The following is a 57,671-nucleotide window of genomic DNA, read 5'->3' as shown; positions in this document are numbered from 1 at the left end:
TGCATCATCAACTGAAGGGCCTGGTAGAGCGCGGCCTGCGGACGCCGATCGCGATCCTCCTGCGCCCACGCCTTCCACGACTGCGAGTACTCCTCGAAGACCTTCTTGATCTCGTAGGCCTTGCGGATGTCGAAGTCGGAATCGGACTCCTGCGCCTCTGCCCGACGGCGGGACGTCACCGAGGACGCGTCGGCCAGTTCCAGCTCCCGATAGCGGCTGTCGGCGACGATCTGAGGATCGAGCCACCCGGACAGCAGCTCGGGCGGCGCGGGAGGGTCGTCGACTGCGATGCGCGGCGCACGGAGCACGACGCCACCCTGTTCGGCACGCGGATCGAGCTGCACGGGCACGTCACCGGAATGCACCCACTCGACCTGGACGTGGTCGTCGTACCGCAGCACAGGGTTGGATCTCGCCTCGACGATCTCGCGCAGAAAGCGGAGCAGGCGTTGAACCCTGCTCTTGAGCTCGTCGTCGTGTTCACGACCGGTAGCCGCTGCAGCCGTCACAGTTTCCCCACACATACTCGATTGGTCGTCCTCTTGCGGGACAGTGCTGACCCCGGCCACAGTAGCCGCTGAAAAGCACTTGTTCACCGCGTCCTGAGCACTACGAAAGCGTTCTAGTGCTGGGTCACAAAGTCCCTCTCGGGTGGCTGTGACGACCACAGCCGGCCGACTCGATTCGGCATCCTTCGTACCGGTTCGACCCGCGTCGTGAAGCGAGTTCCGCCTCGGGGTCGGATTCACCCGGAACCGCGCGAACGATGACGTATAAAGACTGGATGCCTGCTGTACCGGAGTCCGATCGCGAGCTGCCGAATCGGGAGCTGCCGATCAGGGAGCTGCCGACCACCCCACGCGGTCTGCGCACTCGATCCTCGCTCGTAGCGGCTGCACGACGCGTCTTCGAGGACAGCGGTTACCTCGACTCCCGGCTGATCGACATCACCCGCGCCGCACGATGCTCCGCCGGCACCTTCTATACGTACTTCACCAGCAAGGAAGAGATCTTGGCTGCGGTTCTCGAGCAGGCCAGAGACGACATGCTGCACCCCGGAACCGAACGGGTGGATCCGCACGAGAACCCCGTGGCCGTTGTCGCGGCGAGCAACCGCGCCTACTTCGAGGCGTACCGGCGCAACGCGAAGCTGATGGCCCTGCTGGAGCAGGTCTCGAACATCGATCCCGAGTTTCGTCGGCTGCGCCGCGCGCGCGCCGATGCCTTCGTCAGGCGCAATGCTCGCAGTATCGAGAGTCTGCAGAGCCGCGGCCTGGCCGACGCCGAACTCGACCCCCTGCTCGCCTCCCGCGCTCTGTCGTCGATGATCAGCCGCCTCGCGTTCAACCATTTCGTCGTCGACGCCGCGGAAGGCACGGAAACCGGGGACTACGAGGACCTGCTCGATACCGCGACGAGGTTGTGGGTCAACGCGCTGCGGCTGCGGCGTACCGACGACGGGGATACCTGATGAGGGCCGGCCGCGCGACGGTTCGAATCGTGCGAGGAGGACTCGACAGAGTTGTACCCACCGGTAATGTACTCGCCGGTAGTGACCCGGGTGGCAGAATGGCGAAATAGCCGGTACAGCAACGTTACTCGCCGGTACAACCATGTTACCGCTGGGTAGGGCTTCGTTTGCTGAGACCAAACCTATTGTCACAGAGAGCTTTTCACATTTTCGTGATCAATCACACTCACGCCGAACGTCGTTGGCGATGCATGGGGGCACATTGCCGTTAGAATAGGTCGATCGGAGTGCTGCATGAGCGCTGCAAGTCGACCATGCCGAGCACTGATCCACGTGCCATCGAGAGTGCACCGACGAAGTGCGCCCATACCGAGCGAAGAGAGATACGTTGTTCAAGCGGATTGCAGTAGTCAACCGAGGCGAGGCAGCAGTACGGCTGATCCGAGCCGTCCGAGAGCTCAACGCCGAACACGATTACGGCATCCGCACCGTAGCGCTGCACACCGAGGCCGAGAAGCGCGCGATGTTCGTCCGCCAAGCCGACGAAGCAGTCACGCTACGCAAGCCCGCGTCCGGTTCCGCGTACCTCGACTACGGCGTGCTCGAGGCGGCGCTGGTGGAGTCCGGTGCCGACGCGGTGTGGGTCGGCTGGGGCTTCGTGGCCGAGGACCCGACGTTCGCTGACCTCGTCGCTCGATTGAACATCACCTTCATCGGCCCGTCTGCCGACGCGATGCGTCTGCTGGGCGACAAGGTCGAGGCCAAGATCCTCGCTGAGAAGGTCGGCGTCCCCGTCGCACCGTGGTCCGGCGGCCCGGTCGAGACCCGCGCGGACGCCCGTCGCCACGCAGCGGCGATCGGCTACCCGCTGATCATCAAGGCCCGCTCCGGCGGCGGTGGCCGCGGTATCCGCAAGGTCTTCCACGAAGACGAGCTCGAGCTGTCCCTCGAGCGCACCCAGGGTGAGGCCGAGCGCTCGTTCGGCGATCCCGTCGTCTTCCTCGAGCGTCTGGTCACCGATGCGCGCCACGTCGAGGTCCAGGTCATCGCCGACAGTCACGGAAACGTCTGGGCCCCCGGTGTGCGCGACTGCTCGATCCAGCGTCGCAACCAGAAGGTCATCGAGGAATCCAGCTCGCCGCTGCTGACCAAAGAGCAGGCCGACCAGCTCCGCACAGCCTCGGCCGAACTCGTCAAGGCTGCCGGCTACCAGGGCGCAGGCACCGTCGAATACCTGTACCAGCCCGAGCAGAAGATCTTCACGTTCCTCGAGGTCAACACCCGCCTGCAGGTCGAGCACCCCATCACCGAGTACACCACCGGCATCGACCTGGTGAAGCTGCAGATCCTCGTCGCCGACGGTCAGGCACTGCCGGGCGAGTGCCCCGCCGAGTTCGGACACGCCGTCGAGGCTCGCCTCAACGCCGAGGACGCGGACAACGGCTTCGCGCCCGCGCCGGGCACCGTCGAACTGCTCAAGTTCCCGCTCGGCACCGGCATCCGAGTCGACACCGGCATCGCCCAGGGCGACGTGATTCCGCCCGACTACGACTCGATGGTCGCCAAGGTCATCGCCTGGGGCCGCGACCGCAGCGAAGCTCTTGCGCGACTGCGTAACGCACTGCGCGAGACCACGGTGGTCATCGACGGCGGCACGACCACCAAATCGTTCCTGCTCAGTCTGCTCGACCGCGAGGAAGTCATCTCCGCTTCCGCCGACACCGGCTGGCTCGACCGCACCGAGGCCGGCTCGCAGGTGGGCCCGACGGCCGTCGCCGACATCGCCATCATCGCCGCAGCCATCGACGCCTACGACGCCGAGGAAGGCCGCGAGCGCACCGCGTTCCTCAATTCCGCTCGCGGCGGTCGTCCGCGCGCCACGCACGCCATCGGCCGCACCGTTGAACTGAACTATCAGGGTCAGGCCTACAAGCTCGAGGTCGGCCAGACCGGCACGCATCGCTACAGCATCGACAGCGACGGACTCCGAGGCGACGGCATCGGAAACCTGCAGGTCGACGTCGAACGCCTCGGCACCTACGAGAGCCGACTGGTCATCGGAGATCACCGCTACCAGGTCGTCACCGTCGCCGGAGCCGCTCACTTCCTCGTCGAGGTCGACGGCATCAGCCACCAGATCTCCCAGGACGAGGCAGGCCTGGTCCGCGCGCCCGCTCCCGCCGTCGTCGTCGCCGTCCCGGTTGCCGTCGGCGACGAGGTCGAAGCAGGGCAGACGCTCGTCGTTCTCGAGTCGATGAAGATGGAAACCGCCGTTCGGTCCCCGTACGCGGGCACCGTGCGTGAGGTGCTCGCCTCCGTCAACGGACAGGTCGACGCCGGAGCTGCCCTGCTGCGCGTCGATCAGGCCGGTGAGCAGAAGGTGTCCGAGCAGGCACCGCGCGTGCAGTTCCGCGGTATCGACGACGCCGCGCAGCGCTCGCCGCAGCGCCGCGCCCTGGACCGCCTCGACGAACTCGCTGCCCTCATCACCGGCTTCGACGTCAGCGGAGCCCGCGCTCGAAACCTGTTGTCCACCTACGAGGCTCTGCGCGCCGACGTGCCGCGGAACGACTCCGAACTCGTCGGTGCCGAACTGGCGCTGCTGAACACGTTCGCCGACATCTGCGAACTCTCGCGCAACCGGCCGACGATGGACGAAGAGAGCACCGACGAGCGCGTCCACTCCCCCCGCGAGCACTTCCACTCGTTCATGCAGTCGCTGGACGCCGATGTGCAGGGACTGCCGGAATCGTTCCGGGGCAAGCTCACTCGCGCTCTGACGCATTACGATGCCGCCATCGACGAAGGCCGCACACCCGAGCTCGAAGAAGCGGTCTATCGAGTGTTCCTGGCCTTGCAGCGCATGGAGAACCAGGTTCCGGTCATCGCTGCCCTGCTCGGCCACTGGCTCAGCGACAGCTCGCAGCAGCCCGATGCCACCCCCGCCCTGGCCGAGGTGCTCGAACGCCTCATCGGTGCCACCCAGGCCCGCTACCCCGTCATCGGCGACGTCGCCCGCAACCTGCGCTTCCGACTGTTCGACGAACCACAGATCCGCATCGCCCGAGAGAAGATCTACGACGGCGTTCGCGGCAGCCTGCAGTACCTCGCCGAGAACCCCGACGCCGCCGATTACTCGGCCCGCGTCGCCGCACTGGTCGCCACCCCGGAGCCGCTGATCGAGCTACTGGCACAACGGATCACCGATCCCGGGGCCCTGCTCGAGGTGATCACCCGCCAGTACTACGAGATTCGCACTCTCGAGGACGTCAAGGCCTTCGACCGCGACGGAAAGCAATTCGTCACCGGCACCTTCGAGCTCTCGGGTGAGCAACTGCATCTCATCTCCACCGCAACCGACTTCGATTCGCTCGCAGCAACTCTCGACGCAGTCGACGACATCGCCGGCCCAGCGCCCGAGAACCTGGCCGTGGACCTGTATCTGTCCTGGCCGGACGCCCCCGCCGACGGCGATACGCTCTCGGCCCAGCTTCGAGAAGTTCTGACCGCCCACTCCGGCTCCGGACGCTGGCGACGAGTCACCGTGACCGTGTTCGGTGCAGTCACCCGGAAGATGACCTACCGGCGCACCACCGTCGAGGGATCCGAGCCCCTCGCCGAGGACACGATCATCCGGGACATGCACCCGCTGACCGGTCAGCGACTGGATCTGTGGCGACTGAAGAACTTCGACGGCGTGCGCCTGCCCGCCAGCGCCGGAACGTACCTGTTCCACCTGACGTCGAAGGCCAACCCCTCCGACGAGCGACTCGTTGCTCTGGCCGAGATCCGCGGTGTCACAACACAGTTGGACGATGCCGGCAACATCGTCGCGGTACCGGAGATCGAACGAACCGTCGCGGCCTGCCTCGACGGCATCCGCCGCGCCCAGGCCGGACGCGGCAAGAAGCGCCTCGACGCCAACCGCGTGGTGCTCTACGTCTGGCCCGTACTGAACGTGCCCGCCGACCGCATCGCCACCATCGCTCGGCACATCGCGCCGCTGACCATCGGTGCCGGCCTCGAGGAGATCACTCTGATCGCTCGCCTGGCCGAAACTCCAGGTGCGACACCGCGTGAGGTCGCGTTGCGTCTGTCGTACCGCTCCGGTGCAGGCATCGTCGCCAAGGTGACCCCGCCGCCGACCGAGCCGATGCGTCCACTCGACGAGTACACCCAGAAGGTGCAGCGCTCTCAGGCCCGCGGCACCGTGTACCCGTACGAGCTCATCCCGCTGCTGAGCAGTAACGGCGGCACGTTCACGGAGTACGACTTCGACGGCGACGGCGTGCTCGCACCCGTCGACCGTCCGTACGGCCGCAACTCGGCGGGCGTCATCGTGGGTGTGGCGACCACCCCGACCGCCAAGTACCCCGAGGGCATCACCCGAGTCGCACTGTTCGGTGACCCGACCAAGGCGCTCGGCACCGTCGCCGAGGCGGAATGCTCGCGCATCGTCGCGGCCATCGACCTCGCCGAACAGATGGGCGCACCCGTCGAATGGTTCGCATTGTCCTCCGGCGCAACCATTTCCATGGAATCGGGCACCGAGAACATGGACTGGGTCTCCCGCGGCCTGCGGCGGATCATCACCTTCACCCAGGCCGGCGGTGAGATCAACATCGTCGTCGCAGGCATCAACGTCGGCGCGCAGCCGTACTGGAACGCCGAAGCCACGATGCTCACCCACACCAAGGGCATTCTGGTGATGACCCCCGACAGCGCGATGGTGCTCACCGGAAAGCAGTCCCTGGACTACTCCGGCGGCGTCTCGGCCGAGGACAACTTCGGTATCGGTGGCTACGACCGCGTCATGGGCCCCAACGGCCAGGCGCAGTACTGGGCACCGAACCTGCGGGCCGCGTGCGACATCCTGTTCGCGCACTACGACCACGCGTATGCCGCACCGGGAGAACGCTTCCCGCGTCGAGCAGCCACCGCCGACCCGACCGAGCGCGACGTGCGCACCTACCCGCACGTGCACCCGTCGAGCGACTTCACCACCGTCGGCGACATCTTCTCCTCGGTCACCAACCCGGACCGCAAGAAGCCGTTCGACATTCGTACCGTGATGCGCGCCGTGGTGGACCAGGATCACTCGGTGCTCGAGCGCTGGGCCGACATGGCCGACGCCGACACCTCCGTAGTGTTCGACGCTCACCTCGCCGGAATCCCGGTGTCCGTCATCGGTATCGAGTCGCGGGCCATCCCCCGCAAGGGCTGGTTCCCCTCCGACGGACCCGATCAGTGGACCTCGGGAACCCTGTTCCCGAATTCGTCGAAGAAGACTGCGCGAGCCATCAACGCGGCCAGCGGAAGCCGGCCGATCGTGGTGCTGGCCAATCTCTCCGGATTCGACGGATCACCGGAATCGCTGCGCAACATCCAGCTCGAATACGGTGCCGAAATCGGCCGCGCTATCGTCAACTTCGACGGACCGGTCGTGTTCTGTGTCGTCTCGCGCTACCACGGCGGCGCCTTCGTGGTGTTCTCCGGAGCGCTCAACGACAACATGGAAGTCCTCGCCGTCGAAGGATCCTTCGCCTCCGTACTCGGCGGTGCCCCGGCCGCAGCAGTGGTGTTCACCCGCGACGTCAACGCCCGCACCGCAGCCGACTCCGAGGTCAAGGAACTCGAAGCACGGCTGAACGCAGCCGAGGACGACGCGACTCGCTCCGCGCTGCGCGTCGAACTCGCTACCGTGCGAGCGAACGCCCGCAACGCCAAATTGGGTGAAGTGGCAGCCGAATTCGAGGCCATCCACAACATCCAGCGCGCACAGAACGTCGGATCGGTGCACCACATCGTCCCCGCCGCCGAACTGCGCCCGCAGCTGGTCGCCGCCATCGAACGCGGAATGGCGCGGTCGCTGGCGAAATAAGGCTCTGCTGCTGTAGGGCTCTGGCTCAACGCAAACGCGCGCGCGTTTGCTGGGTGCTCGCGGAATGGTTGCCCATTCCGCGAGCGTCTGGCGAACGCGCGCGCGTTTGTCGGTTCCGGGGGGGGACTTTTACACGGGAGGCTGGGTCACGACACCGCCACACTGGCCGGTGAAAACGAGCAACCCACATTCTTGCCAGATCTCGGGCAATGCCTGGAACAACGCCGCGACGTTGTCGGAGCTACCGGTGCTCGCGCTTCCGGTATCGGCCACTGCGACCGCCGGCGACGCTACGGCGATGATGGCCGCTCCCAACACGACAGCAATACGACGCTTCACACTGTTCTCCTCTTCGATTCCATCGGACAGGTTTCGCTCGACACGCTAATCGTGCGTCCCAATTGTCACAATCGTCCGAACGAACGATGCTGCCCTCAGAGCTCCAGAACCCGCGCACTGACGAACCGCCGGGGCTCATCGGTCAGGGGGTCCGTGAAGTTCAGTGCTCGGGCGAGGAGCTGCAGGGGCCGGGTGAAATCGTCGGCCGGAATCGAGGTGAACTCCGGATAGTAGGGATCGTTCACGATCGGAATACCCAACGAGGACAGATGAATTCGCAGCTGGTGGGTCTTACCTGTCGTGGGGAACAGTCGATAGCGAGCGCGATCACCGAACGTGTCGAGGAGTTCGATGCGCGTCTCACTGTTCGGCTCCCCCGGCTCCTCGTAGGCCGTCATGACGCCGTGCTCCTTGAGGATTCGGCTCCGGACTACGCGAGGAAACTGCAGCGCCGCATCGAATCCCGCGACGGCCTCGTACTCCTTGATGACGTTCCGCGAGGAGAAGAGTTCCTGATACGGCCGTCGGGCATGCTTGGTCTTGGTGAACAGCAGCACTCCGGCAGTGGCGCGATCGAGCCGGTGCGAGGGTGTGAGGTCGGGGCAGTCGAACTGCATGCGCAGCCTGACGGTCGCCGTTTCGGTGACGTGCCGACCCCGCGGGATGGTGGCCAGAAAGTGTGGCTTGTCGACCACCAGTAGATCCTCGCTCTCGTGCAGGATGCCGATCTCGAACGGGACCGGAACCTCCTGCGCCGGAACGCGATAGAAGTACACGTGACTGCCCGCGCGGTACCGCGTCGCGTCGGAGACGGGTCTGCTCTTCTCATCCACCACTTCGGCGTCGCGCATGGCTTGTCGCCAGTCGTCTTCGGGCATCTCACGTTCGAGATACTCCATGATGGTGACGGCCGAATCTCCGTGCGGAAGAAGCAGTCTCAGCGGCGCGAGACCGTCCCGAAAAGGCAGCATCGATCAGGCGCAATCGAGGCAGATCAATCGCAGACCACGGCCGGCATCACCGTCGAAATCCTGGTAGCGCGAGGTCGGGTTGCCGCATGCACTGCACCGTCCGATGACGGCGGTGTGGTCGGAGAAGTTCTGCGCCATTCGCTTGTCGAAGACGAACAGCGAGCCCTCCCACAGCGCGTCGTCTCCGAAAGTCTCTGCGTACCGGACGATTCCGCCGTCGAGCTGATAGACCTCCTCGAAACCGCGGGCCACCATCAACGAGGACAAGACCTCGCACCGCACTCCCCCGGTGCAGTACGTGACCACCGGAGATTTCTTGAGATGGTCGTAGGCACCGGAATCGAGCTGGGACACGAAGTCCCTCGTCGTCTCGACGTCGGGTACCACCGCGTTCTTGAATTTGCCGATCTCCGCCTCGAACGCGTTGCGACCATCGAAGAAGACGACGTCGTCTCCGCGGGAATCGACGAGCTCGTGCACCTGCTCCGGGCTCAGATGAGTTCCACCGCCGACCACCCCGTCGGCGTCGACCTTCAGTTCCCCGGGGGCTCCGAAGGTGACGATCTCGTCCCGTACGCGCGCGCTCAATCGCGGGAAGTCGTTACCGATGCCGTCGGACCACTTGATGTCGGCCGCGTTGAAAGCCGGGTAGCTACGGGTGCCGCGGACGTACCGTTTGACGTCGTCGACGTCGCCGCCCACCGTCGCGTTGATCCCGTGTTCGGAGATGAGGATGCGCCCGGTCAGGTTGTTCGACGCGGCGAGCGTCTGTTGCCACAGCCGGATCGCCTCGGGATCGGGCAATGGAGTGAACACGTAGAACAGGACGATTTTCGGTACAGCCACGCCGTCCAGTATGGCGGGTTATCCGACAGGCGGTGCCGCCGCCCGGAGCCGCTGGGTGCCGGAATCGACGGTGAAGCCGGCTCCCCAGTACACACCGGTCCGCGGATCCTCCTTGGCGGTGAGGAACCAGTGGTCCATCCTCGCGGCAGATCGGGTGACCTCGAAGACGCCGAAACCGTGGCTGTCGAGGTCCACGAACTTCACGTGGTGGTTGAGCGCCTTGAACGCTTCCTCTGCGACTCGGCCCAGCGTGTGCGGCGGGGTGTGTGTCAGATCGTCGATGTTGGCCGAGCTGACCGAGGTGACCACGAGTTCGGTCGCGGCGGGCCTAGGAGTGGAGCCGGCGGAACGACCCATTTGGTCGGTCGTTGCATAGTGCGCCGCATCGAGAGGGACCTCGCAGGCCCAAGCGGAGTGGATGTCACCGGTGATGAAGACCGTGTTGTCCACGCGCGCATCGACGATGGCACTCAGGAGCTTCCTGCGGTCGGCGGTGTAGCCGTCCCACGGATCGGCGTTGTAGGGCAAGCCACCCTCGGGGATGCCGAGCAGCGAGGTGACGGCCTTGGCCGCGTCCCGATCGAGCGGCGGGATCAACGTAGGCGTGATCATCACCGGATTGCCGACGATCTTCCACTGCGTCGGCGACGAGACGATGCCGTCGGTGAGCCACTGCATCTGCTCGGCACCGGTGATGGTGCGGTTCGGAGAATCGACCTCGGGGCCGTTGAACGGCAGCACCTGCTGCGAGCGGTAGGTACGCAGATCCAGCATGGAGAGTTCGAGGAGGTTGCCGAACCGCAGCCGGCGGTAGAGGTGACGATTGGTGGCGGTACCTGCCGCGCGCACCGGCATCCACTCGTAGTAGGCCTGCTCAGAATTGGCCTTGCGGGTGTACCAATCGCCCTCGGTCGCCGGAGTGTGGTTCTCGGCACCGCCGTCGTAGGCGTCGTTCGCGGACTCGTGGTCGTCCCACGTGCAGATCCACGGCACGTCGACGTGGGCGGCCTGCAGATCGGGATCGGACTTGTACTGCCCGTGGCGCTGCCGGTAATCGGCGAGCGTGACGATCTCGTGGGTGGGCGAATGCTGCCGCACCACACCGTCGCGGCCCGGGAAGCCGCCCGTCTCGTATTCGTAGATGTAATCGCCGAGGTGCACGATGGCGTCGAGGTCAGTCCTGGCGGCCAGATGCCGGTACGCACCGAAGTAACCCGACTCCCAGTTGGAGCACGAGACAACGCCGAAGCGCATCGCATCGATGTCGGCATCGTTGGCCGGTGCGGTGTGCGTGGTTCCGACGGCCGATGCCGCGTCGCCCGTCCGGAAGTCGTAGTAGTAGATAGTGCCTGCGCTGAGGCCGTCGACGTCGACCTTGACGGTGTGGTCGGTATCGGGGCCGGTGGAGACGGTTCCGGAGGCGACGACGTCGCCCATGTCTGCGTTTCGGGCGATTCGCCACGTCACCGACACCTGCGGGCCCACGCCGGAGCCCGGGGTGGCGTCGGGCGTGGGGGTGATCCGGGTCCAGAGGACGATCGCGTCGGGCAACGGATCTCCCGACGCCACCCCGTGCAGAAAGCCTCGATCGCTGCCCTGCGCGTGGGCGACCGAGGGCAAAGTCGTAGCGACTCCGGCCACCGCGACGGCGACCGACGAGGAGCGAAGAAACGTTCTTCTGGACAGCGCAGAATCAGCGGGCATCGGGTCAGTCCATGCGATGGATGGTCGGTGGTCAAGTAAGGCGCGCCTGGGTCGCCTACCTGTTCACCGACCGGCCATGCTTCGGATGCTGGTTTGCCCGGGTCTCTGCGGGAGAACACTCAGAGAATGGACGCTCTGTGGTTGTTCGGTGATCAGCTCGGCCCGCACTTTCACTCGGTGGACGAACACGCCGAGCGAGACGTGCTGATGATCGAGTCCCGGCGCGTGTTCCGACGTCGGCGATACCACCGGCAGAAGCTCCATATCGTGCTGTCGGGAATGCGTCATCTGGCCGACGAGCTGGGTAATCGCGTCACCTATCTGCAGACCGAGACGTATCGCGAAGGGTTGGCCGAGTACGGCAAACCCGTGGTGGTCTACCAACCCACCTCACACGCTGCGGAGAAATTTGTCGCCGCGTTGCACGAGGAGGGATTGGTTTCGGAAATTCTGCCGACGCCGATGTTCGCGCTACCCCGGGCCGAGTTCGAGGAGTGGGCAGCCGACCGTGGGACGTTCCGGATGGAAACGTTCTACCGCGAACAGCGCAAGAGATTCTCGGTGTTGATGGACGGAGCCGACCCGGTCTCGGGTAAATGGAACCTCGACGCCGAGAACCAGTCGCCGCCGCCGAAGGGGCGGCTCACCCTGGGCGTGGAGGAACCGTGGTGGCCGACCGAGGATGCCATCGACGACGAGGTTCGTGCCGATCTCGATTCCTGGGACCTCGACACCGTCGGAGTCGACGGGCCGCGAGTGTTCGCGGTGACGGCGGCCGAGGCGTCGGATGCGTTGGCGCACTTCGTGAATTACCGTTTGGACGACTTCGGTAAGTACGAGGACGCGGTGATGGCCGACGACTGGACGATGTCGCACTCACTGCTGTCGGTGCCGCTGAATCTGGGCCTGCTGCAACCGTTGGACGTGGCGCACGCCGCCGAGGAAGCCCACCGCGACGGCACCCCGCTGGCGAGCGTGGAGGGATTCGTTCGCCAGATACTCGGCTGGCGCGAATACGTGTGGCATCTGTACTGGCACCTGGGGCCGGAGTACCTCGACCGAAACAAACTCGATGCCCATGAGCCACTGCCTGATTGGCTTGTCGAGTTGGACGGCGACGCAGTGGTGGCGAAGTGCCTGTCCAGTACCGTGGACGGTGTGCGTGATCACGGATGGGTTCACCACATTCCGCGTTTGATGATTCTGGGCAACTTCGGTCTGCAACATGCGTGGGATCCGCGCGCGCTGACCGAATGGTTCGCAACGGCTTTCGTCGACGGATTCGCGTGGGTGATGCCGGTGAACGTCATCGGCATGAGCCAGCACGCGGACGGAGGAGTGATCGCCACCAAGCCCTACGCCTCGGGTGGCGCGTACCTGAATCGCATGACCGACTATTGCGGCACATGCGAATTCAACCCGAAAAAGCGATTGGGCGACGACGCCTGCCCCTACACCGCCGGCTACTGGGCCTTCGTGCACCGACACCGAGAAATGTTGGCACTCAATCACCGAACCGCGCGGCAGGTGTCCTCGATGAACCGCTTGAGCGACCTCGAGCAGGTGTTGGAACAGGAACGCCAACGCGAGGTGTACTGACGCGCCCTCGACTATCGCGAGTATCGACTCGGGAGGAGCTCGGCGGCAGTGAGATTGGCCCTGCTTTGCGCGGCGTCGTGAGCACCGACTGCGCGACGCCCACCACGCCGGCTGAGACGCTGCCACGAGGACCGCGCGTGTTCCACCTGTCGCAGCCGACAGTGCATTCAGTCCGCCGCACACAGAGGATCCCCGAACAACCGAGTAGAGCAGCAGAATTGGCAGATCGCTCGAGCACAGGTTCGGGCGTCGCCGTCGAAGATACCGAGCGGACCCCTGGGGGCATTGCGCTCTGCACCGAATCGTCATCGCGAGATCACACCGCCGCACAATTTGACGTCTTACTCCGGCTCGGTGCTCTGGCAACGTTCGGGGTCGATGGGTCCGGTCCCGGGTGTACTTCTCGTCGAAGTATGGCGGTCGTGTGTGGTCGCCGGAGAGATCGAGCCTCTACCATGCGCCACCGACAGGTTCGGATTATCGAATCCTTATGCACAGCAACAGTTTTCAATTCGACTATCATTGCGTATCGAACGCATGTTCGATACACTTACCTCCATGACCACCGAGATCTGGCAACTGAGCGAAGCAGAACTGCTCGCCGACGCTGCCGCGGTCTCCCACGACATCCAATTACTCGAAGCCCGACGCATCGCCCTCGTCGCTGAAATCGACACCCGCGTGAGCCGCGAGAAGCTCGGCTTCCCCGGACCCGCCGGCTGGCTGACCTCCACCACCCTCCTCACCCCGAGTAAAGCGAACAAGATCGTGGCCCTCGCTCGCGGGTTGAAGAACTTCCCCGACATCGCCGACGCCGTCAACACCGGCGTCATGACCATCGACCACGCCGCCCTCATCCTCGGCTTCGCCGAAACACCACCGAAAAACCTCCCGCAAGAAGGCCGCGACATCGCCCGCACCGCGATGATCACCGCCGCCACCGGGCCCGGGGCAAGCACCGACAAGATCCGTGAAGCGATCACCAAACTCAAAGACACCTACGGCAGCGACAAGCCGCCCCCTGAGGACACCGACCGCAACGAACTGTTCGCATCGAAGATGCTCAACCAACGTCTGTGTCTGAAAGCCGACTTCGATGCCGTCACCGCAGAAAAACTATTCACCGCACTCTCACCGTTGACCGAACCCCGGCCCGCAGCCGACGGCACCCCAGACGAACGCAGCCCCGCCAGGCGCCGCGCCGACGCATTCGGGCAGATCCTCGACCACTACCTTGCTACCAAGGACCGCCCCACCGAAGGCGGCGAAAGACCGCACATCAACCTGCACATCCGGTTGCAGGACCTCCACAACCTGAGCGGCCAGAACACCGACGACATCACCGACGACGAAACCACCCGCGCAGCAGCAGAATCCGACAACGCCGATCCAGCCGACCCGGTGGACATCGACGCCGGCAACCCGATCCACTCCGACTCAATACACTCCGACCTGACCGAGTCGGACTCGGTGGACGAACCCGAGACCGACAGCGCTGCCGGACCGAGCCAGGATCGCAGCGCGTATCGGGACCTGTTCGGTGATGGCACCACCGTCGGGTGGCTGCCCTGGATGGGACCACTCTCGCGCAACACCTCCCGCCAACTCGCCTGCGACTGTGTCCTCACCGCGATCGTCATGGACGAGAACGGCAACCCGTTAAACCTCGCCCGCACCGCCCGCACCGTCACCGCGAAACAGAAACGTGCGTTGACCGCCCGCGATCACGGTTGCGCGTTCCCCGGCTGCGGCAAACCCGCCGCCTGGACCGAAGGCCATCACATCTGGCACTGGGCCGACGGTGGCCCCACCGACATGAACAACCTGGTCCTGCTCTGCGGGTTCCACCACCGGCTGATCCATCATTCGGATTGGGAAGTGTTCATCGGCACCGATCAACACCCCTGGTTCGTACCCCCGGCCACCGTCGACCCCTACCGACAACCCAGACCATCCCACGCCCGAGCAGGCCCCCACATCGCCTAACCACCTGAACGCACACCAGCCCCGCACCGAGAACACGGTGCGGGGCTGGACGAGATTGCTCAACAGATTGATTCGAGTAGACCACCGTGGGCTTTCTGCACCGTCTGCGACTCGATGGGGTCGAGATCAACCGTCTCTTCTACGCTCCGCTCAATTGGTCGAAGACATGCCGGCGTCGACCTTCGCAACAGCCTCGTCGATCATCGGTACATAGCGCTCGAGTGCCCACGGCACCGTCAACGGGTTGATGATCGACGATCCGGTAACGAACGACTGATCCGTCGGCGCTACGACCGAACCGCGGGACACGGCCGGAATCTGCTTGTACGCAGGCTGATTCTCGGTGTCGGTGCGGTTCTGCGGATCGGAGTAGAACGTGAAGATCAAGTCGGAATCGTTCAGCAGGTTCGCGTTCTCCAGCCCGATGACCGACGAGTCGGTGCCTTCGGTCTCGTCGAGAGTGTTGACCACCGGATCAACCTGCAACCCGAGGCCGCGAACCATCGCGACTCGCTGCTCGTCGGCGAGAAACACTCCGAGCGTTCCAGGACCGGTGTTGTAGATGTACGAGAAGCTCACGTCCGCATACTCGGGGTGCTGGGCTGCGGCGTCGGCGAAGCGGCTCTCGATCTTGCCGATTTCCTCCGCAGCCTTCTGCTCCTCACCCATGGCCTTGCCGATCACCGTCATCTGGTCTTCCCAGGTCGTCGTCCACGGCTGCTCCTCGTAGGCGACCACCGGGGCGAATGCGCTCATCTTGTCGAACTGATCCTGCGTCACTCCCGACCACGGGGCCAGAATCAGATCCGGTTCGAGCGCCGCGACGGCCTCGATGTTCAATTCTGTACCGCCGGTGAATTGTTGGGGAAGCTCGGCACCCAACTCGGTGACTGCTTCGTGCACCCACGGCAGATAACCGGTGTCATCGGCACCCCAGGAATATTCCTCGACACCTACCGGGACGGTACCCAGCGCGATCGCCGTCTCGGCCGAACCCTGCCCGAGAGTGACGATGCGTTCCGGCTTCTCGGTGATGACCGCCTGACCCAGGGCCGAATCGATGGTGACGGTCGCGAAGTCGCTGCCCGCCTGTGGCTCCTCAGCGGTATCGCTACTCGAACACGCTCCGGCCACGAGGGCCGACACCGTGAGCGCGGACAGCAGGGTTGCACGGCGCGCAGTCCGTCGACCGGCCGGTGAAGCAAAGAACATGGTTACCTTTCGACAAGCAAAGAGACGTTAAAGTAAGTCTAGGCTAACCTCTCAAGCCCTTTCAAATTCGCTGCACAACACGCATTCGCTACGGTGGGACACATGAGCCTTCCTCGTCCCGCACCCGACCGGACTGCCGTTGTGACCGGAGCGTCTTCCGGAATCGGGGCCGCCATCGCTCGTGAACTCGCCTCCCGGGGCCACGGAGTCACCCTCGTCGCCCGGCGCGCCGACAAGTTGGACGAGCTTGCGAACGAGATTCGCGCACGCGGCGTCCGCGCCGAGGTGTTGGCCGCAGACCTATCCGATCGCACTGCGCGCGCCGAACTGCTCGGCCGCATCACCGATCTCGGTCTGATCCCGGACATGCTGATCAACAACGCCGGACTCTCCACCCTCGGACCTGTCGCAGAGTCGGATCCGGAGGCAGAGATGAACATGATCGAGGTCGACGTGGTTGCCGTCGCCGATCTGTGCACGCGCTTCCTGCCCGGCATGACGAAACGCCGACGCGGAGCGCTCCTCAACGTCGCCTCGACCGCCGCGTTCCAGCCGTTGCCCGGCCAAGCCGGATACGGCGCATGCAAGGCATTCGTCCTCTCCTACACCCAGTCTCTGACCGGCGAACTGCGAGGGACGGGAGTGACCGCCACCGCCTTGTGCCCCGGACCGGTGCAGACCGGATTCGGCGAGGCCGCCGGCTTCGCGAAAGACGATGCAGAAAAGGCACTTCCATCGATCATGTGGGTGTCGGCAGAAACCGTGGCCAAGACGGCCGTCGACGACATGACAAAGGGACGCATGGTCTCGATCCCCGGACCCGCCAACCGCATCGGGTCGATCTTCGCCCAGATCACTCCGCGAACCTTGTTGGTGCCCATGCTCAGCCGAATTCATCCCGGCCTCAAGAACGGTGCATCGTCATGACACGCGAATTGACGGTGTCCGACAGCATCGTGGTGAACTCCGACGCGAACACCCTGTACGACGCGATCAGCGACCCCACCCGTACGAGGGAGTGGAGTCCCGAGAACACCGGTGCCACGGTCCACGAACCCCGCGAGAGTGCTTACGTGGGAATGGTGTTCGACGGAACCAACAAGCGGGGCCGGGCGAAGTGGATCACTCGATGCACTGTTACCGCCGCTGATCCGGGAAAGACTTTCGAGTTCCGCGTCCACGCGATCGGCAAGAGCGCGCCTAAGATCAAGAGCGCGAACGCAACCTGGCGATACGACTTCGAGCCGGTTGCGGGCGGAACGAAAGTCACCGAAACGTGGACCGACGACCGAACCAAGTGGCCCGATGCCCTGGCCCTCATATTCGACAAGATTGTCACCAGCGGCAAGACGTTCCCGCAGTTCCAGCGTCGAAACATCCGAAAGACGCTGGAGAACCTGCAGAAGCTCTACGCCTGACGCTCACGCCTGCCGGGAGTACAGGCCGAGAACGTATGAGGCCTGCCCGGCGTGCTGGAGGTCGTCGGACACCACCGAAATCAACCTGGCACCGAGGGTGACCGGCGGGTCCCAGTTCTCGTCGACGATCCGGTCCAGATCGTCGGTCGTGATACTGCTCAGGTACGCAACGGTTTTCGAGTGCACGGCGTCGTGGTATTCACGGAGCAGCTCCGCACTGGAGGTTACCTCGGCGACGTCGGATGACGACTGACCGTATCCGATGTCGGACCGGTCGAAGGGCAGATCGAACCGCTCGAACCACGAGTCCGAGGTCCAGACCTGTTCGCTCCCGGCAACACCCGCGATGTGGTCGTCCTGGACTCTCGTCAGGTGCCACAGCAACCACGCGATGCTGTTGGCTTCGGGATCCGGGCGATACGTCAGCGCATCTGCCGGAATATCGTCCAGAACCGAATGGACGAGTTCCTTGATTCGGCCGAACGCGTCGGTGAGCAGGTCGTTGTGATTCATGAATGGTCCATCTCTTTGTCGACAGCACTGATGACCATTCATGCATACCCCGATGCGCCCACAGGGAACATCGGGGCGGGCCGGGCGCGTTGGACCGAATATGACTGCTCCAGCAATTGTGTACACCCGAACCGGCGATTCGTCCGTCCTCGAGCCCAAGGATCGCGAGGTGACCGAGCCTGCCGCAGGCGAAGTGCGCGTTCGCATCGTGGTGTCGGGCGTCAATCCGACCGACTGGAAGAACAGAACGGGCTCCGGTCCCGGCGAAAAGCTGGCCTTCGACGAGGTGGTTCCGAATCAGGACGGTGCCGGTGTGATCGACGCCGTCGGTGCCGGTGTCGAGGGGCTTGCCGTGGGAGATCGAGTCTGGGTCTACCTGGCGCAGCATCAGCGCCCGACCGGTACCGCTCAGCAATTCACCAATCTTCCCGCCGACCGCGTGGTGCGTCTGCCCGACGGTGTCGGCTTCGACGTGGGCGCAAGCCTCGGCGTACCCGCGATGACCGCCCACCGCGCGTTGACCGTCTCAGAGGACGGACCCACGCGGCTGCACCCAGGCGCGCTGGACGGTAAGTCGGTACTGGTTGCCGGAGGTGCCGGTGCCGTCGGACATGCCGCGATCCAGTTGGCCCGCTGGGCCGGGGCGACTGTGGTGACGACAGTCAGCGGACCCGAGAAGGGCGCTCTCGCCAACGCTGCGGGCGCGCACCACGTCGTGAACTACAAGACCGGCGACGCCGCTGCCGAGATCCGCGAACTTGTTCCCGGCGGAATCGATCTGATCGTCGAGGTTGCTCCCGCACAGAATGCGGCGCTCAACGCTGCCGTGGGAGCGAACCGAGCTTCGGTTGCCGTCTACGCCAACAACGGGGGCGACACCATCACCCTCGACATTCGACCCAACATGGTGCTCAACACCCGCTACCAGTTCGTGCTGCTCTACACCGTCGGCGACGAGGCTCTGCGTAATGCAGAAGCTGACGTCAGCACAGCGGCAGCAGCAGGTGTGTTGGAGGTAGGCGAAGCCACCGGTCTACCCCTGCACCGCTTCTCGCTGAGCGAGACCGCCGCCGCACACGACGCCGTGGAGAACGGAACCGTCGGCAAGGTACTGATCGACGTCTCCAGCGAGTAACTCAGGTAATGACCGGCAACGTGGACCATGGAAAGTTGATCCACTTGTCGGTCTCTCGCCACGAGTAATCCGGCTGCACAAAGGTTTTGAGCAGGTGCCCCCACGGGCAACCGGAGAATGCTGGGCCGACCGGCGGACGACGTACGCCCCAGAGATTCGGACTGCTATCCGGTCATCGACCTTGGTGCCCAAGTCTGTCGAATGGATCCGGTCAAGGCCCTACGGCCGATCAGGGTTTCGCGTGATTGCGACCGCACCTTGCATCCGGGCGAGGAAACGGTCGATCAGTTTCCGTTCGGAGTCGGAGAACTGTGCCAATTCTGCGGAGGCACGCTCGATCAACGGCCCGAAAAACGCTTGACCCAAAGCGACCGCAGAAGGCGTGACTGTCAACACCACCCTGCGGCGATCCCCTGCGTCTCGTTCTCTGCTGACGTGGCCGGCCCGCTCCATGCGGTCGATCAGCGCGGTGATCGACGCTGATTCGAGGCCGAGCTGCTGACCGAGCCAGCCGGGCGTTGCGGCAATGCTGCCCCGACGCGCGTCGAGTAGGCAGATAAGTGCGCGTACGTCGGTGGGGTGAAGACCGTTCGTACGGCCGAACTCCGATCCCATCAGGTCGAGTTCTACGGTGAGAGCGCGCAGTCGGTGCACGGTAGAGGGCGCGTCGCGCGGTTCGTCGTCCACGGCGTCAGCCTACTGAACAAGCGCTTTCGGAAATTAACACGATGATCTAATATCTCGATTGTCGAGATATTAGGGAGGTTCAGTGGGCACGTCCAGCGATAGCTCCGCAGTCGAACAGTTCTTTTCGGCCTACGATCGCGTGCTGGCGAAGTGGCCGGTACCCATCGAGATCATCGACGTCGAATCCGATTACGGCACAACTCGAGTCAACGCCTGCGGGCCTGTCGATGGACCGCCGGTGGTCCTGTTACCCGGTGGTGGAGCAACCTCGACCGTCTGGTTCGCCAACGTCGCGGCGCTGGCACAGAAGAATCGAGTCTTCGCCATCGACCCGATAGGCGAGCCCGGACGAAGCGTGATCGGTCCGAAGCCGATCCGCACAGTCGACGACCTGATGTCCTGGCTCGATGGCACCCTCGACGGCCTCCAGGTCACACAGGGTTCGGTGGTCGGACACGGGTACGGGTACGGGGCACTCGCGTACGCGCTGTATCGGCCGGAGCGCGTCGACACACTCGCCTTACTCGATCCCCCGTCGTGTTTCGACGGCATGCGCTTGGCCTATCTTCTGCACGCGATGCCCATTCTCGTGCGGCCGACTCGCGCGCGAATGCGTTCCCTGATCGGGTGGGAAACGCAGAATGCGCCGCTCGACGCCGACTGGCTCGATCTCACTGAGCGAGGTGCCGATTTCCCGTCGGTGAGGCCAGTGGTTCCGCGACGCCCGAAGGCTGATCGGTGGGTGACGCTGACCGCGGACGTCACCGTCATATTTGCGGGCGCGAGCAAGGTGCACAATAGTTCTCGGGCTGCCAGCGCGGTCGGCAAGGCTCTCCCGAACGCACGCACCGTCGTACTCGACGACTGCAGCCACCACATGTTGCCGATGCGGCCGGCCGGGGAACTCGACACCGCCTTGCTGAGCTCCCTGGGCTGACCATGCAACATGCTGCAAAGCAGACGAACACAGAAGACTCACACGCCAAGACCTACGACTTCCAGGTCCACGATTGGCCGATGAACTTCGGGCGATCATCATCGAGAGCAGGAGGAGGCGAGTTGGCAGTCCCGGCTCGGCGTACGGAAAGTGCGGCGTAGCGAAACAGCTCTTCGTCGACTCCACGAGGTAGCGGTTCCCACTCGAAGTCGACTTCATCTCCAGCGCTGATGGTTCCGGTAGGCGTGTGGATATCGAGGACCTGAACGAGGCATCCGCCGGGTGTGTCATCCGAGTCGACAATTCCCCAGCCTTCCTCGACTGCGTATCGACGCACGCGTCCCCTACTGGTGGTCATAACTCGAACACCCTTCATGATGCGAGATTCTGGTTCAGCCGTTCGTGACCCGACTGCCGAATCGTCTCCAGCGAACGACTCAGGTGATGACCGGCAACGTGGACCATGGAAAATTGATCCACTTGTCGGTCTCTCGCCACGAGTAATCCGGCTGCACAATGGTTCTGGGCTTGGTGTAGATCACCGCCGAGCGCACGTCGGGCGTGTGCGCCTTCAGTAGGTCGATCACCAGAGCCAGGGTGCGGCCGGAATCGGCGACGTCGTCGACCACGAGCAACTTCTTGCCGACGATCGCGTCGGTGTCCAGAAGCGGTTCCAACACAACGGGATCCGGCAAAGTCTCCTCGATGTCGGAGTAGAACTCGACATTGAGGGTGCCCGCAGCCTTGACGCCCATCGCGTAGGAAATGGCACCGGCGGGGATGAGTCCGCCGCGAGCGATCGCGATGACGATATCCGGAACGAACCCGTCGTCCACGATCTTCCTGGTCAGATCGCGCGAGGCGTCTCCGAAGGTCTCCCACGTCAGCACTTCGCGTTCCGGTTCGGTCATGGAGGATCACTCTACCCACCTCATTTTTTGCCGAACAAGCAAAAATATTTGCGCCCCAGCATGGAGGAGGGCATTCTCGAACCATGTCCGACCACACGCACGCTCACACTCATGCCGCTGAAGACACCCCCGCAGGGCCGGATTTCGAGAACGGCACCTTCGACGAAGCATTCTGGGACGACCTCTACAACCAACGCACCACCATCTGGAGCGGAAATCCCAATGCCGTGTTGGTGCAGGAAGCATCCGCGCTGACTCCGGGCCGCGCCCTGGACATCGGCTGCGGAGAAGGTGCCGACTCACTGTGGCTGGCCGGAAAAGGCTGGGACGTGACCGGCGTCGATATCTCCGACGTCGCCCTGGGCCGCGCTCGCGCCGCACACCAGGCACTCGAACCGCACACACTCACGGTGGACTGGCGACAGGAAGACGTTCTGGACTGGACTCCCCCGGCCGAGACGTTCGATCTGGTGTCGGTCCACTTTCTGCAGGTGCCGCCGGATGAGCTCGAACTGACCACCCGCAGGTTCGCCGCGGCGGTCGCGCCGAAGGGGCGTCTACTCGTGGTCGGGCACAGTCCGAGTGACAGCCACGCCTCGCAGCACCCAGCCAAGCAACGACTGTTCGCACCGGAACCGGTCGTCGCTGCGGCAGGCGACGGCTTCGACGTGATCCACGCGGAGCACCGCACCCGCCTGACACCGGACGGCGACGAGCGCATCGACACGGTGGTGGTGCTGCAGCGCCGCTAAACTCGGACGGTGTTCTCGCCGTCGACGTATCGAATTCCCCTGGCCGTCACGTTCGTCGTCGCGCTCATCGTTCTCTTCACTCCCGCGTCGGGGGTGCCTTCCGGATTTCAACACAGCGACAAGATCATTCACTTCACGCTGTTCGCGGCGCTCGCATACACGTCCCGACTCGCCGGCATCGGCTGGGCCGGAACCGCACTGTGGGTGCCGGCGTTCGCGGTGGTGTCGGAAATCCTGCAAGCGATCCTGCCTCTGGGACGCTCCGGATCGGTCACCGACGCTCTCGCGGACGTTGCCGGAGTTGTGGTGGGCCTTCTCGCAGCGAACTGGGTTCTACCGCAGCGCGTCAAGAAAGCCTCGGACCTGCACTAGACTGAGTCCGCGCCGAGTTTCCTCGGCCGGCGCGCACACTCAGGAAGGAACGTCATCACCTCGTCTTCTGCCCCGCACGATATCTACCTCGTTCCACCGGAGCACGAGACGAACGATGCCGTCACCCGAGAATCAGCAGCGTCCGCAGCACGCCTGAGCGAACGATCCGACGTGGTCAGCCACGACGGCCGCTACGCACTGACGATCACTTCCACCACCCCACATCAAGCGATGGTCGAGGACCTGCTGTTCGTCCGCGCCGTACTCGACGCCGCACGAATCAAATACCTGCTCGTCCGCGGCAACGACGAACGACCGGTCATCGCCATCGAACTGGCTGCCCGAGAAGCCCTCACCACAGCGTTGGTGCACGCCTGCCGAGCCGAGCCGTTCTACTCCAAGACCGTCGACGCCCGCGGCAAAGCCGTGCTGGTTGCCGACGGCACGCTCTCGCCGTCCGCGAACGCGCGGATCGTGCGCCTGTACCGACCGCGCGTCGAGCCGTTCAGTGGGCTGTATTACGGCGCGTCGACGGCCGTGCAGATCGAATTGTGGTCGTTCTCACCGTCCGAGATCGTGCTTCCGATCGAGAACTCCCTGACCCGGCGCAACATCCGGCCCGACGAGGCAGTGCGCGGCACCGTCGAACGCTTCGGTAGAAGGTGGCCGACCATCGAGAACATGTTCGCCGACCACGCGTCGGACATCAATTTCGACATCGACATCGTGTTCTCCTGGGTCGACGGCTCGTCGGCCGAGTTCCAGGCTCAGCGTGCGCGGCGGATGGCGAACTACGTCGTCGGCGAGGGCGACGATTCGGCGGCCCGCTATCGGCAGATCGACGAACTGAAGTACGCCCTGCGGTCGGTTCACCTGTACGCACCGTGGATCAGGCGCATCTTCGTGGCCACCGACTCGCCGAGACCGGCGTGGCTCGCCGACCATCCCAAGGTGACGTTCGTGCCGAGCGAAGCGTTCTTCGTCGACACATCCGTTCTGCCGACGCACAATTCACAAGCCGTCGAGAGCCAGCTGCACCACATTCCCGGCTTGTCCGAGCATTTCCTGTACAGCAACGACGACATGTTCTTCGGCCGTCCGGTGAGCCCGTCGATGTTCTTCTCCCCCGGCGGAATCAGCATGTTCATCGAGGCGACGACGCGAATCGGGTTGGGCTACAGCGACGCCGATCGCAGCGGCTTCGAGAATGCGGCCCGGGTGAACCGCCGCATCCTGCAGGACAGATTCGGAATGACCACTACCCGGCACCTCGAACATGCTGCAACTCCCCTGCGCCGCAGCGTGATGCAGGAAATGGAGAACGAGTTCCCGGACGAGTTCGCCTCCACCGCGGCGAGTGCATTCCGCGCGAGTACCAACATCTCGGTGACGAACTCGCTGTACCACTACTACGCACTGATGAGCGGGCGTGCGGTGGTCCAGAAGGACGCGAAGGTTCGCTACATCGACACCACATCGGTCGCAGGGCTCGAGTTGATGGAGAAGCTGCTACCCAAGCGGTCGGTCGACTTCTTCTGCCTCAACGACGGCAGCTTCCCGGAGGTCGATCTGGATCTGCGTACGCGCACCGTGACGCAGTTCCTGGACAAGTACTTCCCCATCGTCGCGCCGTGGGAACGCACCGAGAACTAGGCGTCGCTGAACAACTTTCGCCGGGCACTGTCTGCGATCGTCACTCCCGCTGCGTCGAGCCGCCGGGCGGTCTCGTCCGCCGACACCGCCTCCCCCACAGTGTCGTACGAGCCGGTCGGCACCACCGAGTGGACGACGGTGTCGTCGTAGAGGTGAACCAGGTTGTAGCCCTGGGCACCATCGCGACCACGCAATCCGCCTGCGGGGACGTTGAGGTCCTGGGTGTAGCACGTAGCCGACGCGACCGAAACGGGGATGCCCGCGAAGGTTGCCGTCGTCGAATAGTGAAGGTGCCCAGCGAGAATGGATCGCACATCGGTTCCGCGGAGTACGTCCGCCAGGCGCGGCTGATCGATGAGCTCGACCAGAACGGCTAGATCGAGCACCGTCGGTACCGGCGGGTGATGCATGGCCAGAATCGTGCCGAACTCGGCGGGAGTTGCGAGTGTGTCTGCGAGCCAACCCAATTGCTCGTCGCCGAGCTCACCGTGATGCTTACCGGGGACCGTCGTATCGAGGGTGACGATCCGAAGACCGTCGACGTCGTGCACCCGATCGATGGACTGCCCACTCGGTTCGGCGTCGAGCAGGGCCCGGCGGAACGTCGCGCGGTCGTCGTGATTGCCCATCGCCCAGACGATCTGTGCGCCGAGCTCCTCGGCCACCGGCTCTACCAGGGCGCGCAGCTTCTCGTAGGCACCCGCCTCACCCTTGTCCGTCAGGTCGCCGGTGAAGACCAACGCATCGGGTCGCACCCCCGAGTTGCGCACATCGGTCATCACCTGTTCGAGCCGCAACTCGCTGTCCACGCCGCCGTACAACTGGCCATCGCCGTCGACGAGATGCGTGTCGCTGATGTGCAGCAAGCAGTGATGGGGACGTGGATACTCGGCCATCCGAGACTTCATCGAACTCTCGCTCACGATCGGACCTACCGTTTCACGATCGCCCGGGTCGGGCGAACGCCACTGCCACAACCCAAGCATACGAGCGTTCACTGAGAAAAAGCTGGTCGTATTTCGGCGGTGAACACCGCGCGAACTTCCGGCGTCCAGCAGCTCGACCGCGACCTCACCGCCGACGAGCACGGGCCCGGACACCTGAAGACAGGTGGCCGGGCCCGTACTCGTCCAACGGAAAGAACTGGGTAACGGATCAGATTTCGATGAGATCGTGATCGGCTACCTTCTCCGCCAAAATGCGCAGGTGCTCGTCGGCCCCACCGAGAGTGTGCTCGATGGCCACCAGTCGGCTGGTGTAATGCCCGACGGGATATTCGGCCGTGACGCCGATTCCGCCGTGCAACTGAATGGCCTCCTGGCCGATCTTGCGACCGGAGCGCGAGATCTGCAGCTTCGCGCGCGAGGCGATAGTGGTGTCGACGTTGCCGTCCGCCAACGACATCGTGGCGTAGAGGCTCATGCTGCGTGCCAGCTCGAGCAACACGTACATGTCCGCCGCGCGGAAAGTGAGCGCCTGGAACTTGGCCAACGGAACCCCGAACTGCTTGCGCGCCTTGAGGTAATCGGTGGTCAGCCGCAGGGCCTCCTCCATCGCTCCCACTGCCTCGGCGCACAGCGCAGCCTGTGCGCGCACCTCGGCACCAGTGATCGCGGCGGCGGCGTTCTCGGCCGAACCCAGCGGCTCCGCGGCGACGTCCACGAATTCGATCTGCGCGGCGCGCTGACCGTCGTGGGTGGCGTAGGACTTGCGGGTGAGCCCGGTGGCATCGCCGTCGACGACGAACAGTCCGGTACCCCCGCCGGGAAGGACGGCACTGACGACGATGACGTCAGCGCTGCCGCCGTGCGGAACCGGGTTCTTCACGCCGTCGATCGACCATGACCCACCGTCCTCGGTCGCCGTGGTGGCGACCTCGACGTGCGGCCAACGGCTACCGGATTCGTTGTGAGCGAACGCCAACATCGATGATCCCTCGGCCACCGGTGGCAGAATTCGCTTGCGCTGATCGGGCGTGCCGAGCTCGGAGATCAGCCCGCCGGGCACGAGAACGGCGTCGAGAATGGGCTCCGGCGCGAGCCGGCGTCCGATCTCGGTCATCACCGCCATGATCTCGACCGGACCGGCATCCATTCCGCCGTCGTCCTCACTGAATGTCAGCCCGAGCAGGCCGACCTCGGCCAACTGCTTCCAGACGTCGGTGCTCCAGCCGAGTTCACCGGCGACGATCTTGTTGCGCTTCTCGGTGTCGTAGGCCCGCGACAGCACCTCACGGGTGGTGTCGCGCAGCAGCTTCTGCTCTTCGTTGAGTTCGAAATCCATGTCTTCAGATGCTCCCTTACAGTCCGAGAATCGCAGAGGCGATGATGGTGCGCTGAACCTCGTTCGAGCCGCCGTAGATCGACACCTTGCGGTAGTTGAGATACCCCGGTACCGAACGCTGTGCCCAGCCCTCGCTCTCGATGTCCTCGCCCGCCTCGTAGGGCAGTGAGTCCGGGCCGGCGACGTCCATCAGCAATTCGGTTGTGGTCTGCTGCAATTCCGATCCGCGCAGCTTCAGAATGGACGAGGCCGGATTCGGCTTGCCGTCGTCCGAGCTGGACACCATGCGCAGCTGAGTCAGCTCGAGAGCGAGCAGTTCGTTCTCGACCTCGGCCATCTTGGCGGCGAACAGTGGGTCTTCGAGCAACGTTCCGGTGCCGACCTTGGTCTGCGCGGCGTGCTTCTTCGCTTGTCCGAGGTGGACTTTTGTGTGTCCGGCCCGGGCGACACCGGTGCGCTCGTTGCCGAGCAGGAACTTGGCGTAGCTCCAACCCTGGTTCTCTTCGCCGACGAGGTTTTCGGCGGGAACTCGAACGTTGTCGAAGAAGACCTCGTTGACCTCGACGCTGCCGTCGATCAGCTTGATGGGCCGCATCTCGATGCCGGGGGTGCTCAGATCGATGAGCAGGAACGAGATTCCGGCCTGCTTCTTCGGCGCATCGGGATTGGTGCGCACCAGTGCGAATATCCAGTCGGCGTACTGGCCGAGCGTGGTCCACGTCTTCTGACCGTTGACGATGTAGTCGTCGCCGTCCCGAATGGCAGTGGTACGCAACGAGGCGAGATCGGATCCGGCCTCGGGCTCGGAGAAGCCCTGACACCACCAGATGTCGAGGTTCGCCGTCTTCGGCAGGAACTTCTCCTTGATCTCCTGCGAACCGAAGGTCGCAATGACCGGGCCGACCATCGACGCGTTGAACGCCAAGGGCTCGGGTACCGAGGCCAGCTGCATCTCGTCGAGCCAGATGTGACGCTGGACCGCAGACCAGTCGCGGCCACCGAACTCCGCAGGCCAGTGCGGCACAGCCAGGCCGTTCTCGTTCAGGATTCGCATGGCCGTGACCACTTCGTCCTTGCTCAACTCCTGACCCGTCGCGTTCTTCTCGCGAATCTCGGCGGGGATCTTCGTGGTGAAGAACGTCCGCATCTCGTCGCGGAACGCGGCCTCTTCTTCTGTCAGGGCAAGATTCATCGACAATCCTCCGTGCTCGTTCGCTTATCTCGGTATCGACCGTACTCCCTGGTAACTCTGGGATATTCTCCGCTCACTATGACTTTTCTGGCACTGGTTCGGCACGGTGAAACGAACTGGAACCTGCACGGTCGATTACAGGGCTCATCGGACATACCACTCAACGACACCGGACGCGCGCAAGCCCGTGAAGCAGGCTACGAACTCGAGTACCGCCAGTGGGACCACCTGGTCAGCTCCCCGCTGATTCGAGCCGCGGAAACCGCCGACATCATCGGCGCGCACCTCGGCCTCACCCGCACTGCCGAGTTCCCCGATCTGGCCGAGCGGCACTTCGGTGAGGCCGAGGGATTCACCGATTGGGACGCGTATTCACGCTGGCCGAACGGCATGTACCCAGGTTTGGAGCCCCGATCGAACCTGATCGTGCGAGGCGTGCGAGCCGTCGACGACATCGCGTCGCGCTACCCCGAATCGGCCGTGATCGCCGTCGCGCACGGGGGCGTCATTCGAGCGATCTTCGACGCCCTCCGTCGGCGGCACTCCCCCCGAATACTCAACGCCGGCGTCTCCACCCTCGAACACGACGGTTCTCGCTGGACGGTTCGCACCATCAACGGCGTCGAGGTCTGACAGGATTTTCCTTCATGGAGATCGAACGTCGCATCACCGAACTCGGTTTCGCGTTGCCCGGGGAACCGACCGCGCCTCCCGGTTTCGAGTTCGCCTTCGAATGGGTTCGGGTACGTGGCAATCGGATCTTCGTGTCCGGCCATTCTCCGCTGGCACCCGACGGAACCCTTGCCGGTCCGTTCGGCGCGGTCCCCTCCGAGGTGAACCTCGACGCCGCCACCGATGCCGCACGTGACACCGCCCTCGCTGTACTGGGCAGCATCGCCCGCGCCATCGGCGATCTCGATCGCATCAGCGCGTGGCTGACCGTCACCGGCTCGGTCAACGCAGACCACGGCTTCACCCAGACCACCACCGTCGTCAACGGGTTCTCCGATCTGGTGTTGGCGATCTTCGGACCCGAGATCGGTGCGCATGCGCGCACTGCGCTGGGAGCGGCTGCACTGCCCATGAACAACACCGTCGTCGTGTCAGCGGAACTCGAGATCGACGGGTAGGTTTTTCTCCACTCGTCATTACAGCGAAAGCAGGCGTAGATGGTGCGCAGATCCACGCTGGTTCTGGTCGCGATTCTGATCGGCATACTCGGGTTGTCCGGGTGTAGTTCGTCATCACAATCTCTTCTGGACCGAGTGCGCGACGACGGAGTGCTCGTGGTCGGTACCGAGGGCACGTACAGCCCGTTCAGCTATCAGGGCGGGGACGGCCAACTCACCGGCTACGACATCGACGTCATCAATGCGGTCGGCGACGAACTGGGCGTACGCGTCGACTTCGTGCAGACCCCCTTCGACTCGATCTTCGCCGGGCTCCAATCGCAACGCTTCGACCTCATCGCAAACCAGGTCTCGATCACCCCGGCCCGGCAATCCGCCTACGACCTGTCCAAGCCGTACACGGTCTCGGAAGGCCAGATCCTCACCGCCGCGAACAACACCACCATCACCTCGACCGCCGATCTGGCCGGTAAGACGACCGCTCAATCGTCGACGAGCAACTGGGCCGAGGTCGCCGCGAACGCAGGCGCGAACGTCGAGGCGGTCGAAGGATTCGTCCAAGCCGTCGCCCTCGTCAAGGACGGCCGAGTGGACGCCACCGTCAACGATTCACTCGCCATCGCCGAATACCTGCAGCAGACCGGCGACACGGGCGTGCGGATCTCCGCCGACACCGGCGACACGACGCTGCAGTCCTTCGTCGCACGCAAGAACAGCGGCCTGATGGACGAGGTCGACACCGCCATCGACACCCTGCGTGACAACGGCACCATCGCCGAGATCTCGAAGAAATACTTCGGCAGCGACGTCGCGGCACCCACCGCCGACACCGCGGCGCCGGTGAGCGAGGACGCAGGCACCACTGCACCGTCGAAGATGCAGTTGGTACTGGACAACCTGTGGCCGATGCTCGAGGCGACGGTCACCATGACGATTCCGCTGACCGCCATCAGTTTCGTTGTGGGACTTGTCATCGCCCTCGCCGTGGCACTCGCCCGAATCTCGTCGATCAAGCCCCTCGCCGCAGTGGCCCGGTTCTACGTCTCGATCATTCGCGGCACTCCCCTGCTGCTGCAGCTGTTCATCATCTTCTACGGCCTACCGCAGTTCGGCATCGTGATCTCGCCGTTCCCGGCGGCGGTCGTCGCGTTCTCGCTCAATGTGGGTGGCTATGCGGCCGAAGTGATTCGTGCTGCGATCCTGAGCGTGCCGAAGGGCCAGTGGGAGGCCGCGCAGACGATCGGAATGGGATACCGAACCACGTTGCAGCGCATCGTGCTTCCGCAGGCACTGCGCACCGCGGTACCCCCGCTCTCGAACACGTTGATCTCGCTGGTCAAGGACACCTCGCTGGCATCGACCATCCTGGTGACCGAGCTGTTGCGCGTTGCGCAGCTTGCCGCGGCACCGACCTTCGACTTCTTCACGCTGTACTCCGTTGCCGCCCTGTACTACTGGGTGATCTGCATCATTCTCTCGTTCTTCCAAGGCAAACTCGAAGTCCGACTCGACAGGTACGTGGCGAAATGACAGACCTGCTGGAAGTATCCGCACTGAAGAAATCGTTCGGGCCCATCGAGGTGTTGAAAGACGTCTCGTTCACCGTGCCGTCCGGCACCGTCACCGTCATCATCGGACCCTCCGGCTCCGGCAAGACCACGGTGTTGCGATCACTGAACGCCCTCGACCGAGCCGACGCCGGACTGATCCGCATCGGCGAGGTCTCGGTCGACTTCTCCGAGCCGGTGGACGCCGCGCGACTGCGACATTTCCGTGCACAGAGCGGCATGGTTTTTCAGAGCCACAACCTGTTTCCGCACAAGACCGTACTGCAGAACATCATCGAGGGACCGGTGATCGTGCAGAAGCGGGCCAAGGACGACGCGATTCGCGACGCACACGCGATCCTCGACCAGATCGGCCTCGACGCCAAGTCCGATCAGTACCCGTTCCAGCTTTCCGGTGGCCAACAGCAACGCGTCGGAATCGCCCGAGCCCTCGCCTTGCACCCCAAATTGATGTTGTTCGACGAGCCGACCTCCGCACTCGATCCCGAACTCGTCGGCGAAGTACTCGGCGTCATCAAAGGCCTTGCCGCCGAGGGTTGGACGATGGTGATCGTCACCCACGAGATCCGCTTCGCCCAACAAGTGGCCGATCAGGTGTTGTTCCTCGAGAACGGCGTCGTCGTCGAACGCGGCACGCCCGAGCAGGTTCTCGCGAACCCGACCGAGCCCCGCACTCGTCAGTTCCTGCAGCGGATTCTGGCGTAAAGGGGCTGCGCCCCATGTGAGTGGAGCCTGCGGAACGAATCCGTCGAGGCATGTGAGTGGAAACTCGTAGCAGGGGTCGAGTTTCCGCTCACGTGCGGCGGAGCCGCGCTAGAGGTGCGGCAGCACCTTGTCCAAAGTGATAGGCAGATCGCGGACACGCACGCCGGTGGCGTTGTAGACCGCATTGCCGATCGCGGCCGGAGACCCGACGGTTCCGATCTCGCCGATTCCCTTACCGCCCATGGGGGCGAGCTCGGAGTCGACCTCCTCCACCCACACGGCCTCGATGTCGGTGACGTCCGCGCACGCCGGGATGTGATATTCGGCGAGGTCGTGGTTGGCGAAACCGCCGAATTCGTGATCGGTGATGCCCTTCTCCATCAATGCCATGCCGAGCCCGAAGGTCATGCCGCCGATGAGCTGAGAGCGAGCCAGCCGCGGATTCATCACCGCGCCGATGCCGAACACACCCAGCATCCGACGTACCCGTACCTCGCCGGTATCGACATCGACCGCCACCTCCGCGAACTGAGCACCGAAAGCCATGCGCGCCAATTCTTTCTGGTTCTCGAGGTCCTCGGTGGTATCGGCCTCGGCCTCGTTTCCGGGCTGGAAATCGCCCTGGTCTCGCAACGCCCGGCACGCCTTGGTGACGGCCCAGCCCCAGGACGAGGTGCCCGACGAGCCGCCGGCACCGGGTGCGGTCGGTAATGCACTGTCACCCAGTTCGAGTGTGACGGCATCCGCGTCGACCTCGAGGGCATCGGCGGCGATCTGACGCAGCACCGTGCGTGCACCCGTTCCGATATCGGACGCAGCGACGGAGACCGTGATCGTGCCGTCCTGTTCGACACGAGCAGCCGCAGTACTCGGAGAGATCAGTACCGGGTAACTCGCTGTCGAAACGCCCATTCCGAGCAGAGTGTTGCCCTCTCTGCGCCGGCCGGGCGTGGCGTCCCGACGATCCCAGCCGAACCTCTCTGCCCCTTCACGGAGGCACTGCACCACACTGCGGGAGCTGAACGGATTCCCGCTCGCGGGATCGACATCGGGTTCGTTGCGGATGCGGAGCTCGATCGGGTCGATTCCGGTGGCGGCCGCCAACTCGTCGATCGCCGTCTCGACGACGAACATGCCCGGTGCCTCGCCCGGGGCCCGCATCCACCGCGGCGTGCCCACGTCCAACGGAGCGAGCCGGTGCGTCGTAGTGCGATTCGGCGACGCGTAAATGTGCCGAGTCGACTCCGAAGTCTGCTCGCAGAACTCGAAGATGGTGCTGGTCTGCTGGAAGGAGTCGTGCGCGATGGCCTGCAGAATGCCCTTCGAATCACAGCCCAGCCGAACATGATTGACCGTCGGAGTGCGGTATCCGACGACATCGAACAACGCCTGTCTGGGCAGGGCCAGTTTGACCGTCCGGCCGGTGCGCCGCGCAGCCATAGCAGCGAGCACCGCGTTGGATCGAGTACTGCCTTTCGATCCGAAGCCGCCGCCCACGTTCTCGGCCACCACTCGCACGTTCTCGGACTCGAGGCCGAACGCCGCGGCGAGATCTGACTGCACACCCGACGGTGCCTGCGTCGAGTCCCACACCGTCAACACGCCGTCGGACCACTGCGCTGTGGTTGCATGAGGCTCCATCGGACTGTTGTGCATGGGGGCAGTCGAATACCACTGGTCGACAACGTAATCCGCCGTTTTCAGGGCTGCATCGACGTCTCCGACGGTGACGTCGGTGGGGAACCCCGCGTTGACGGTCTCCGGTGCGTACAGAGAATCGAGCTCGGCCGTCAAGGTGTTGTTCGGCTCGCGCACATCGCGGTACCGCACCTGCACGCGGCCGGCAGCATCTCGCGCGGCCTGCAGCGAATCTGCCACCACCACGGCCACGACCTGGCCGCGGTAGGCGACGGAATCGGACTGCAACACATGCAGTTCGGCGTCTTCGACGTCACCCAACTTTTCGGCGTTGCCGTGCCACAGCACCGCATGCACCGACGGATCGCTGGAGGCCCCGTTGTCGAGCGCGACGTGCTCGACAGTTCCGACGGGAACCGTCGCGGGCACATGCCAGGCGTACAACTGCCCGGTGACCGGCGGCTGCTCCACGGCGTAGCGGGCTCGGCCGGTGACCTTGTCGACGGACTCCGTGCGCGCAATCGACTGTCCGATCGATGCAGTCATGACCGATCTCCCAGTTCGTCGTGGGTACCCTGCGTCGCCAATTCCGTCAGGGTGCGCGTCACCAGATTGGTGACCAGTGGAACTTTGAAGGCATTGTCTCGCAACGGCTCTGCCGCTCGCAGTTCTTCGGTGATCGCAGCCCGGAACGACGCCTCGTCGGGGGCAGTACCGAGCAATGCATGTTCGGCGGTTCGGGCTCGCCACGGTCTGTGCGCGACGCCGCCCAACGCGATCGACACGCCGCGGACAACTCCGTCCTCGACGTCGAGCACGGCACCGATGGACGCCACCGCGAACGCGTACGACTGCCTGTCCCGCACCTTCCGGTACGTCGAGACAGTGCCGTCGGCCGGCTTCGGAATCTCGATGGCCGTGACGATTTCGTCCCGAGCAATCGTATTGTCTCGCGTCGGATCATCGCCGGGCAGTCGATAGAACTCGTCCACCTCCAGCGTCCGCTCACCGTCGACACCACGAACGACGATGCGCGCGTCGAGGGCAGACAACGCGACCGCCATATCCGACGGATGCGTCGCCACGCAGGCCTCCGACGCACCGAGAATCGCGAGATTTCGATGCTCTCCGCCCCGTGCGGGACAACCCGAACCGGGTTCGCGCTTGTTGCACGGCTTGGATGCGTCCATGAAGTACACGCATCGGGTGCGCTGGAACAGGTTGCCGCCGGTTGTCGCCATGTTGCGAAGCTGGCCCGAGGCCCCGGAGAGCACCGCCCGCGACAGCACCGGATATCGCTGGCGGACGACCGGATGCACCGCCAGGTCGCTGTTGGATACTCCGGCACCGATCCGCAGCGCCCCGTCGTCGGACACGTCGATGTCGTGGAGCGGCAATCGGGTCACATCGATCAGCTCGGACGGGGCGGCCACACCCAGCTTCATCAGATCCACCAGATTGGTACCGCCGCCGAGCAGCATCGCGTTCTCGTCCCCCGCGAGACGTTCGAGAGCGTCGTCGATGGCAGTGGCGGCCCGATACTCGAAGGTTCTCATGACGCGTCCTGCACCGCGGGAACGATGTTCGCGTACGCACCGCAGCGACACAGGTTGCCGCTCATACGCTCTCGCACTTCGCCGGAATCGAGTTCGACATCGGTGGCCTCGAGGTCCTCGGTCACCGCGCTCGGCCACCCCTGTTTCGCCTCCTCGATCACCGCGACCGCCGAGCAGATCTGCCCCGACGTGCAGTAACCGCACTGGAACGCGTCCCGGTCGACGAACGCCTGCTGCACTGGATGCAGAGTGTCGCCGTCGGCCAGGCCCTCGACCGTGGTGATCTCGCGATCGCTCTGCGCGACGGCGAACGTGAGGCAACTGTTGATCCGGCGACCGTCGACCAGAACGGTGCAGGCACCGCACTGGCCGTGATCGCACCCCTTCTTGGCCCCGACGAGATCGAGATTTTCGCGAAGTGCGTCGAGCAGAGTGGTTCGGGTGTCGCAGTCGATCTCACGATCGGTGCCGTTGACCCGGAGTGTGACGTGGCTCATGCTCGGTCACATACCCGAGGCATGAGCCACCAAACGCTCGAGCCGGCGGGTCGTGCGTCAGCGCTTGCCCTTGTACTTCCCGCCGCCGCGCGGACCACCACTGCGTCCGGGGGGACCGGAGTCGGGTTGCAGCTGAATCAGCACGCCACTGATGCGGGTGCGTCGCAACGCCTCGACCGTCTCATCGGCGAGATCGGCCGGCAACTCGACGAGCGAATGGTCGGGTCGAATGCTGATGTGCCCGAAGTCGCTTCGACGCAGACCACCTTCGTTGGCGATGGCACCGACGATGGCCCCCGGGGCCACGTGATGACGCTTGCCGACGCTGATGCGATAAGTGGCCATCTCCTGGCCGGTCTTCCGGTGATGCGAGCTGGCCGCATCCTCGTCGAACGTGCGCGGCGGCCGCGGCTCACGGGGCTCGCGCGGTGCCCGCGGCGGGGCAGGCGGCTCCGGCTTGAGCAGGAAGGCTTCGCCGTCGCGCGACTGGATGGCCAGCGCTGCCGCGATGTCGACCAAGGGCACGTCGTGCTCGCGCTCGTAGTCCTCGATCAAACGACGGAACAGAGCCAGATTCTCGTTGCCGAGGCTCTCGGTGATCGAATCCTTGAACTTCGTCACTCGCTGCGCATTGACGTCGTCGACGCTGGGCAACTGCATCTCGGTGATCGGCTGCCGCGTCGCACGTTCGATCGCCTTGAGCAGGTGGCGCTCCCGCGGTGCGACGAACAACAGAGCCTGACCGGCTCTGCCGGCGCGGCCGGTACGTCCGATGCGGTGCACGTAGGACTCGGTGTCGTGCGGGATGTCGTAGTTGATGACGTGCGAGATCCGGTCCACGTCGAGACCACGAGCCGCCACATCGGTGGCCACCAGAATGTCGATCTGACCATTCTTGAGCTGACCGATGGTGCGCTCACGCTGAGCCTGCACGATGTCGCCGTTGATCGCGGCGGCCGAGAATCCCCGTGCGCGCAGCTTCTCGGCAAGCTCTTCGGTGGCCTGCTTGGTGCGCACGAACATGATCATGGCCTCGAACTCTTCGACCTCGAAGATACGAGTGAGCGCCTCGAGCTTGCGCTGATGCGCCACCTGGACGTAGCGCTGAGTGATGTTCGGTGCCGTCGACGTCTTGGTCTTGACGGTGATCTCCACCGGATCGTGCAAGTACTGCTTGGAGATCTTGCGGATCGCAGCCGGCATCGTGGCCGAGAACAACGCGACCTGCTTGTACTCGGGAGTGTCGGAGAGGATGCGCTCGACGTCCTCCTGGAAACCCATCTTGAGCATCTCGTCGGCCTCGTCGAGCACCAGGTACTCGAGACCGGACAGGTCGAGGGTGCCCTTCTCGAGGTGATCGATGACGCGGCCGGGGGTGCCGACGATGATCTGCGCGCCCTTGCGCAGACCGGACAGCTGAATGCCGTACGCCTGACCGCCGTAGATGGGCAGGATGTGCAGACCCGGAATGTGGGTGGCGTACTTGCCGAACGCCTCGGCCACCTGCAGTGCCAGCTCACGCGTCGGTGCCAGCACCAGGGCCTGCGGCGTTCGACGCGAGACGTCGAGACGAGACAGGATCGGCACCGCGAACGCGGCCGTCTTACCCGTACCGGTCTGGGCCAGGCCGACGACGTCGTTACCCGCCATCAAGGGTGGGATCGTGGCCGCCTGAATGGGCGACGGGCTCTCGTAGCCGACGTCCCGCAGGGCCTTCAGGACCCGCTCGTCTATACCGAGATCGGCAAAAGTGATGTCGTCATCCGCCGTCGAAGGCGACTCGCCTGCGGGGACGGGAGGGGGCGAACTCGTCTCGTCAGACGTCACGGCGGCATCCTGATCAGATTCTGAAGTGCTCATATACAACCGAGTTTAGTACCTGCTCGGCCCCCACGACTCCTTCTGCGCTGATCAGGTGACGAAAACAGCGGCGGTAGCGACAGGTGCGAGCGGCCGCACGTCGGTGTCCCGACGGAGACGTACGACCGCACACCGTTATGTTGTACTCCGAGTCACACTCACCTCCGCCGAAATTGGCCCAAAATTTCGCAAACCGGACAACCTCGGTGGTGCGTTACGGACCGGGATGTGATGAAATGCACAACTACCACGCTATTTATCCGTAAGGGGTCCAGCAGTGCGCGAATATTCTGTGCCGGCGTCGTTCACCATTCCCGACGACGCTTCCATGGCCGACACCGTCTTCCGGTACCAAAAGGAATCGCCGAACCTCGTACCGTTCCAGCGCCTCGTGAACGGCACCTGGACCGACATCACCGCAGGTAAGTTCGCCGACGAGGTCACCGCGGTGGCCAAGGGCCTGATCGCATCGGGCATCGAACTCGGTGACCGTGTCGCCATTCTCAGCGCGACGCGATACGAATGGGTCGTTCTCGACTACGCCATCTGGACTGCGGGCGGATGCACCGTCGCGATCTACGAGACCTCCTCGGCCGACCAGGCCCAGTGGATCCTCGAGGACTCGGCGACGAAGTTGCTCGTCGTCGAAACCGCGAAGCATGCGTCGGCCCTCAAAGAGGTCACCGAAGGTGCCCAGGATCTGCGCGAGGTACTCCAGATCGACGGCGGTGCCATCGACGAGCTGACCACCCGCGGCGCGGGAGTGAGCGACGAGGACGTGCACACCCGTCGGCACCAGGTCACCGCCGCGTCCCCTGCCACCCTGATCTACACCTCGGGCACCACCGGCCGCCCCAAAGGCGTGCAGCTCACGCACGCGAACTTCTACGCCGAGGTCCAGGCCACCCAGATCGCCTTGCACGACTCCATGCGCGAGGGCAACCGCACCCTGATGTTCCTCCCGATGGCGCACGTGTTCGCCCGCGCGGTGTCGTTCGGCTCGTTCGAGTCGAAGGTGACCGTGGGCCACACCTCGGACGTATCGACCCTGGTGGATCAGTTCGCCGTCTTCAAGCCGAACTTCATTCTCTCGGTGCCGCGCGTGTTCGAGAAGGTCTACAACTCGGCCAAGCAGAAGGCACACGACGGCGGCAAGGGCAGCATCTTCGACAAGGCCGCCGCGACGGCCATCGAGTGGAGCGAAGCCCAGGAGAAGGGCGGCGCAGGCCTGGTACTGGGCCTCAAGCACGCCGTCTTCGACAAGCTCGTCTACTCCAAGCTGCGGGCTGCCCTCGGTGGCAACTGCGACCGTGCGGTCTCGGGCGGTGGCCCCCTCGGCGCTCGCCTCGGCCACTTCTTCCGCGGCGCAGGCGTCCCGGTCTACGAGGGCTACGGACTGACCGAAACCAGCGCGGCCGTCACCGTCAACACCACCAAGGAACAGCGCGTCGGCACCGTGGGCAAGCCCATCGACGGCCACTCGGTGAAGGTCGCCGAGGACGGCGAACTGCTACTCAAGGGCCCGGTGGTGTTCAGCGGCTACTGGCACAACGAGAAGGCCACCGCCGAAGCGATCGTCGACGGCTGGTTCCACACCGGTGACCTCGGCGCGATCGACCAGGAAGGCTTCGTCTCGATCACCGGCCGCAAGAAGGAAATCATCGTCACCGCAGGCGGCAAGAACGTCGCGCCCGCAGTACTCGAGGACGCCCTGCGCGCCAACGCGATCATCAGCCAGTGCCTCGTCGTCGGCGACGCCAAGCCGTTCATCGGTGCCCTGATCACCCTCGACCCCGAGGCGATGCCGGGTTGGCTCGAACGCCACAACCTCTCCGCCGACATCCCGTTCTCGGAACTGTCCAAGAACGCCGACCTCGTCGCTGAAATCGACAAGGCCGTGGCCGAGGCCAACAAGAAGGTCTCGAACCCGGAGCAGATCAAGAAGTACACGATCCTCGAGAACGACTTCACCGTCGAAACCGGGGAGCTCACCCCGACGATGAAGCTCAAGCGCAACATCATCCACTCCGAGCGTGGCAGCGACATCGAGGCCATCTACTCGTAGAGCCGAGCGATACCGGAAGGGCCCGACGCGATCGTCTCGCGTCGGGCCCTTTCTCGGCTCTCGGGTCAGGACATGTGCTCGTCGAGAAACTCCGCGACCGCCAGCGTCACCTGCAGGTGAATCTTCTCGTGCAGCAGGTCGTGACCGCCGTCGTCGAACTCGCGCAGGGACGCGTCGGGCACGCCGTCGATCCACTCGCGTACCGCGTCGATCGGAGCCAGGCGGTCGTCGACACCGTGAACCGCAAGGATCGGGATCACGTTGTCGGAGAGGTCGTCGGAGGCACCCGTCACGGATTTCGGGGTGCCGCACAGCACGGCGCACCGGACGGCTTCCGGATGCGCGCCGAGGGCGGCAATGGCCGTCGCCGCACCCAGCGAGTGCCCCATCAGCGCAAACGACAATTCGGGATGCTCTGCCTCGGCGATATCGAGCAGCTGAAGTGCATTCTGAGCCAGGCCAGGAATCTGAGCCGCGTCGGTCAACTCGCCTTCGGTCAGACCGTGGCCGACATGATCGACCGCCCACACGTCCACTCCTCGTCCGTTCAGAACCCGGGCGAACCGGTGATAGTGACCGCTGTTCTGACCGAGACCATGGAGGAACACGAGACCGAAACGAGCATCGGGAACGGTCCAGTTTCGGTAATGGACAGCACCGGTGGCTCCGTCGAAAAATGGCATTCGATCATTTTGCCTCCTCTCGTCGGCATCCGCGCGCAACGTGACCGGCGCCGCTGTCGTCGATGGCTAGGGTGGGCAGTTGTGTTCCTCCTCGGCGATCGGGTCGTCTACAGCGCCAGCGACCTCGCAGCAGCAGCGTCCTGCGAATTCGCATTGCTCCGCCGACTCGACGGACTGACCGGACTGATTCCCCGCGCTGTCGCCGAACCCGACCCCATGCTCGATCGCACCTCCGCACTCGGATTCGAGCACGAACGGCGTCAACTGGCGGCCTTCGAGCAGCGTCACCCCGGCGGCGTCCTGACGATGGACCGACCGGGACGCACCGCCCAGGAGTTGGCGGACGCCGCCTGGGCAACATTCACCGCACTGACAGCGCGCACGCCCGTGGTGTACCAGGCGACCTTCTTCGACGGCCGATTCCTTGGCTTCTGCGACTTTCTGGTGGCCGAGGGTCCCGGCTACGGCGTGTACGACACCAAGTTGTCGCGGCACGCGAAGGTGCCGGCGTTGCTGCAACTGGCGGCCTACGCCGATGCACTGCAGGCCGGCGGAGTCACCCCGAGCGATCAGGTGCACCTGATGCTCGGCGACGGCAGCGACTCCGCGCACTCGCTCACCGAGATCCTTCCGGTCTACCGGCAGTCGCGCGAGCATCTGCAACACATTCTCGACGAGCACCACGCCGAGGGCACCGTCGTCGATTGGTTCGATTCCAGATACTCCGGATGCGGACAGTGCGAGGCCTGCACGGTCGAAGTGGAGCAGCACCGAGATTTGGTTCTCGTCGCAGGCATGCGCGCGAGCACGCGGGAGAAGCTACTCGACGCGGGAATCACGACGGTGGACGAGCTGGCGGCGTCGACGGGAACGGTCGACGGGATGTCCACCCGCACCGCGGCGAGCCTGCGCGCCCAGGCCGCGCTTCAGGTACGCCAGGAACGCAGCGGCGCAGCCGAATTCGAGATCTTCGACGCCGACGCACTCGGGGTGATCCCCGAACCCGATCCGGGCGACATCTTCTTCGACTTCGAGGGCGACCCGTTGTGGGCGGAGGCCGGAAGCACGGAATGGGGGCTCGAGTACCTGTTCGGCGTCTACACCGCCGATGGCGACTTTCGTCCGTTCTGGGCGCACGATCGCGCGCAGGAACGCCGCGCACTGATCGACTTCCTCGACTACGTCTCCGCACGCCGCGCCGACTACCCGAACATGCACGTCTACCACTACGCGCCCTACGAGAAGACCGCGCTGCTGCGTCTGGCCGGGCGGTACGGAGTGGGCGAAGACGCCGTGGACAACCTGTTGCGGGACAGCGTGTTGGTGGACCTGTATCCCGTCGTGCGGTCGGCGGTGCGCATCGGAGCGCGGTCCTACAGCATCAAGAAGCTCGAACCGCTGTACATGCCCGCCGCGCGCGGCGGAGACGTCACCGACGCCGCCGCGTCGATCGTCGAATACGCGAACTGGTGTGATCTCCGGGATCAGGGCAAGGACACCGAGGCCGCCGCTCTGCTGGCGGACATTGCCGAATACAACCGTACCGACTGCGAATCGACTCTGCGACTGCGTGACTGGTTGCTCGAACGCGCATCGGACGCCGGTGTGACACCGCGGGTGAACCCGGAGCTCGACCTGGACAACAGTGCCTCCGACACCGCGAGCCCGCTGGAACTCGAACTTGCCGAGTATGCGGGCCTACCGTGGGACCGCACTGCGACGCAGCAGGCCGTGGCCCTGTTCGCCGGAGCCATCGGCTACCACCGCCGCGAACGAAAGCCGTTCTGGTGGGCTCACTTCGATCGACTGACGCATCCGATGGACGAGTGGCCCGATGCGGCGGACGTCTTGAAGGTCGAACGCGCCGAGCTGGTGCACGACTGGAAGAAAACGGCACCCACGCAGCGAGTACTGAGACGACAGATCAAGCTGCTGGGGCATCTGAGCAACGGCGTGCTCTCGGGCTCGAAAGTCAAACTCCTGTACGACGAACCGGCTCCGAAAGGGCTGCCGAAGCAACAGCCGCATCACCGGGCGACCACGTCGGTCGAGATCGTGGAGTCCGGCTACGAGGGCACCCTCGACGTGGTCGTGGTGCAGGAGAACCTCCGCAAGGGCGTCACCGAATACACCGACTTTCCCATGGCGACGGCACCGGAACCGCCGCCGGCGACCAAGTATCTCGAGGAGGCGATCACCGCCGTGGCCACTGCGGTCGGTGCCGCCCTACCGCACCTTCCGCGGACGGCCGTCGCCGATCTGCTGACGTTGTCTGCGCCCCGAACCCGTTCCGGTACCGGCCTTCCCGAGGTACAGGGGAGTAACTACGCAGCAGCGGTCACCGCAGCGCTACTGGATCTGAACAACTCGTACGTGGCTGTGCAGGGCCCACCGGGGACCGGAAAGACCTACACCGCCGCGCGCGTGATCGCCGAGCTGGTCGATGTCCATCATTGGCGCATCGGGGTGGTGGGCCAGTCCCATCACGTGGTGAACAATCTGCTCGACACCGTCGTGGCGGCCGGCGTGGACCCGGCCAAGGTGGGCAAGAAGGCCCCGACCACCCACACAGTCGTCGAACCCACGGACTACTCCCGCTTCGTGACCGACGCCGAAGAGGGCTGCGTCATCGGCGGCACCGCGTGGGACTTCTCCAACCCCGGCCGAATTCCGCGCGAGGCCCTGGATCTGCTCGTCGTCGACGAGGCGGGACAGTTCTCGCTGGCCAACACCATCGCCGTGGCGGTCTCGGCACGCAACCTGCTGCTGCTCGGCGACCCGGCGCAGTTGCCGCAGGTGAGCCAAGGGACCCACCCCGAACCCGTCGACGAATCCGCCCTGGGCTGGATCGCCGACGGACACCCGACGCTGCCCACGGATCGCGGGTACTTTCTGGCCACGACATGGCGGATGCATCCGGATCTGTGCGCGCCCGTCTCGGCGCTGTCCTACGAGGGCAGACTGCAGTCCAACGAAGCTGTCACTCGGGCTCGTTCGCTGTCGGGGCTGGATCCCGGCCTGCACGTCGTCCTCGTGGACCACCACGGTAACTCCACGGACTCGGCGGAAGAAGCCGACGAGATCGTCGCGCGAGTACAGGGCCTCCTGGGTCGCTCGTGGACCGACCCCGCATCGTTCGACGGCGTACGCCCGCTGGGGCAATCCGACTTCCTGGTCGTCGCGGCCTACAACGCTCAGGTCGCCGTCATCCTCGAGCGACTCCAAGCGGCCGGCCTCGACGACGTCTCGGTGGGAACCGTCGACAAATTCCAGGGCCGACAGGCACCGGTGGTGTTGATCTCCATGGCCGCGTCGGCGATCGAGGACGTGCCACGCGGCATGGGCTTTCTGCTCTCGCGCAACCGTCTCAACGTCGCCGTCTCACGCGGTCAATGGGCCGCGATCCTGATCCGGTCGCGAGCACTGACGCAGTACCTACCGTCGACGCCGGCCGGACTAATCACCCTCGGGACGTTCATGAGCTTGTGCGAGAACGAAATTCAGCCGAAGGCCATGCCCTCGCCGCGATAGGTGGGCACCGCCTCCACGGACCCGTCGGCGTGCACCAGGTGCAGGGTGTCGAATCGCTCGCACAGCTCGCCCGCCTTCGCGTGCCGGAACCAGACACGATCGCCGATCTGCACCGCGTCGGCGCCGCTCACCGGGGTCTGCACCTCACCCGCACCCTCGTTACGCAGGAGCTTCAATCCCGACGTGACCACGCCGGCAGCCTTTTTCGACCACGCGACCGGCCGCGGCGATCGAGATCCCGACGCCGGACCCGACGCGATGTAGCCACCACCGAACACTGTCGCGATCTGTGGGGTCGGCTTGCGCACCACGGGCAGCGCGAAGAACAGCGACGGTTCGGCCGAGAACGTGCGATAGCGATCGAACAGCGTCGGCGCGAACAGACCCGACCCGGCGGTGACCTCCGTGACGACCGGATCGGCCGCCGAGAAATCGATCGACCCGGTACCACCACTGTTGACGATCTCCAGGTGACCCACCGCCGCAGTCACTGCCTCCACCACTGCCGTTCTGCGGCCGGAGATCTCGCGGGCGGAGAACGATTTCATCCATTCCACCGCGACGTTGGAATCGGGCACGCCGGCGATCTGCGCCTCGTAGAACATCAGACCCACGACCCGGAACCCGCGCGACTGCGCCTCCCGCGCGAAGGCGGCCACCTGCTCGGGATCGCGCAGCGGAGAACGCCTGACCCCGATGTGCAGCGGCCCGATCCGCAGCGAGGCATCGACGTCGATACAGATACGCGGCTTGAGAAGATCGCTACCGGTGGCGTCGCGCACGATGTCCAATTGCGCGACGTCGTCGACCATCAGGGTGATGCGACCCGACAGAACCCGGTCGTTGACCACCTCGGCGAGGGCGGTGCGGTCGACACTCGGATACCCCATCAGGATGTCGTCGACTCCGTGACGCGCAAGCCACACGGCCTCACGCAGCGAGTACGCCATGACCCCGCTCACGCCGTCGGTTGCCAGGATCCGATCGAGGACGGCTCGGCAGCGAACCGACTTGCTGGCGATCCGAATCGGCACGCCCTTCGCGCGCGCTCGCAGCGCCGCCGCATTGGCGTCGAGAGCAACCGAATCGACTGCAGCCAATGGAGATTCGAGACTCTCGGTAGCAGCGGCTATGCGAGACAGTGGTGTCGTGTCGGGAGTGACGACACCGGCGATCGAACTCATACGTCAACATTCCTTCGTCGTCGTGGCCGGGCCGACACAGTCAAACACTCCGCAGCCGAGAAGTCCCGGCGAGTGCTCACCGGTCCAGGGCTTTGCCCGCGATCAGCCCGGACAGGTCGTCGATCTGCGCCAGCACCTCGAGGTCGTCGCCGTCGACCAGCCACCGCAGCACCAGCCCGTCGAGAGTGGCCATCCCGAAACGCGCGATCGACTCCACCGGCTCGAGCCATCTCGTGCCGGTGTGATCGGAGCACTTCTCGAAGAACAACCGGGCCTCGGAGTCCCGGATGCGGTACTGACCGTTGGCAATTTCGGCGGCGGTGGCCGACCCGAGCGCTCGATGCCGAAGCAGGTAGGTCTTGATCTCGTACGCGAGCAACTGCCGATCCGGCGACTTCTCGATCAAGAACCACACCGCGCTCAGTCCGCCGTGCACCAGCTCTCGCAGACCGCGAACTCCGGGCAATTCTCGAGTTCCGACGGCGCTGTCCAGTGCGGCGTGGAGGATCTCCGTCACGTCGACGATGAGGTGCTCCCCCATCGCGATCACCAGATCCTGCTTGGTCTCGAAGTGATACTGCACGATGCCCTTGGTGACATCTGCGTACTCCGAGAGCGCGCGCACCGTCAGGGACTCGATACCCACCCGCTCGGCGACGTCGATCGCCGCCTGCACCAGTTGTGCGCGTCGCACATCCGCGGGCAGCCTCGCTTGCATCACCCGATACTAGGGCGCGGCCACCGTCTGTGCCGCCGTATGCCCATGCCGGAACGACCTGAGGTTTTGTTTCGGGGGTGGGATAGTGATGCGGTGGTCGAGCGGCATTGGGAGAACTGGGCAGGTAATCAACACGCATTTCCGGTGCTTCGAGCCGAACCGTCGTCGGTGGACGAGCTGCGTACGGTTCTACGGAACGCCGTGGATACAGCACGGTCGGTGCGATGCGTCGGAGCCGGTCACTCCTTCACTCCGATCGCCGTGACCGACGGAGTTCAGATCGGCCTCGACGCGGTGCGCGGGATCGAATCGGTGGTCCGCGACGACGACGGCGGCGCCCGGGTGACGGTGTTCGCCGGCACTCGGCTGCGCGAGCTGACCGCCGGGCTCTGGGACCTCGGGCTGGCCATGACCAACCTCGGCGACATCGACGAACAATCCGTCGCCGGCGCGATCTCCACGGGCACGCACGGAACCGGAGCCCGTTTCGGCGGCATCGCCACCCAGGTGCACGCGCTGGAACTGATGACCGCAGACGGTGAGCTGGTGCAGTGCTCTCGCGAGGAGAACACCGAGCTGTTCGACGCGGCCCGCGTCGGGCTCGGTGCACTCGGCGTGATCACGAGGGTCACGCTGGACTGCGTGCCGGCCTTCGCGCTGCTTGCCGTCGAGGAGCCATCGACGTTGCGGGCCACCCTCGCCGAGCTCGACGCCACCGTCGCGGGTACCGACCACTTCGAGTTCTACTGGTTTCCGCACACCGACCGAGTGCTGACCAAACGCAACACCCGCCTGCCCGGTGACGCCGTACTGCGTCCGCTGGGGAAGGTGCGTTCCTACCTCGACGACGAGTTGCTGTCCAACACGGTGTTCGAGGGCCTCAACCGCCTGGTGACGCGCATGCCTGCCGTGATCCCGCGGCTGAACGCGGTCTCGGCCCGGGCGTTGTCGGCTCGCGAGTACAGCGACCGCTCGTACCGGGTGTTCGCATCCTCGCGCACCGTCAGATTCGTCGAGATGGAATATGCGGTGCCGGCAGCCGAGATCGGCTGGGTGCTGGGCGAGGTGGATCGCTGGCTCGACCGGTCTTCGACGACCGTCGCGTTCCCGGTGGAAGTGCGCTTCGCCGCCGCCGACGACATCTGGCTCTCCACGGCCTACGGACGCCCGACGGCCTACATCGCCGTGCACCAATACCACCGCCGCGATCACCGCGACTACTTCGACGCCGTCGAATCCATCTGCCGGAGCGTCGGCGGCCGACCGCACTGGGGGAAGCTGCACTCCCTCGGTAGTACGGAGCTGCGCGATACCTACGAGCACTTCGACGACTTCGTGTGCATCCGCGATTCCGTGGACCCGCACGGGCTGTTCGGCAACGACTACCTGGATCACCTGCTGTTGTGAGCGGTATCTCGTAATCCGCTACGAAATACCGCGCACCACAGATTCGCTTACATTGGTGCGAGTGAGTACAGGAAAACGCGCGTTGTCCGGCATCATCGCCGCCGGAGTCGTCCTCGGCGTCGGCGAACTGATCGCCGTCCCCAGCGGACCGAACTCGTCCCCACTGACCGCCGTCGGGTCCTCGGCCGTCGACAACAGTCCGGCCCCGGTCCGTGAATGGGCCATCGACACGTTCGGCACCTCGGACAAGCTCGCCCTGTTCATCGGTATGGCCGTGGTGATCGGTGCTATCGCCGCAGCCGCCGGCATTGCTCGCAAGCCGATCGGTGCGGTGGTGTTCGCAGCACTGGGTGTACTCGGCGTCCTTGCAGCGGTGACGCGACCGGACGCCACCGCCTTCTACGCGGTCCCCACCATCGGCGGCGTCATCATTGGCATCGTCGTGCTGCACGCTCTCATCGGAGCCGCCGCCCCGGCGACCGAGGGGATGAACCGACGCAGCTTCCTGACGCTCGCCGCCGGTGCCGCGGTATTGGGCATCGTGGCCGGAACCGCCGGACGAATGCTCACCTCGGCGCGAGCCGTCACCGCAGATCGACTCGGCTTCATGCTTCCGACCCCCACCCCGCAAACGCCGATACCGGCCGCGGCAGACCTGCAGATCAACGGCCTCGCGTCGTACATCACCCCGAACGAGGACTTCTACCGCATCGATACCGCGCTGGTCGTGCCGCGGGTGGCGTCGGACACGTGGTCGCTGCGCATCCACGGCATGGTGGACCGCGAGATCGAATTGACGTTCGCCGATCTGGCCCAGCGGCAAGCGGTGGAGAAGACAGTCACGTTGACGTGCGTGTCCAACGTCGTCGGCGGCGAGCTCGTCGGCAACGCGACGTGGATCGGCTACCCGCTCAAGGACATTCTCGAGGAAGCGGGCATCTCACCCGACGCAGACATGGCCCTGTCGTCGAGCAGCGATGCCTTCACCGCGGGCACTCCCCTCGAGGTTCTGCTCGACGGCCGAGACGCGCTGTTGGCGGTCGGCATGAACGGGGCACCACTGCCCGTGGAGCACGGTTACCCGGCGCGAATGGTGGTCCCAGGACTGTACGGGTACGTCTCGGCGACCAAATGGGTCACCGACATCGAGATCACCCGATTCGACAAGGTCACCGCGTACTGGACCGACCGTGGCTGGGGTGTTCTGGGCCCGATCAAGACCGCCGCCCGCATCGACACTCCCCGGTCGGGTAGCTCCTTCGCCGCCGGGAAGACGGTGTTCGCCGGCGTCGCCTGGGATCAGCACACCGGTATCGAGGCCGTGGAAGTGCAAGTGGACGAGGGCAATTGGATGCCGGCGACCCTGTCGGAGGAGTACTCCAAGGACACGTGGCGGCAGTGGATGATCGAGCTCGATCTACCCGCCGGTCAGCACGCGATCCGGGCCCGAGCAACCAACTCCGCCGGCGAGCTGCAGACCAACAAGACTGCAGACACCGTCCCCGACGGAGCGACCGGCTACCCGAAGATCTCGGTGACGGCGACCTGATCTAGCTCGCTGGGAAGCTGGCACGGACCGAATTGTCCGCCAACTGCTTCCGCTCGTCCGCGGTGAGGCCCATGCCTGCTTCGAGGGCGGTGAAGTTGTCGTCCACATAGCCGCCGAAATAAGCGGGATCATCGGAGTTGATCGACACCGACAGCCCTCGCTCGAGCATCTGTCGAAGCGGGAGCTGCGCGACGTCGTCGATCACCTTGAGCCGAACATTGGACAGCGGGCAGACGGTGAGCGGGATCTGTTCCTCGACAAGCCGATTCACCAGCGCCTCGTCCTCCAGACACCGGACGCCGTGATCGATGCGCTCGACCTTCAGCAGATCCAGCGCCTGCCAGATGTAGTCGGGTGGGCCTTCCTCACCGGCGTGCGCCACCACGTGCAGACCTTCGGCGCGGGCCTTGGCGAACACGTCGACGAACAGCGACGGCGGGTAGCCGACCTCGGCGGAATCGAGACCGAGGCCGATGATCGGTGCCTTCATCGCCAGCAGATCGTCGAGCAATTGGTTGGCATGCAGCACCGGCTTGTCACGCAGGATCGAGGCGATCAACCCACTGGTGACGCCGAATTCGCGCTCGCTGGACGCGCACGCGTCGGCCAATCCCTCGACGACGGCGTCGAGGGGTACACCGCGCTCGGTGTGCGCCTGCGGGTCGAAGAAGATCTCCGCGCGCGTCACCCCGGCCTGCGCGGTGCGGCGGAAGTACGCGCGCGCCAGATCTGCGAAATCCTCGGCCGTGCGCAACACGGCCATGTTCGCGTAGTACAGATCGAGGAAGGACTGCAGGTCGGTGAACTCGTACTTCGCCTGCAGTTCGTCGATGTCCTTGTAGGGCAACGCGATTGCGTTGCGCTCGGCAAGATCGAAGATCAGCGCCGGTTCCAGCGACCCTTCGATGTGCAGGTGCAGTTCGGCCAGTTGATCGTTACTCACTCATACGATCCTACTTGCCGGTGTACGTCGCCTTCCCCGGGCCGACCTCGAGGAAGCTCGTCACCGCGCCGCGCAGATCCTCGGTCTCGAACAATGCGCCCGACACCTCCGAGGTGATGTCGTCTGCGTGCGCGATCCCACCCGAACGCCAGGCTGCCACAATCTGTTTCGTTGCCGCATGTGCGACGGTGGGGCCGTCGGCCAGCCGGTGCGTCAGCGCGAGTGCCGCGGCATCGACGTCGTCGTGGATCTGATTGACCACACCCCACTCCTTCAACTTCTGCGCGTCGTAGAGATCCCCGGTCATGACGAGCTCGCGGGCCCGACCCGAACCGGCTCGCTCGGCGAGACGCTGCGGCCCACCCATCGACGGTGTCAGCCCGACGACCGTCTCGACGAGACCGAACTTCGCCTTGGGTCCGGCGAGGATGATGTCGCAGGCCAGCGAGATCTCGAACGCCGCCGTCAACGTCAGCCCGTGCGCGGCGTAGATCACCGGGCACGGCAGCGCCTCCAGCGGATGCGCGATATCGGCGAACAAGCCGCGCCACAGATCGGCACCCTTGGCCGCGCTCAGACCTTGGAACACATGTACGTCCACGCCGGCCGAGTTGACCTTGCCCTCGGCGCGCAGCAGCACCGCACGCGGCGGATTCGCCACCAGCTCGGCGACGTTCGCGGCCACTGCGTCGAACATCGCCTGATCGAAAAGGTTGAGCGGACCGTGATCGAAGGTGAGCACAGCGATCTCTGCGCCGGCATCGGTGGTGGATCGAACGAGCGTAGTGGGTGCGTCAGCCATGTCTCGCATAGTGCCACACGTGTTCGGGGGCGTTGTTACCAACGAGTATTGTTCGCATGATTAGCCGTTACCGAGAGGAACAAGTAAGTGAAGCGCAGCCTGTTCGAGTCCGACCACGACGACTTCCGCGCATCGGTACGCGAGTTCGTCACCAGGACCATCACACCGGTCGAGGAAAAGCTCGTCGAACAGCGATACATCGACCGTGAGATCTGGCTCGAAGCGGGACGCAACGGCTTCCTCGGTCTCGAAGTGCCCGAGGAATACGGTGGCAGCGGAGCCGAGGACTACCGATTCAACGCCGTTCTCGGTGAGGAACTCGCTCGCTCGAGTGCCGCGGTGGCGTCGTGCTTCGGTATTCACGTGGACATCGTCGCGCCCTACCTCGTCAAACTCACCACCGAGGAACAGAAGAAGCGCTGGCTGCCCGGGTTCTGCAGCGGCGAGATCCTCACCGCCATCGCCATGACGGAACCCTCCGGTGGCTCCGACCTCGCGGCACTCAAGACCACCGCCGTCAAGGACGGCGACGACTACATCATCAACGGATCCAAGACATTCATCACCAACGGCAACTCCGCCGACCTCGTCATCGTCGCCACCCGCACGACGCCGGAGAAGAAGGCCAAGGGCATCACGCTCTTCGCCGTCGAGAACGGCACCGAAGGATTCACCCGCGGCCGCAAGCTCGACAAGGTCGGTCAGCCCGAATCCGATACCGCCGAACTGTTCTTCGAGAACGTTCGAGTGCCCAGCGCCAACATGATCGGCGAATTCGACGGCGGCTTCATCCACATGATGCAGCTGCTCCCCCAGGAACGCATCAGCTGCTCGGTGGCCAACCTCGGACACGTCCGGCCGATTCTCGACGAGACTCTGCAGTACGCCAAGGACCGCAAGGCCTTCGGTCAGCAGATCGGCTCGCTGCAGTGGAACAAGTTCCTGCTCGCCGAGCTGGTCACGAAACTCGATGTGGCACAGGCGTACATCGACAACTGCATCGCCGCCCACGGCCAGGGTGAGCTGACCGCCATCGACGCGGCCAAGGCCAAGTGGTGGAGCTCGCAGGTACAGAACGAGATCCTCGACCACTGCGTCCAGCTGCACGGCGGCTACGGCTTCATGAACGAATACCGCGCCGCGCGCGCGTGGAAAGACGCTCGCGTGACCAAGATCTGGGCCGGATCGAACGAGATCATGAAGGAACTGATCGGCCGGGACCTGGGGCTGTAGAGCGGCTTCGCCGCATGTGAGCGGAGCCTGCGGTCGTTCCGCAGGCTCCACTCGCACATGGTTACTTGAACGCGGGCCGGGCGTAGAAGCAGACCGCGATCATGCCGACGATCAACACCGCGGCAGGAAGAATCAGCGACTGCGCCATGGCGGCGGTGAAGCCGTCACGCAGCATCTCCGGCACTCGTCCGGCGAATTCGTTTGCACCCGAGGCGGATCCCTGTGCGGGAAGCTCGGCGGCCAGCCTCGACTGGATCAGCGCACCGATACCTGCGCTACCGAGAACCGATCCGATCATGCGGGTGGTGTTGTAGATTCCCGAACCGGCTCCCGCCTGACTCATCGGTAGATTACGAGTTGCCGTGGCCGCCAACGGCGACCAGATCAAGGCATTCGCCACACCCATTGCTGCGACGGGGAGCAACAACTTCCAGATCGCCGTCGTGGGCGTCATCTCGTAGGCGAACCACAGCAGCGACGCGGCGAGGATGAACAGTCCCGAGCCGGCGATATACCGCGGGTGGGTCTTGTCGACGAGCTTGCCGATGTTGGGCGCGAGCAGTCCGGTCAGCAGTGCCATCGGGACGAACAGCAATGCCGATCGAGTGGGCGTCAGACCGGTGACGCTCTGCGCGTAGAACATGATGGGTAGCATCATGCCGGCCGTCGCGAAACCCATTGCGGCGATACCGATGTTGGACAACGAGAAGTTACGGTCGCGGAACAGGGCCAGCGGTACCAACGGCTCGTTCTTGTTGACCGACTGCCAGTAGAGGAACCCGGCGAACACGAGGACACCGACACCGATGAGGAGCCAGACGCCGATACCCCAGTCGTACTTCTGCCCCTCCTGAATGCCGAACACGATGCAGAAGAGTCCGATGGCGCTGAGCGCGACACCGAGCAGATCGAACTTGTGATCGTTGGTCGGCAGCACCGGAACGAACTTCAGTGCCAAGGCAATTGCGATGATTCCGACGGGCACGTTGATGAAGAAGATCCATTCCCATCCCAGCGAGTCGACCAACACGCCGCCGAGAATCGGCCCGACGAGCGTCGCGACGCCGGCGACCGCGCCCCACGCCCCCATCGCCGTTCCACGCTTGTCGGCGGGGAACACGCGGGTGATCACCGCCATCGTTTGCGGAGTGATCATCGCCGCGCCGAGTCCCTGAACCGCGCGGGCCGCGATGAGCATCTCGATGGAACCGGACAGCCCACACCACACGGACGCGACGGTGAACAGCACGAGGCCTGCGATGTAGAGATTCCTGGGGCCGAACTTGTCGCCCATTCGACCGGTGACCAAGAGCGGTACGGCATACGCCAGGAGATAGGCGCTGGTGACCCAGATGACGTTGTTGATGTCGGTGTTCAGCCCGGTCAGAATCGCGGGTTGCGCGACGGCCACGATCGTGGTGTCCACCAGAATCATGAAGAATCCCAGGCAGAGCGCCCACAGCGCGGGCCACGGTCTGATCTCGCGCTGCGCCGGGGCGGCAGTCTCGACGGCATTCATGTAGCGCTCCCTATTCCCGAAGTCGGGTTCGTGTGGTGTGCGGAGATGTGGTGCGGCCACTCGAGCTCGCCGCTGTCGACGCGCTCGATGTAGCTCGTCAACCACGTCACTTCAGCAGTGAGCATGTGATAGGTGTAATCGATTCCAGCCCAATAGATTTCGGATACTCTGCGTTCCTCGGCCAGGCGCTGGAAGCCGGACAGTTCCTCGATCTCCCGAGACAGGTCGTCGATACGCGCACGCAGCAACGCAGTTGCTTCGGACGCGGGCAGGTTGTGCATCTCGGACAGGCCGAGGGTGAACTGTGGATATTCACGCACCGGGGCACGCAGAATCTCGGCGAGTCGGTCTACGAGAACCCGCCTGCCGGAGGACGTGATCTCGTAGGTGGTGCGCTCGGGGCGATTGCCGTCGCGGTCGGTTCCGACCTCGGCGACCAGTTCCTGTCCGTGCAGTCGAGCAACAGCGTGATACAGCGATCCCGGGCGAATCTTGACGATTCGGTCTTCTTTTCGTTCCAACAGAAGCTGGTACATCTCGTAGGGATGCATCGGACCCTCCGAGAGCAGGGCGAGAACCGAGACTCCCAGCGGATTGACTGCCTCCCGTCGCATCCGTCATCTCCCGAGTCGCTATTCCAACTGAATTATTCCAGTTGGAATATACGAGCCTGCGTGTCCGTCACGCAACCCGGACAAACCTCTGAGCTGCCGAAAACCGGGCAGAAACGCCAAACGGGACACCGGCACCGGCCAGTATCCCGCTGAAACAGACGAAGGCCGGATACTCGGAATTTCTTCCGTGTATCCGGCCTTGTCACCGAGTTTCTGGTGGGGATTACTTCGAGAAGGTCACACCACCAGGAGAAATCGGGTTACGAAGCTTGAATCAGATGGCGCGGACGCCGGTAGCCTGGGGGCCCTTCTGACCCTGGCCCACCTCGAACTCCACGCGCTGGCCCTCGTCGAGCGACTTGAAGCCGCTACCCTGAATCTCCGAGTAATGAACGAAAACGTCCGGTCCGCCACCATCCTGCTCGATGAAGCCGAAGCCCTTTTCGCCGTTGAACCACTTCACACTGCCCTGCGTCATTCTGTAAACCTTCTGTAAGCGAGCTAGATCTTCACGTCGAAGCTCTAATCTCGAATGCGAGTCTGCCATCAATCGGCGCTCAGCGATACACCGGGGGCAAAAAAGTTCGAAAGATTGCTTTTGGACCGCGAAACCGAAACGACGCCCACAGGCGTCGTGGCTACTCTCGACACGTGGATCCTTCTGAATTCGACGCCGGCCGATTCGACTCCCACAAACTCGACATCGTCCGCCTGGCCTGGTGCCGGCAGCTCGGCTTGGACGACACGGCACTCGATACCGACGCCGACCGCGTCGAACATCTCGCCGGGACAGACGACGTCACCGTGCTGGAGCTGGCCGGCACCACTGTGATCGCGGGACCGTCCTGGGCCCTCGACGCCGCCCGCTCGATCACCGGCAGGCCAGGGGCGGACCGAACCTGGATGTCCGCCCTCCTGGGTGATCACGCCGGGCCCTACGAGATCGACACCTACTCGCTGGCATACGGGTCCGAGATCGGCCACACCATCGACGTACACGATCCGCTCATCTCCCACGATGCGGTCCATGCCCGCAACCTCGCGGCGCAGTGCAGCGACGCCGACGTCGCAGAGGCATTCGGAGAGGCGGTGTCACGGAACTGGTTCACACTGCTCGGCGACGACAGACCGGCGGACTCGGCGCGGTCCCTCGCCACCGCCGGCTACTCGGAAAGGCAGCTGATCCTGGCCGACATGCGGGTCCTGACGGATCCGGACCATCGCCGACGGGGTCACGCTCAGGTGGTCGGGCAGCTGGCGACCAACGACGCCATCGACGAGGGCCTGATTCCACAATGGCGCTCGCGCCCCGAGAACTCCACTGCCCGACGCCTCGCCGCGCGGTTGGGATACATCGACATCGGCGTATGCCACACCGCCGTCGTCCGAGCCTGATCCGGTTGGGCACGCTCGGAACTGGGTAGCGTCGAGTCAACCTGCCGGTGCGCCGGAGCAAGAACGATGTGAGGAGTTCGAGAGCATGGCCGATGACGCCGCATACGTGGAACCGGGCAAGGAATTCAAGCGCGACACCAACTACATTCCGACCCGGATCACCGCCGACGGCCGGGACGGTTATCCGGTGGAGGCGGGCCGGTATCGACTGATCGCTGCCCGCGCCTGCCCGTGGGCCCACCGATCCATCATCGTCCGTCGCCTACTCGGGCTCGAAGACGCACTGTCCCTTGGCATTCCGGGCCCGACCCATGACCCGCGCAGCTGGAACTTCCAGGAGGAGCCCGGCGGGGTCGACTCGGTTCTGCAGATTCCTCGGCTGCAGGACGCCTACTTCGCCCGCTTCCCGGACTACGAGCGCGGCATCACCGTCCCCGCCATCGTCGACGTTCCCACCGGCGAGGTCGTGACCAACGACTACCCGCAGATCACGCTGGATCTGTCGACCGAGTGGACGCAGTACCACCGCGACGGCGCCCCCGATCTGTATCCGGAGGCCTTGCACGGCGAGATCGACGAAGTCGCCGATCTGGTGTTCCGGGACGTCAACAACGGCGTCTACCGCTGCGGATTCGCCGGTTCGCAGGAGGCATACGACAAGGCCTACGACCGGCTGTTCGCACGCCTGGACTGGCTCGTCGAGCGCCTGGCCACGCAGCGCTACCTCGTAGGAGACCACATCACCGAAGCAGACGTTCGGCTGTTCACCACCCTGGTTCGCTTCGATCCCGTTTATCACGGCCACTTCAAGTGCAACCGCAACAAACTCACCGAGATGCCGGTGCTGTGGAACTACGCACGCGACCTGTTCCAAACCCCCGGATTCGGAGACACCGTCGACTTCGACCACATCAAGCGGCACTACTACGAGGTGCACACCGACATCAATCCGTCGGGCATCGTGCCGAAGGGACCGGACCTGGCCGGCTGGCTCGAACCGCACGGGCGCGAATCGCTCGGCGGGTCGCCCTTCGGCGACGGCACCGCCCCGCCACCGCCCAAGCCGGACGAACTGGTTCCGCCCGCGCACTGGGTGTGACAGATACAGCTAGGCACCGGAGTAGGTGCCGAAGCTCCAATAGACCCCTTCGGCGTCGCGACAGGTGAAGCCGCGACTGCCGTAGTCCTCGTCACGCAGGCCCTGCGTGACGGTGCCGCCCGCCGCGACGACGCGATCGTGGATGCCGTCCGGGTCGTCGGTGACGATGTAGATCGAACCGACACCCGGCGGCAGTTCTCCGGTGGCACTCGCGTCGCGCACACTGCCCAGCATGACTCCGCCGCCCTGCGGCCAGCGCAGTTCCGCGTGATCCACGCGGTCGCCTTCGCCGTAGACCGCGCGCTCCTCGAACCCCAACACGTCGACGATGAACCGGATGGCGCCGCGTGCGTCGCCGTACTTCAGGGTGGGCCAGATATGTGTCGTCATGAACCGATACTGTCCTCGTCGCCGTCCACCGAGTCTTGGACGAATGGGAACACCTCACGCTCGCGCCACATCGTCGGCGACATCCCCGCCATCGCACGCCATTCCCGGTTCATGTGCGGCTGGTCGTAGAAGCCGCACTCGGCAGCCACCGCGGCGAGATCGGTACAGGCCGGATCGCGCAACCGTCGATGCGAACGATGGAACCGAGCAATTCGGACTGCTTCCTTGGGGCCGACACCGAACTCGGCACCGAACCTCGATGCCACATGCCTTCTGCTCCAGCCGATATCGCGTGCCACCTCGTCGACGCGCGGCGGTGCATCCGACGTCAGTGCACGCCACGCCCCGGTCAACCGCGGATCCACGTAGAACTCCCGAAGGCGGCGCACCAGAATCTCGTCCACCACATCGAATCGAGCCGCCCAGTGCGGTGCCGTACAGACCCGCTCACGGAGTTCGATCGCGTCCGCGCCCAACAGATCGTCGAGTCCGACCAGCCACTCCCCCAGTGCCGCCGAAGGGACACCCAGCAGAGCGCGCGAGCCGAGCGGAGTCAACGACAACTGGATTCCCGATTGATTACCGTCGTGCGCGATCGTCACCGGAGCGGTCGTGATTCCGCTCGCCAGCGTCTCGTACACGCCCGCACCCCGACGGGGAGCCCTGGCAATCTCCAGGCGCGGCTCCATCGCCACGATCACCGTCAGATACGGACCCGGCATCCCTACGTGCTCGCCCGGCGAAAACCCCCGCGCCAGATAACCGTCGTAGGGCCGCACGAACGGACGCAGCGCCGCGCACGGCAACCGTCGCGCACCGTCGGAGACCACCTCGCTCGGAGGAACCTGCACACCGAGAGTCTAAATTGCCTGGTACGTGTGCAAGGAAAGAATTCGCGGGTAATTCCCTTCAGGAGTGTCACCGACGCTCGCAACCGGAAGAGGTATCGATGGCAGGCAAGGACGACGACGCGCAGGTCGAGATCTCCAGTGGCAGCAAGCTCGAACGAGCCCTGGTCAACATCCTGGACAACGCCAGCCGCCTGCAGGGACCGGCCGTCGACAAATACGTCGCGCATGTGCGTCGAGCACACCCGTACGACACCCCGGCCCAGATCATCGAACGGCTCGAGAAGCGCTTTCTGCTCGCAGTCACCGGAAGCGGCTCCGCGGTCGGAGGCGCGGCGGCGGTTCCCGGAATCGGCACGGTGGCATCACTGGCCGCGGTCGGTGCCGAAACCGCCTTCTTCATCGAGTCCTCGGCACTACTGACCTTGTCGGTCGCGTCCGTGCACGGCATCCCCGTCGAGAACCACCAGCAGCGACGCGCCCTGGTGCTCTCGGTGGCCTTGGGTGAATCCGGCATGCAGATCGTGCAACGAACAGTGGGCAAAACGGCCAAGAACTGGGGCCCGCTGGTCACCTCGCGTATCCCGGGCGGCTCGATGGCGAGCATGAACAAGTCCCTGGTCAAGAAGTTCGTGACCAAGTATCTGGCCAGGCGCAGCGCACTGTTGGTCGGCAAGATGCTGCCCGCCGGAATCGGCGCGGCGATCGGCGGCGCGGGCAACCGGGTGGTCGGCAAGGGCGTCATCAAGAACGCACGGGACGCCTTCGGTCCGCCGCCCGCACGATTCCCGGAAAACCGCATCATCGAACCGGACGAGTGAGAACGCGCGGAATCTTCGCGAGCGTGGTGCGTTGGAACCCAACATGACTTCCAT

The 57,671-nt window shown here is 64.6% G+C and carries 51 protein-coding genes (2 of these 51 only partly in view); 24 read left to right on the top strand and 27 right to left on the bottom strand.

Annotation, left to right across the window (positions count from 1 at the left end; all coding sequences use genetic code 11):
- Positions 1-524 carry the start of an AAA domain-containing protein gene (locus tag ACFI9K_RS15215; RefSeq protein WP_462664260.1) on the bottom strand. The gene continues 4,630 nt to the left of window position 1, outside the view, so the window shows 524 of its 5,154 coding nt (coding positions 1-524); it begins with the start codon at positions 522-524; its stop codon lies off the left edge, out of view.
- Between the two features lie 260 nt (positions 525-784).
- On the opposite strand from ACFI9K_RS15215, the gene ACFI9K_RS15210 reads away from it, so the two are divergent.
- Together ACFI9K_RS15210 and ACFI9K_RS15205 are read left to right on the top strand one after the other, a co-directional pair.
- On the top strand, positions 785-1,471 hold the full coding sequence (locus ACFI9K_RS15210) for a TetR/AcrR family transcriptional regulator (protein ID WP_462664259.1): 687 nt from the start codon (positions 785-787) through the stop codon (positions 1,469-1,471).
- A 388-nt stretch (positions 1,472-1,859) separates the two neighbouring features.
- Complete coding sequence (locus ACFI9K_RS15205; RefSeq protein ID WP_462664258.1) at positions 1,860-7,352, top strand: ATP-binding protein; 5,493 nt, start codon at positions 1,860-1,862, stop codon at positions 7,350-7,352.
- Positions 7,353-7,481: 129 nt separating this feature from the next.
- Here ACFI9K_RS15205 and ACFI9K_RS15200 read toward each other — a convergent pair whose 3' ends face one another.
- The 4 genes from ACFI9K_RS15200 to ACFI9K_RS15185 form a co-directional block, all read right to left on the bottom strand.
- A complete protein-coding gene (locus tag ACFI9K_RS15200; protein WP_462664257.1) occupies positions 7,482-7,691 on the bottom strand; it encodes a hypothetical protein in 210 nt (69 codons plus the stop codon).
- Between the two features lie 95 nt (positions 7,692-7,786).
- Entirely contained in the window at positions 7,787-8,662 is an 876-nt protein-coding gene (locus ACFI9K_RS15195; RefSeq protein ID WP_462664256.1) for a pseudouridine synthase, read from the bottom strand.
- 3 nt (positions 8,663-8,665) lie between these two features.
- Positions 8,666-9,508: an oxygen-dependent tRNA uridine(34) hydroxylase TrhO gene (trhO, locus tag ACFI9K_RS15190; RefSeq protein ID WP_462664255.1), complete on the bottom strand. Its 843-nt coding sequence runs from the start codon at positions 9,506-9,508 to the stop codon at positions 8,666-8,668.
- A gap of 18 nt (positions 9,509-9,526) precedes the next feature.
- Positions 9,527-11,212, bottom strand: coding sequence for an alkaline phosphatase D family protein (locus tag ACFI9K_RS15185; RefSeq protein ID WP_462664254.1), 1,686 nt, complete (start codon positions 11,210-11,212; stop codon positions 9,527-9,529).
- A 126-nt stretch (positions 11,213-11,338) separates the two neighbouring features.
- On the opposite strand from ACFI9K_RS15185, the gene ACFI9K_RS15180 reads away from it, so the two are divergent.
- A complete protein-coding gene (locus ACFI9K_RS15180) occupies positions 11,339-12,811 on the top strand; it encodes a cryptochrome/photolyase family protein (RefSeq protein ID WP_462664253.1) in 1,473 nt (490 codons plus the stop codon).
- A 558-nt stretch (positions 12,812-13,369) separates the two neighbouring features.
- Positions 13,370-14,797, top strand: a complete 1,428-nt coding sequence (locus ACFI9K_RS15175) for an HNH endonuclease signature motif containing protein (RefSeq protein WP_462664252.1) — start codon at positions 13,370-13,372, stop codon at positions 14,795-14,797.
- Between the two features lie 150 nt (positions 14,798-14,947).
- Here ACFI9K_RS15175 and ACFI9K_RS15170 read toward each other — a convergent pair whose 3' ends face one another.
- Complete coding sequence (locus tag ACFI9K_RS15170; protein WP_462664251.1) at positions 14,948-16,009, bottom strand: iron-siderophore ABC transporter substrate-binding protein; 1,062 nt, start codon at positions 16,007-16,009, stop codon at positions 14,948-14,950.
- A gap of 102 nt (positions 16,010-16,111) precedes the next feature.
- Between ACFI9K_RS15170 and ACFI9K_RS15165 the strand changes: the two genes are divergently transcribed.
- Positions 16,112-16,936 (top strand): SDR family NAD(P)-dependent oxidoreductase, encoded by an 825-nt coding sequence (locus ACFI9K_RS15165; RefSeq protein WP_462664250.1) that lies wholly within the window; start codon positions 16,112-16,114, stop codon positions 16,934-16,936.
- On the top strand, positions 16,933-17,427 hold the full coding sequence (locus ACFI9K_RS15160; RefSeq protein ID WP_462664249.1) for an SRPBCC family protein: 495 nt from the start codon (positions 16,933-16,935) through the stop codon (positions 17,425-17,427). Before ACFI9K_RS15165 ends, ACFI9K_RS15160 begins: the two co-directional genes overlap by 4 nt.
- A 3-nt stretch (positions 17,428-17,430) precedes the next feature.
- Here the strand turns inward: ACFI9K_RS15160 and ACFI9K_RS15155 are convergent, their stop codons facing one another.
- Positions 17,431-17,940 (bottom strand): mycothiol transferase, encoded by a 510-nt coding sequence (locus tag ACFI9K_RS15155; RefSeq protein ID WP_462664248.1) that lies wholly within the window; start codon positions 17,938-17,940, stop codon positions 17,431-17,433.
- Positions 17,941-18,040: 100 nt separating this feature from the next.
- Here ACFI9K_RS15155 and ACFI9K_RS15150 point away from each other — a divergent pair, with 100 nt between their 5' ends.
- On the top strand, positions 18,041-19,075 hold the full coding sequence (locus ACFI9K_RS15150; protein WP_462664247.1) for an NADPH:quinone reductase: 1,035 nt from the start codon (positions 18,041-18,043) through the stop codon (positions 19,073-19,075).
- Between the two features lie 219 nt (positions 19,076-19,294).
- Here ACFI9K_RS15150 and ACFI9K_RS15145 read toward each other — a convergent pair whose 3' ends face one another.
- Positions 19,295-19,690 (bottom strand): MarR family winged helix-turn-helix transcriptional regulator, encoded by a 396-nt coding sequence (locus ACFI9K_RS15145; protein WP_462664286.1) that lies wholly within the window; start codon positions 19,688-19,690, stop codon positions 19,295-19,297.
- Between the two features lie 154 nt (positions 19,691-19,844).
- Here ACFI9K_RS15145 and ACFI9K_RS15140 point away from each other — a divergent pair, with 154 nt between their 5' ends.
- Positions 19,845-20,699, top strand: coding sequence for an alpha/beta fold hydrolase (locus tag ACFI9K_RS15140; protein ID WP_462664246.1), 855 nt, complete (start codon positions 19,845-19,847; stop codon positions 20,697-20,699).
- Between the two features lie 52 nt (positions 20,700-20,751).
- Here ACFI9K_RS15140 and ACFI9K_RS15135 read toward each other — a convergent pair whose 3' ends face one another.
- Complete coding sequence (locus ACFI9K_RS15135) at positions 20,752-21,057, bottom strand: hypothetical protein (RefSeq protein ID WP_462664245.1); 306 nt, start codon at positions 21,055-21,057, stop codon at positions 20,752-20,754.
- Between the two features lie 79 nt (positions 21,058-21,136).
- On the bottom strand, positions 21,137-21,610 hold the full coding sequence (locus ACFI9K_RS15130; RefSeq protein ID WP_462664244.1) for a phosphoribosyltransferase: 474 nt from the start codon (positions 21,608-21,610) through the stop codon (positions 21,137-21,139).
- 83 nt (positions 21,611-21,693) lie between these two features.
- Between ACFI9K_RS15130 and ACFI9K_RS15125 the strand changes: the two genes are divergently transcribed.
- The 3 genes from ACFI9K_RS15125 (at position 21,694) to ACFI9K_RS15115 (ending at position 24,387) form a co-directional block, all read left to right on the top strand.
- Entirely contained in the window at positions 21,694-22,362 is a 669-nt protein-coding gene (locus tag ACFI9K_RS15125; protein ID WP_462664243.1) for a class I SAM-dependent methyltransferase, read from the top strand.
- A 9-nt stretch (positions 22,363-22,371) separates the two neighbouring features.
- Positions 22,372-22,734, top strand: coding sequence for a VanZ family protein (locus tag ACFI9K_RS15120; protein WP_462664242.1), 363 nt, complete (start codon positions 22,372-22,374; stop codon positions 22,732-22,734).
- A 153-nt stretch (positions 22,735-22,887) separates the two neighbouring features.
- A complete protein-coding gene (locus tag ACFI9K_RS15115) occupies positions 22,888-24,387 on the top strand; it encodes a stealth family protein (RefSeq protein ID WP_462664285.1) in 1,500 nt (499 codons plus the stop codon).
- Here the strand turns inward: ACFI9K_RS15115 and ACFI9K_RS15110 are convergent.
- The 3 genes from ACFI9K_RS15110 to ACFI9K_RS15100 form a co-directional block, all read right to left on the bottom strand.
- On the bottom strand, positions 24,384-25,295 hold the full coding sequence (locus ACFI9K_RS15110; RefSeq protein WP_462664284.1) for a phosphodiesterase: 912 nt from the start codon (positions 25,293-25,295) through the stop codon (positions 24,384-24,386). The genes ACFI9K_RS15115 and ACFI9K_RS15110 overlap by 4 nt on opposite strands.
- A gap of 247 nt (positions 25,296-25,542) precedes the next feature.
- Positions 25,543-26,670 (bottom strand): acyl-CoA dehydrogenase family protein, encoded by a 1,128-nt coding sequence (locus ACFI9K_RS15105; RefSeq protein WP_462664241.1) that lies wholly within the window; start codon positions 26,668-26,670, stop codon positions 25,543-25,545.
- Positions 26,671-26,686: 16 nt separating this feature from the next.
- Positions 26,687-27,862, bottom strand: coding sequence for an acyl-CoA dehydrogenase family protein (locus tag ACFI9K_RS15100; protein ID WP_462664240.1), 1,176 nt, complete (start codon positions 27,860-27,862; stop codon positions 26,687-26,689).
- A 78-nt stretch (positions 27,863-27,940) separates the two neighbouring features.
- Here ACFI9K_RS15100 and ACFI9K_RS15095 point away from each other — a divergent pair, with 78 nt between their 5' ends.
- From ACFI9K_RS15095 to ACFI9K_RS15080, 4 genes are read left to right on the top strand one after another with little or no spacing between them, the layout of a single operon-like run.
- Positions 27,941-28,495 (top strand): histidine phosphatase family protein, encoded by a 555-nt coding sequence (locus tag ACFI9K_RS15095; protein ID WP_462664239.1) that lies wholly within the window; start codon positions 27,941-27,943, stop codon positions 28,493-28,495.
- A 14-nt stretch (positions 28,496-28,509) separates the two neighbouring features.
- Positions 28,510-28,992, top strand: a complete 483-nt coding sequence (locus tag ACFI9K_RS15090) for a RidA family protein (RefSeq protein WP_222093577.1) — start codon at positions 28,510-28,512, stop codon at positions 28,990-28,992.
- 39 nt (positions 28,993-29,031) lie between these two features.
- A complete protein-coding gene (locus ACFI9K_RS15085) occupies positions 29,032-30,522 on the top strand; it encodes an ABC transporter permease subunit (protein ID WP_462664238.1) in 1,491 nt (496 codons plus the stop codon).
- Positions 30,519-31,265 carry an amino acid ABC transporter ATP-binding protein gene (locus tag ACFI9K_RS15080; RefSeq protein WP_462664237.1) on the top strand — a complete coding sequence of 249 codons (747 nt, stop codon included), beginning with the start codon at positions 30,519-30,521 and terminating at the stop codon, positions 31,263-31,265. Before ACFI9K_RS15085 ends, ACFI9K_RS15080 begins: the two co-directional genes overlap by 4 nt.
- A 108-nt stretch (positions 31,266-31,373) precedes the next feature.
- On the opposite strand, the gene ACFI9K_RS15075 is transcribed toward ACFI9K_RS15080, so the two are convergent.
- The 4 genes from ACFI9K_RS15075 to ACFI9K_RS15060 are packed head-to-tail and all read right to left on the bottom strand — an operon-like array spanning position 31,374 to position 36,816.
- The gene (locus ACFI9K_RS15075; protein ID WP_462664236.1) at positions 31,374-33,449 is read right to left on the bottom strand and encodes a xanthine dehydrogenase family protein molybdopterin-binding subunit; all 2,076 of its coding nucleotides are present in this window, start codon (positions 33,447-33,449) and stop codon (positions 31,374-31,376) included.
- Positions 33,446-34,459: an FAD binding domain-containing protein gene (locus ACFI9K_RS15070; RefSeq protein ID WP_462664235.1), complete on the bottom strand. Its 1,014-nt coding sequence runs from the start codon at positions 34,457-34,459 to the stop codon at positions 33,446-33,448. Before ACFI9K_RS15070 ends, ACFI9K_RS15075 begins: the two co-directional genes overlap by 4 nt.
- Positions 34,456-34,956: a 2Fe-2S iron-sulfur cluster-binding protein gene (locus ACFI9K_RS15065; RefSeq protein WP_462664234.1), complete on the bottom strand. Its 501-nt coding sequence runs from the start codon at positions 34,954-34,956 to the stop codon at positions 34,456-34,458. The genes ACFI9K_RS15070 and ACFI9K_RS15065 overlap by 4 nt, the downstream gene beginning before the upstream one ends.
- 57 nt (positions 34,957-35,013) lie before the next feature.
- On the bottom strand, positions 35,014-36,816 hold the full coding sequence (locus ACFI9K_RS15060) for a DEAD/DEAH box helicase (RefSeq protein ID WP_462664233.1): 1,803 nt from the start codon (positions 36,814-36,816) through the stop codon (positions 35,014-35,016).
- A gap of 277 nt (positions 36,817-37,093) precedes the next feature.
- Between ACFI9K_RS15060 and ACFI9K_RS15055 the strand changes: the two genes are divergently transcribed.
- Positions 37,094-38,881, top strand: coding sequence for an AMP-dependent synthetase/ligase (locus ACFI9K_RS15055; protein ID WP_462664232.1), 1,788 nt, complete (start codon positions 37,094-37,096; stop codon positions 38,879-38,881).
- 65 nt (positions 38,882-38,946) lie between these two features.
- Here ACFI9K_RS15055 and ACFI9K_RS15050 read toward each other — a convergent pair whose 3' ends face one another.
- Entirely contained in the window at positions 38,947-39,564 is a 618-nt protein-coding gene (locus ACFI9K_RS15050) for an alpha/beta hydrolase (protein ID WP_462664231.1), read from the bottom strand.
- An 81-nt stretch (positions 39,565-39,645) separates the two neighbouring features.
- Here ACFI9K_RS15050 and ACFI9K_RS15045 point away from each other — a divergent pair, with 81 nt between their 5' ends.
- The gene (locus tag ACFI9K_RS15045) at positions 39,646-43,095 is read left to right on the top strand and encodes a TM0106 family RecB-like putative nuclease (RefSeq protein WP_462664230.1); all 3,450 of its coding nucleotides are present in this window, start codon (positions 39,646-39,648) and stop codon (positions 43,093-43,095) included.
- On the opposite strand, the gene ACFI9K_RS15040 is transcribed toward ACFI9K_RS15045, so the two are convergent.
- Together ACFI9K_RS15040 and ACFI9K_RS15035 are read right to left on the bottom strand one after the other, a co-directional pair.
- Complete coding sequence (locus ACFI9K_RS15040) at positions 43,065-44,279, bottom strand: alanine racemase (RefSeq protein WP_462664229.1); 1,215 nt, start codon at positions 44,277-44,279, stop codon at positions 43,065-43,067. The genes ACFI9K_RS15045 and ACFI9K_RS15040 overlap by 31 nt on opposite strands.
- A 76-nt stretch (positions 44,280-44,355) precedes the next feature.
- A complete protein-coding gene (locus ACFI9K_RS15035; RefSeq protein WP_462664228.1) occupies positions 44,356-44,997 on the bottom strand; it encodes a TetR/AcrR family transcriptional regulator in 642 nt (213 codons plus the stop codon).
- A gap of 93 nt (positions 44,998-45,090) precedes the next feature.
- On the opposite strand from ACFI9K_RS15035, the gene ACFI9K_RS15030 reads away from it, so the two are divergent.
- The gene (locus ACFI9K_RS15030) at positions 45,091-46,404 is read left to right on the top strand and encodes a D-arabinono-1,4-lactone oxidase (RefSeq protein WP_462664227.1); all 1,314 of its coding nucleotides are present in this window, start codon (positions 45,091-45,093) and stop codon (positions 46,402-46,404) included.
- 61 nt (positions 46,405-46,465) lie between these two features.
- Positions 46,466-47,953, top strand: a complete 1,488-nt coding sequence (locus tag ACFI9K_RS15025) for a molybdopterin-dependent oxidoreductase (protein ID WP_462664226.1) — start codon at positions 46,466-46,468, stop codon at positions 47,951-47,953.
- Between the two features lies 1 nt (position 47,954).
- On the opposite strand, the gene ACFI9K_RS15020 is transcribed toward ACFI9K_RS15025, so the two are convergent.
- Entirely contained in the window at positions 47,955-48,896 is a 942-nt protein-coding gene (locus ACFI9K_RS15020) for an adenosine deaminase (protein ID WP_462664225.1), read from the bottom strand.
- A gap of 10 nt (positions 48,897-48,906) precedes the next feature.
- Entirely contained in the window at positions 48,907-49,698 is a 792-nt protein-coding gene (locus tag ACFI9K_RS15015; protein WP_462664224.1) for an enoyl-CoA hydratase/isomerase family protein, read from the bottom strand.
- An 87-nt stretch (positions 49,699-49,785) separates the two neighbouring features.
- Between ACFI9K_RS15015 and ACFI9K_RS15010 the strand changes: the two genes are divergently transcribed.
- Positions 49,786-50,931 carry an acyl-CoA dehydrogenase family protein gene (locus tag ACFI9K_RS15010; protein WP_222093591.1) on the top strand — a complete coding sequence of 382 codons (1,146 nt, stop codon included), beginning with the start codon at positions 49,786-49,788 and terminating at the stop codon, positions 50,929-50,931.
- A 61-nt stretch (positions 50,932-50,992) separates the two neighbouring features.
- Here ACFI9K_RS15010 and ACFI9K_RS15005 read toward each other — a convergent pair whose 3' ends face one another.
- The 3 genes from ACFI9K_RS15005 to ACFI9K_RS14995 all read right to left on the bottom strand — a co-directional run bounded on the left by ACFI9K_RS15005 (position 50,993) and on the right by ACFI9K_RS14995 (position 53,542).
- Positions 50,993-52,450 carry a DHA2 family efflux MFS transporter permease subunit gene (locus ACFI9K_RS15005; protein WP_462664223.1) on the bottom strand — a complete coding sequence of 486 codons (1,458 nt, stop codon included), beginning with the start codon at positions 52,448-52,450 and terminating at the stop codon, positions 50,993-50,995.
- Positions 52,447-53,064: a PadR family transcriptional regulator gene (locus tag ACFI9K_RS15000; RefSeq protein WP_462664222.1), complete on the bottom strand. Its 618-nt coding sequence runs from the start codon at positions 53,062-53,064 to the stop codon at positions 52,447-52,449. Before ACFI9K_RS15000 ends, ACFI9K_RS15005 begins: the two co-directional genes overlap by 4 nt.
- Before the next feature lie 274 nt (positions 53,065-53,338).
- On the bottom strand, positions 53,339-53,542 hold the full coding sequence (locus ACFI9K_RS14995) for a cold-shock protein (RefSeq protein WP_008714360.1): 204 nt from the start codon (positions 53,540-53,542) through the stop codon (positions 53,339-53,341).
- A 173-nt stretch (positions 53,543-53,715) separates the two neighbouring features.
- On the opposite strand from ACFI9K_RS14995, the gene ACFI9K_RS14990 reads away from it, so the two are divergent.
- The gene (locus tag ACFI9K_RS14990) at positions 53,716-54,459 is read left to right on the top strand and encodes a GNAT family N-acetyltransferase (RefSeq protein ID WP_462664221.1); all 744 of its coding nucleotides are present in this window, start codon (positions 53,716-53,718) and stop codon (positions 54,457-54,459) included.
- 85 nt (positions 54,460-54,544) lie between these two features.
- Complete coding sequence (locus tag ACFI9K_RS14985) at positions 54,545-55,558, top strand: glutathione S-transferase family protein (protein ID WP_462664220.1); 1,014 nt, start codon at positions 54,545-54,547, stop codon at positions 55,556-55,558.
- Positions 55,559-55,567: 9 nt separating this feature from the next.
- Here the strand turns inward: ACFI9K_RS14985 and ACFI9K_RS14980 are convergent, their stop codons facing one another.
- Both ACFI9K_RS14980 and ACFI9K_RS14975 read right to left on the bottom strand, forming a co-directional pair.
- Positions 55,568-55,948, bottom strand: a complete 381-nt coding sequence (locus tag ACFI9K_RS14980; RefSeq protein ID WP_462664219.1) for a VOC family protein — start codon at positions 55,946-55,948, stop codon at positions 55,568-55,570.
- Positions 55,945-56,799, bottom strand: coding sequence for a helix-turn-helix domain-containing protein (locus tag ACFI9K_RS14975; protein WP_462664218.1), 855 nt, complete (start codon positions 56,797-56,799; stop codon positions 55,945-55,947). The genes ACFI9K_RS14980 and ACFI9K_RS14975 overlap by 4 nt, the downstream gene beginning before the upstream one ends.
- 98 nt (positions 56,800-56,897) lie before the next feature.
- On the opposite strand from ACFI9K_RS14975, the gene ACFI9K_RS14970 reads away from it, so the two are divergent.
- Positions 56,898-57,617 carry a hypothetical protein gene (locus ACFI9K_RS14970; protein ID WP_222093598.1) on the top strand — a complete coding sequence of 240 codons (720 nt, stop codon included), beginning with the start codon at positions 56,898-56,900 and terminating at the stop codon, positions 57,615-57,617.
- 43 nt (positions 57,618-57,660) lie between these two features.
- Positions 57,661-57,671 carry the 5' end (the start) of an LLM class F420-dependent oxidoreductase gene (locus ACFI9K_RS14965; RefSeq protein ID WP_462664217.1) on the top strand. 829 nt of this gene lie beyond the right edge of the window, so the window shows 11 of its 840 coding nt (coding positions 1-11); it begins with the start codon at positions 57,661-57,663; its stop codon lies off the right edge, out of view.

This window comes from Rhodococcus sp. PSi06 (assembly GCF_054960675.1).
Note: the sequence above shows the minus strand (reverse complement) of the source record. Positions and strands in the feature narration are given on the sequence as shown.

What these genes read in the sequence shown, in the direction of transcription:
- ACFI9K_RS15040 (WP_462664229.1), bottom strand. Translation starts at nt 44,279, where the DNA reads ATGAGTTCGATCGCCGGTGTCGTCACTCCCGACACGACACCACTGTCT.
- ACFI9K_RS15080 (WP_462664237.1), top strand. Translation starts at nt 30,519, where the DNA reads ATGACAGACCTGCTGGAAGTATCCGCACTGAAGAAATCGTTCGGGCCC.
- ACFI9K_RS15195 (WP_462664256.1), bottom strand. Translation starts at nt 8,662, where the DNA reads ATGCTGCCTTTTCGGGACGGTCTCGCGCCGCTGAGACTGCTTCTTCCG.
- ACFI9K_RS15090 (WP_222093577.1), top strand. Translation starts at nt 28,510, where the DNA reads ATGGAGATCGAACGTCGCATCACCGAACTCGGTTTCGCGTTGCCCGGG.
- ACFI9K_RS15100 (WP_462664240.1), bottom strand. Translation starts at nt 27,862, where the DNA reads ATGAATCTTGCCCTGACAGAAGAAGAGGCCGCGTTCCGCGACGAGATG.
- ACFI9K_RS15155 (WP_462664248.1), bottom strand. Translation starts at nt 17,940, where the DNA reads ATGAATCACAACGACCTGCTCACCGACGCGTTCGGCCGAATCAAGGAA.
- ACFI9K_RS14980 (WP_462664219.1), bottom strand. Translation starts at nt 55,948, where the DNA reads ATGACGACACATATCTGGCCCACCCTGAAGTACGGCGACGCACGCGGC.
- ACFI9K_RS15015 (WP_462664224.1), bottom strand. Translation starts at nt 49,698, where the DNA reads ATGGCTGACGCACCCACTACGCTCGTTCGATCCACCACCGATGCCGGC.
- ACFI9K_RS15135 (WP_462664245.1), bottom strand. Translation starts at nt 21,057, where the DNA reads ATGACCACCAGTAGGGGACGCGTGCGTCGATACGCAGTCGAGGAAGGC.
- ACFI9K_RS14995 (WP_008714360.1), bottom strand. Translation starts at nt 53,542, where the DNA reads ATGACGCAGGGCAGTGTGAAGTGGTTCAACGGCGAAAAGGGCTTCGGC.
- ACFI9K_RS15130 (WP_462664244.1), bottom strand. Translation starts at nt 21,610, where the DNA reads ATGACCGAACCGGAACGCGAAGTGCTGACGTGGGAGACCTTCGGAGAC.
- ACFI9K_RS15075 (WP_462664236.1), bottom strand. Translation starts at nt 33,449, where the DNA reads ATGACTGCATCGATCGGACAGTCGATTGCGCGCACGGAGTCCGTCGAC.
- ACFI9K_RS14970 (WP_222093598.1), top strand. Translation starts at nt 56,898, where the DNA reads ATGGCAGGCAAGGACGACGACGCGCAGGTCGAGATCTCCAGTGGCAGC.
- ACFI9K_RS15125 (WP_462664243.1), top strand. Translation starts at nt 21,694, where the DNA reads ATGTCCGACCACACGCACGCTCACACTCATGCCGCTGAAGACACCCCC.
- ACFI9K_RS15065 (WP_462664234.1), bottom strand. Translation starts at nt 34,956, where the DNA reads ATGAGCCACGTCACACTCCGGGTCAACGGCACCGATCGTGAGATCGAC.
- ACFI9K_RS15070 (WP_462664235.1), bottom strand. Translation starts at nt 34,459, where the DNA reads ATGAGAACCTTCGAGTATCGGGCCGCCACTGCCATCGACGACGCTCTC.
- ACFI9K_RS15160 (WP_462664249.1), top strand. Translation starts at nt 16,933, where the DNA reads ATGACACGCGAATTGACGGTGTCCGACAGCATCGTGGTGAACTCCGAC.
- ACFI9K_RS15105 (WP_462664241.1), bottom strand. Translation starts at nt 26,670, where the DNA reads ATGGATTTCGAACTCAACGAAGAGCAGAAGCTGCTGCGCGACACCACC.
- ACFI9K_RS15170 (WP_462664251.1), bottom strand. Translation starts at nt 16,009, where the DNA reads ATGTTCTTTGCTTCACCGGCCGGTCGACGGACTGCGCGCCGTGCAACC.
- ACFI9K_RS15185 (WP_462664254.1), bottom strand. Translation starts at nt 11,212, where the DNA reads ATGCCCGCTGATTCTGCGCTGTCCAGAAGAACGTTTCTTCGCTCCTCG.
- ACFI9K_RS15000 (WP_462664222.1), bottom strand. Translation starts at nt 53,064, where the DNA reads ATGCGACGGGAGGCAGTCAATCCGCTGGGAGTCTCGGTTCTCGCCCTG.
- ACFI9K_RS15165 (WP_462664250.1), top strand. Translation starts at nt 16,112, where the DNA reads ATGAGCCTTCCTCGTCCCGCACCCGACCGGACTGCCGTTGTGACCGGA.
- ACFI9K_RS15175 (WP_462664252.1), top strand. Translation starts at nt 13,370, where the DNA reads ATGACCACCGAGATCTGGCAACTGAGCGAAGCAGAACTGCTCGCCGAC.
- ACFI9K_RS15210 (WP_462664259.1), top strand. Translation starts at nt 785, where the DNA reads ATGCCTGCTGTACCGGAGTCCGATCGCGAGCTGCCGAATCGGGAGCTG.
- ACFI9K_RS15180 (WP_462664253.1), top strand. Translation starts at nt 11,339, where the DNA reads ATGGACGCTCTGTGGTTGTTCGGTGATCAGCTCGGCCCGCACTTTCAC.
- ACFI9K_RS15110 (WP_462664284.1), bottom strand. Translation starts at nt 25,295, where the DNA reads ATGAAGTCTCGGATGGCCGAGTATCCACGTCCCCATCACTGCTTGCTG.
- ACFI9K_RS15085 (WP_462664238.1), top strand. Translation starts at nt 29,032, where the DNA reads ATGGTGCGCAGATCCACGCTGGTTCTGGTCGCGATTCTGATCGGCATA.
- ACFI9K_RS15150 (WP_462664247.1), top strand. Translation starts at nt 18,041, where the DNA reads ATGACTGCTCCAGCAATTGTGTACACCCGAACCGGCGATTCGTCCGTC.
- ACFI9K_RS15005 (WP_462664223.1), bottom strand. Translation starts at nt 52,450, where the DNA reads ATGAATGCCGTCGAGACTGCCGCCCCGGCGCAGCGCGAGATCAGACCG.
- ACFI9K_RS15095 (WP_462664239.1), top strand. Translation starts at nt 27,941, where the DNA reads ATGACTTTTCTGGCACTGGTTCGGCACGGTGAAACGAACTGGAACCTG.
- ACFI9K_RS15035 (WP_462664228.1), bottom strand. Translation starts at nt 44,997, where the DNA reads ATGCAAGCGAGGCTGCCCGCGGATGTGCGACGCGCACAACTGGTGCAG.
- ACFI9K_RS14985 (WP_462664220.1), top strand. Translation starts at nt 54,545, where the DNA reads ATGGCCGATGACGCCGCATACGTGGAACCGGGCAAGGAATTCAAGCGC.
- ACFI9K_RS15050 (WP_462664231.1), bottom strand. Translation starts at nt 39,564, where the DNA reads ATGCCATTTTTCGACGGAGCCACCGGTGCTGTCCATTACCGAAACTGG.
- ACFI9K_RS15060 (WP_462664233.1), bottom strand. Translation starts at nt 36,816, where the DNA reads ATGAGCACTTCAGAATCTGATCAGGATGCCGCCGTGACGTCTGACGAG.
- ACFI9K_RS15145 (WP_462664286.1), bottom strand. Translation starts at nt 19,690, where the DNA reads ATGGGATCGGAGTTCGGCCGTACGAACGGTCTTCACCCCACCGACGTA.